A 54,465-nucleotide genomic window follows, 5' to 3' on the forward strand; every position below is an offset into this window, starting at 1 on the left:
ATCGGCATAGGGGGCGGCCTTCGCAGGCCGCTCCCCTGCCACACCACCCGGCATGCGGGTCCGCACCGGGCGGTTCGAGAGATTGAGGTTAGGAGAGGCGCGGCACGCCGAGACGGTCAAAGTAGGCAATCGTCAGCACGCGGTGCACAGCGGAGAGGCTGTTATGCCACCAGCGGCGGCTCAGTGCTGCCACCGATTGCGCCACCTGGGGACTGGCTCCAAGGCGGAGTAGCTCCCGGTAGGTCGTCTTGCCATGGCGCCAGTGCTTGAGGTGAAGGGCACGCAGGCGGCGGCGTATCCACTCGTCCAGCGCTCGCCAGATTCGAGGGGTTTGTGCCAACCCGAAATACCCTTTCCATCCCAGGAGGTAGCTGCGCAGTTTCCCGGCCACATCAGCCAAACTACAGCCACCGGACCGGCGGGTCAGTTGCCTGACCCGTTGCTTGAGCGTTTCCCGCGCCTTCATCGACACCCCGCGGCGCACCTCGTCATTCGGGGCCAGCCAGAGGGCATAACCGAGGAACTTGCGGCCAAACGCACTCGCCACCGCACTCTTGCTCTCGTTGACGCTCAAGTGCAGCCGTCCATACAGACGCTTCAGCCAGGCCATCACGCGTTCACCTGCCTTTTGACTGCGGACGTAGACGTTCGCATCATCGGCGTAGCGCACGAAACAGTGGCCTCTTCGCTCCAGCTCCCGATCCACTTCGTCCAGCAGCACATTCGCCAGCAACGGCGACAGCGGGCCGCCTTGCGGCGCCCCGCAGCGGCTTTTCTCGATCACGTCAGCCTTTAGCGTTCCAGCATCCAGATAGGCGCGGACCAGCCGGATTACCGGCCGGTCCGCTATCCGTTGGCTCAAACGATCAATCAGGATGTCGTGATCGACCCGGTCGAAGAACTTCTCCAGGTCCACATCCACCACGATCCGCCGTCCTGACGCGACATAACGCTGCGCCGCGAGAATCGCGCCGTGGGCGTTACGACCCGGACGGAAACCGTAGCTGTGTTCACTGAAGGTGGGATCGAGGAGCGGCTGCAAGACTTGCAGCAGCGCTTGCTGGATCAGCCGGTCGGTGACCGTCGGAATACCCAGCTCGCGTTCGCCACCATCGGGCTTGGGAATCACCACGCGGCGTACCGGGCTGGGCCGATACGCCCCTGACAGCAGCTGATGGCGAATCCCGGCCCACTCGGTCAGCAGGTGCTCGGCCGTCTGCTCAATATCCAGACCGTCGACACCCGCCGCCCCCTTGTTAGCCTTGACTCGTTTCCAGGCGCGTTGCAGGTTGCCTCTCGCAAAGGCGCGTTGCAGCAGCCCTTGCCCTGCGCTTTCGGGATCACCTTGCGGGCGCCATGCCTCGTCGCTGACGGAGCGATTCACGGTTTCACCGCTTCTCGTCTGCGTCCGCCCCGCGTTTGGCGGGCATCTGACTTCCGGTCATGTCGCATCAAGATGGCCTCCGGCGCTCTCTCTCGTTCGGCCCTTCGTCGAAAAAAAAACTACTACTACGGCCTCTGCTGACTTCTCGCTCCGGCTGCCGCCGTCGCCCTTTCAGGCACAAGGCGAGATCTCCCCAGGTAAGGACGCAATCCTTCACCGCACAACCGCCGGATCTACGCCGCCGCCCTTTGACCACGAGGGCTTCGCGGCTTTTGGCCCGCTCGCCCTGGTCGGCATCGCCTTGTATCCGGTTCTTGTTCATCGGCTCGCGGCTTCGCTCCACGCTTCCTCCCCACACTTGGTCGCCCTCATGCAGTTGCGCTTCACTTCGTTCGCTGTGGTCAACTCACGGCGGGACTCTCACCCACAAGATTGCGCCCATGCTGGGCGCACCAAAAAAGCCCCGCAATGCGGGGCTCTCTTGTTTACGGCGACGAGCTTCAGTCTTCGCGATAGCGACGCAGCTTAAGCTGCTTACCCGCCACGCGAGTGTCCTTCAGCTTGCCCAGCAGACGCTCAAGGCCTTCTTCCGGCAGTTCGATCAGACTGAAGGTTTCGCGGATCTGGATGCGACCGATGGCCTCTCGAGCAATACCGCCCTCGTTAAGGATGGCGCCCAGCAGGTTCTTGGCGGCGATGCCGTCGCGGGTGCCCAAGGCGGTGCGGCAGCGTACGCGCCCTTCTGCCAGAGGCATGGGGGCACGGCGCTCGCGGTATTCACCACGCTCACCACGCTCACTGCGCTCACCGCCGTCACGCTCACGACGCTCGCGGGGCTGGGCGCTCGGCACCAGCGGCTGCTCACGCTCTACGTCGGCCAGGTTCAGCGCCTGGCCATTGGTGGCCCGCTGCAGCAGTGCAGCAGCCAGGGCACGCGGAGAGCAACCGATGTCGGCAACCAGACGGTCCAGCAGATCGCCGTACTTGGCGTCGGCGTCGGCCACCAGCGGGCTGAGGCTGTTGGTCAGCTTCTTGATGCGTGCGTCCAGCACTTGCTGGGCGTTGGGCAAGCGCACCTCGGCCACCTTCTGGCCGGTCACACGCTCGATCACTTGCAGCATACGGCGCTCACGCGGGGTAACCAACAGCAGCGCGCGGCCATCGCGACCGGCACGACCTGTACGACCGATACGGTGCACGTAGGATTCCGGATCGTACGGCATGTCCACGTTGAATACGTGGGTGATGCGCGGCACGTCGATACCACGGGCGGCCACGTCGGTGGCGACCACGATGTCCAGACGGCCATCCTTCAGGGACTCGATGACGCGCTCGCGCTGGTTCTGGGCGATGTCGCCGTTCAGTGCTGCGGCCTTGTAGCCCTTGGCCTCCAGCGCGCTGGCCAGGTCCAGGGTGGCCTGCTTGGTACGCACGAAAGCGATCAGCGCGTCGAATTCCTCGACTTCCAGCAGACGCAGTACAGCAGCAGTCTTCTGGTCGGCATGGACCATCAGGTGAGCCTGCTCGATGCGCGCGACGGTCTGGGTCTTGGCGGCGATCTTGACGTGCTGCGGGTTCCTCAGGTGACGCTCGGCGATCGAACGGATCGACGGCGGCAAGGTCGCGGAGAACAGCACGCTCTGGCGGCTTTCCGGGAGGGCTTCGAAGATCACTTCGAGGTCATCCATGAAGCCGAGCTTGAGCATTTCGTCCGCTTCGTCCAGCACCAGTTGCTGCACGGTAGCGAGCACTTTGTCGTCGCGACGCAGGTGGTCGCACAGACGGCCGGGGGTAGCCACGATCACCTGGGCGCCCTGGCGCAGGGCCTTGAGCTGCGGACCCATGGGCGCGCCACCGTAGACGGCGACCACGTTCAGGCCGGGCATCTGCTTGGCGTAGGTTTCAAAAGCGGTGGCGACTTGCAATGCGAGCTCGCGGGTCGGTGCCAGGATCAGCGCCTGCGGCTCTCGTTTGGCCGGATCGATACGCGACAGGATCGGCAGCGCGAAGGCTGCAGTCTTGCCGGTACCGGTCTGGGCCTGGCCAATCATGTCGTGACCGGCGAGGATCACCGGAATCGATTGGGCCTGGATGGGGGACGGCTCTTCATAGCCAACCGCAGTAATTGCGGCCAGTACATTGGGATGAATGCCGAGCGCGGCGAAAGTGCCGAGTTCCTGGGTCATGGGTCTGCCTCGTGTGCATCCGCAAAGACCCTTGTTCCATGGCTGCACATGCCGTGAAGGACCTTGTGGGTCACCCTGGCAGCCTGGTAGAGAATTTGCGTGATCGCTTTATTGGGAATGGATGAAACGTCAAGGGTAGTCCGCACGGCGGACTTGCAGCCGAAGGCAAAGCGCCTCGGGAAAAAACGCAGTACTTGATCGGGGCCGTCAGTTGGCCGGCGCGCATCATACAGGAAATTTCTGGCACGCGTGCAGCTTTTTCGGCGCTGACGTTTCCTCCCCGCCAGACGGCGCACGCCAATGGACAAGCCTGCCGAGCGGGTCTATATCCCACGTGCCCACCCGCTATTCCCACGAAGGAAAGCCATCCATGTCCACCAGCTCCGCCGGCTGCGTCAGCCGTGAAAAGCACGGCCATATCATGCTGATCGGCCTTGATCGAACGTCCAAACGCAATGCCTTCGACCAGGCGATGCTGGACGACTTGGTACTGGCCCTGGGCGAGTACGAACGGGACGACAATGTGCGCTGCGCGCTGATCTTCGCCCACGGCGAAAACTTCACCGCCGGGCTGGACCTGGCCAGTGTCGGGGACACCTTCAGGCAGGGCTGGCAGCTACCGACAGGCGCCATCGACCCCTGGGGCACCTTCGGCGGCCCACGCCTGACCAAGCCGCTGATGGTCGCGGTGCAAGGCTACTGCTACACCATCGGCATCGAACTGATGCTGGCGGCCGACATCAATCTCTGTGCCAGCAACACCCGGTTCGCCCAGATGGAAGTGCAGCGGGGCATTTTCCCGTTTGCCGGGGCCACCCTCCGCTTGCACCAGATAGCCGGCTGGGGCAATGCCATGCGCTGGCTGCTCACCGGAGACGAGTTCGATGCCCACGAGGCTTATCGCCTGGGCCTGGTCCAGGAGGTTCTGGCCAGTGAGGACTTGCTGCCCCGGGCCATCTGGCTGGCGGAACGGGTAGCTGCCCAGGCGCCTCTGGGGATCAGGGCCACCCTGGCTTCGGCCCACCAGACGCTGGATGAAGGGGAAAAGGCCGCAGCCGCAGCCCTCCCTGCCATGGCACAGCAGCTACTGAACACCGAGGATGCAAAAGAAGGTCTGCGGGCGATGCTGGAAAAGCGGGATGGGCACTTCAAGGGAAAATAGCCGACTCCGCCCGCGCGAGCGCTCAACTCGCCGGCCGCACCACGTCCAGCAGCGACTGCAGCGAATAGCCCAGGCTCGGAGCCAGGGCATCAGCCTTGGCCTTGAGCGCCTCACGATCCAGCACCTGATCCAGGTCAGCCGGCACGAAGAGCACCACGTTGCCCTCCTTCACCGGGCACTCCCAGTAATGGCGATGGAAGAGTCCGCGCAGCAGGGCTGCGCCAAGCGGTTTGCCGTCTTCCGCGGCCCACTGGTTGATCACCAGCCAGCCTCCGGGGCTGAGGCGTTTCTGGCAGGCCCCCAGGAAATTCCAGGCCAGGTGACCAACGCCTGGCCCTTGGTCGGTGTAGAGGTCGACGAAGATCAAGTCGGCAGGCTCAGTAGTACCCAGCAGCTCCAGCGCATCGCCGATACGTACGTAGAGACGCGGGTCATCGGTCAGCCCCAGGTACTCAATCGCCAGGCGCGGTACGTCCGGCCGCAGTTCGATCACTTCCACATCTTCCAGCGGCAGGAATTTCAGGCAGGCCTGGGTCAAGGTGCCGGCACCCAGGCCGAGGAACAGTGCATTCTCCGGCGCCGGATGGCACAGCGCCCCGAGCAGCATGGCACGGGTGTAATCGTACTCCAGCCAGGCGGGATCAGCCGTGAAGACGCAGCTCTGCTCGACTGCCTCACCAAATTCGAGGATGCGGTAGGGGCCGACCTCGTAAACGCGGATCACGCCGAATTCATCATGCACTTCCGCGAGCAGGCGCTCCTCGGACATCACGTCATCACTCCTTCAAGGCCGGCGCTGACAATTCGCACCAACCCGGCGCTACACCGGCGCCTATTGCCATTGAAGCCGGAGCCCGTGCTCCCGGCATAATCCAGACCGCGCGCCCCAGGGGCCGAAAATCGCATAAGAATAACAGCGCAGAGGTCGAACCCAGCATGTACGCCATCATCGGCGCCGGCCCTATGGGCCTGTGCAGCGCCCGCCAGTTGCAGAAATACGGTATTCCCTTCGTCGGCTTCGAGTTGCACGACAATGTGGGCGGACTCTGGGACATCGACAATCCCCACAGCACCATGTACGACTCGGCGCACCTGATCTCCTCCAAGCACACCACCGAGTTCAGCGAGTTCCCCATGGCCAGCGAGGTGGCGCCCTATCCGCACCACAGCGAGATGCGCCGCTACTTCCGCGACTATGCCCGGCATTTCGGTCTCGACTCGCAGTACCAGTTCAACACCCGCGTGGTGAGCCTGGAGCGCCAGACCAAGGGCTGGAAGCTGACCAGCGAGCAGAACGGCCAGACCCGCGAATGGCAGTTCGACGGTGTACTCATCGCCAACGGCACCTTGCACAAACCCAATCGTCCGCCCCTGCCCGGCCAGTTCAACGGTGAACTACTGCATTCGGCGGACTACCGTTCCCCGGCGATCTTCGAAGGCAAGCGCGTCCTGCTGGTGGGCTGCGGCAACTCGGCATGCGACATCGCCGTAGACGCCGTGCACCGTGCCCGCTCGGTGGACCTCTCGGTACGCCGCGGCTACTACTTCCTGCCCAAGTTCCTGCTGGGCCGCCCCATCGACACCTTCGGCGGCGCCATCCGCCTGCCGCGCCCGCTCAAACAGCGCCTGGATGCCGCACTGGTGCGCGCACTGATCGGCAAACCCTCCGACTACGGCCTGCCGGACCCGGATTACAAGCTGTACGAATCCCATCCGGTGGTGAACTCCCTGGTCCTGCATCACCTCGGCCATGGCGATATCAAACCGCGCCCAGACATCACTGCCGTAGATGGTCGCAGCGTGACCTTCAGCGACGGGCGCCAGGCCGAGTACGACCTGATCCTGCAGGCCACCGGCTACAAGCTTGACTACCCCTTCATCGAACGCAGCGAGCTGAACTGGCCTGAGCGCGCCGGCGCCCCGCAGCTTTACCTGAACATCTTCCATCCCGAGTACGACGACCTATTCATGATGGGCATGGTCGAAGCTTCGGGCCTGGGTTGGCAGGGCCGCGCCGAACAGGCCGAACTGGTCGCCCTGTACATTCGCCAGCATCAAGCCGGAGGCCCGGCGGCCCGATCCTTCCAGCGATTCAAGCGCGAACGCGCCGCCCTGCGCCTGGACGGCGGCTACCAGTACCTGGAGCTCGAACGCATGGCCTACTACGTACACAAGGACAGCTACCGCGCGACCGTTGCCCGGCACAGCGCCGAGCTGCGCAAGGAGCAGGCCGCCGGTGGCGATGTCATGACTGCCCACGGTATGACCTGACGCGGAGAAAGATGATGGCAGTGGTCCTGATCACCGGCGCCGCCAGCGGCCTCGGCTGGGAGCTGGCGCGCGCCAGCCACGCACACGGCAACGCCCTGCTGCTGACCGACCTAGACGCCAGCGGCTTGGCCGAACGGGTCGCCGAACTGGGCGAAGAGCGAGTCCTCGGCATAGCGGGCGACATCACGGACGGTGACGTCCATACGCAACTCGTCGAAGCGTGCCGCCAGCGCTTCGGCCGCCTTGACCTGTTGATCAACAACGCTGGAATCACCCACCGCTCACCCACCCTACGCACCGAGCCGCAAGTGCTGCGCCGGGTGATGGCGGTGGACTACCACGCACCGCTGGAACTGACCCTGGCCGCCCTGCCACTGCTGCGCGAAAGCCGTGGCCAGGTGGTTGCCATCGGCTCGATGGCGGGCTGGATGCCGGTCCTTGGACGCGCGGGTTACTGCGCCGCCAAGAGCGCCCTGACGCAGGCCTTCGAGGTGCTGCGCGCGGAAATCGCCCGTGACGGCGTGGGCCTGCTGATGGTCTATCCGAGCTTTCTCGATACCCCCATCGAGCGCAACGCCCTCGGCGGCGACGGACGCCCGGCACAACACGCGCGCTCGACCATCGGCAAGGTACGCCGCGCCGATTGGATGGCGGGCGAAATCCTCAAGGCCGTCGACCGCCGCGGCCAGAGGCTGTTCCCTGATCGCGGCAGTTGGCTCGCCAGCCTGTTGTGGCGGTTGGCACCGGCCTTCTACCACCGGCAGATGAGCCGACGCTTCGCCGGGGATCTGGGGTGATGGAAACCGCCTGGCTGGCATTGGGCGGGTTCATTCTCCTGGCCTACACACTGGAAGCCGTCACCGGCTTCGGCAGCACCATCGTCGCCCTGTCGCTGGGCGCCCTGCTGCTGCCGATCCATGATCTGCTGCCTGTGCTGGTACCGCTGAACATCCTCATGAGCGGCTTTCTCGCCTGGCGCCATCGACACCTGGTGCAGTGGCGCCTGCTGCTGGTGACCGTCCTGCCCGGCATGCTCATCGGCACGCTGGTCGGTTATGGCCTGCGGCCCTGGCTGGAGGACGGCGCGATGAAACTGGGTTTTGGTGTGCTGATCCTCTGGTTCGCCTTGCGCGAACTGCTGCGCAGCCGGCCACGGGGCCATACGCCAGGCTGGATGATCCGGCTGCAAACCGGCGCGGCGGGCATCAGCCATGGCCTGTTCGCCTCGGGCGGGCCGCTACTGGTGCATGCCCTGGCCGGCACCGAGCTGGACAAGGCGCGGCTGCGCGCCACGCTGCTGTGCGTCTGGCTCGGCCTGAACAGCCTGCTCACCCTGGCGTTCCTGCTGGACGGCAGCCTGGCCCCGGCGCTGCCCCGCGTCGCAACCTATGCGCCGTTGCTCATCCTCGGCGTGGCGGCCGGGGAGTATCTGCACAAACGCCTGGCCGAAAGGCATTTCCGCACCGCCATCCACCTGCTGCTCTGCCTCTGCGGCGCGTTGCTCTGCTACCGCGCCTAGCGCTGCTTTCGGGCCTTTCGGTTACCATGGCTCATCTACCGCAAGCAGCCGTATCGAGACCCTGATGAGCAGCCAAGAATGGAGCCCTGAAAGCTGGAGGGACAAACCCATCCAGCAACAGCCCGAGTACCCGGACGCGACGAAGCTGGCGCATGTCGAGCAGACGCTGGCGAGCTACCCGCCGCTGGTGTTCGCTGGCGAAGCGCGCGAGCTGCGCCGGCAGTTCGCCGAGGTCACCGAAGGCCGTGCCTTCCTGCTCCAGGGCGGCGATTGTGCGGAAAGTTTCGCCGAGTTCTCTGCCGCGAAGATCCGCGACACCTTCAAGGTGCTGCTGCAAATGGCCATCGTCATGACCTTCGCCGCCGGCTGCCCGGTGGTGAAGGTGGGCCGCATGGCTGGCCAGTTCGCCAAGCCGCGCTCCTCCGGCAACGAAACCCAGGGCGACATCACCCTGCCCGCCTACCGGGGCGATATCGTCAACGGCATCGGCTTCGACGCTGCCAGCCGCATACCGGACCCGGAACGCCTGCTGCAGGCCTATCACCAGGCCACCGCCACCCTCAACCTGCTGCGCGCCTTCGCCCAGGGCGGTTTCGCCGACGTGCACCAAGTGCATCAGTGGAACCTCGACTTCATCGCCAACTCGGCACTGACCGAAAAGTACAGCCAACTGGCGGGTCGCATCGACGAATCCCTGGCTTTCATGCGTGCCTGCGGCCTGGACAGCGCGCCGCAACTGCGTGAAGCCAGCTTCTTCACCGCCCACGAAGCCCTGCTGCTGAACTACGAACAAGCCTTTGTGCGCCGCGACAGCCTCACCGGCAGCTGGTACGACTGCTCCGCGCACATGCTCTGGATCGGCGACCGCACCCGCCAGCTGGATGGGGCCCATGTGGAGTTCCTGCGTGGCGTCGGCAACCCCATCGGGGTCAAGGTCGGACCGAGCATGGACAGCGAAGAGCTGATCCGCCTGGTCGACACCCTCAACCCGGACAACGACCCCGGCCGCCTCAACCTGATCGTGCGCATGGGCGCAGAAAAGGTCGGCGAGCACCTGCCGCGCCTGATCCGCACCATCGAACGTGAAGGCCGCAAAGTGCTTTGGAGCTCCGACCCCATGCACGGCAACACCATCAAGGCCTCCAGCGGCTACAAGACCCGCGACTTCGCCAGCATCCTCGGCGAGGTGAAGCAGTTCTTCGATGTGCACCAGGCCGAAGGCAGCCACGCTGGCGGCATCCATATCGAAATGACCGGGCAGAACGTCACCGAATGCATCGGCGGTGCTCGCCCCATCACCGAAGACGGCCTCTCCGACCGCTACCACACCCACTGCGACCCGCGCCTGAACGCGGACCAGTCCCTGGAACTGGCCTTCCTCATCGCCGAGACGCTGAAGCAGATACGCCGCTAGGACTGCGCTTTTCCTGTTGGGGGCCAATTCATTCGCCCCCAACAGGAAACAGATCACGCCAGGCGGGCCTGCAGCCGCACGGTACCCGGCCGGCGGCAGGTCACTGCCACCTCGCCTAGCCCCAGCCACCTCGCCATCTCCTGCAGATTGTCTGCCAACGCCTGCATGCCGGCCTCATTGAGGCCGTGCACTTCCTCGTGCAGGGCATGCACCGCCAGGCGGTCCTGGGCGCGCTCGGCGCGCAGGTCGACACGCGCGGCCAGGCGCTCGTCATGCAGGAACGGCAATACGTAATAGCCATACTGGCGCTTGTGCTGCGGCGTGTAGATTTCCAGGCGGTAGCGGAAGTCGAACAGGCGCTCGGTACGCGCCCGCTCCCAAATCAGCGAATCGAAGGGCGACAGCAGCGTGCTGGCCCTGACCCTGCGAGGCACCTTGGGTTCACCCAGGCAGTAGGCGGGCTGCTTCCAGCCATCGACCCGCGCCAGATGCAGTTCGCCCTCCTCCACCAGTTCGGCCAGCCGAGCCTGGCTATCGCCGGTATCCAGCCGGTAGTAGTCCCGCAGGTCACGCTCGGTGGCCACGCCGAGCGCCTGGGCAGCACGCAGCAACAACTGACGCTGGGCATCGGCTTCAGGCATCTCCGGCTGGTTCAGGATGTCGGCGGGGATCACCCGCTCCGGCAAGTCGTAGAGGCGCTCGAAACCTCGACGCCCGGCCACCGTCACTTCTCCGGCAGCGAACAGCCATTCCATCGCATGCTTTTCCGCGCTCCAGTCCCACCAGGGCCCGGCGCGCTCCTCACGGGTACTCAGCGCACCGGCGCCCAACGCACCTTGCTCACGCACCGCCTGCAGCACGCGCTGGATCACCCCCTGTTGCTCGGAGCCAAAGCGCGCCAGTTGCTGATAGATGCCCTGCCCCCTGGCCGCCCGGCCCATGCGCCAACGCATCAGCGGATAGAGCTCCAGCGGCAACAGCGAGGCCTCATGGCCCCAGTACTCGAACAACGCCCGGCGCCGGGGCTTGCCCCAGGCCAGGTCGTCCAGCAGCTCACGGTCATAGTGTCCCAGGCGGGAAAAGGCTGGCAGGTAATGAGACCGCACCAAGGCGTTTACCGAGTCGATCTGCACCACCCCAAGCGCGTCCAGTTGTGCCCGCAGTTGCCGATGACGAATGGCGCCGCGTGGCGCACGAGCGAAACCCTGTGCCGCCAGGGCCAGGCGACGAGCTTCGGGAAGGGAAAGACTCAGGGTCATAGGGCTCCGTGCCGGTAGGGGAACAACGCTTCACAGTAGCATCAGCCTGCCTGGCTTTCGCACTCCAACTCGAAGGGTGCAAAGGGTACGGACTGATCCGGGGCGAGGAAGGTCTGGCGGAAGGTGAAGGCTTCCGGCGTGGGGCCTGCGTCGCGCAACTGTGCCAGGCGTTGAGCGGCCTCGTGAACATCGGGTCTATGCCCCTTTGGCACCCACCAGAGCACCTGATGCGCGCTGGAAACCCGCTCGAACCACTCCTTGCGCCGGCGCAGCATCTCGACATGAGCGGAGCGGTAGACGAAATCGGTAAGGCTGGCCACATCCCGCCAAACCGAGAGATTGACCAGCACCTCAGGGCCGAAGGGCTGGATTGCGGTGGCATCGCCCTCCTCGTCCTGCAGCCGCCAGACGAAGCCCGGGGCACGGTCGGCCAGGGCGTTTACCGGCTCCAGGTTGGCGACGAAATCAGCCATAACCGGAGAGTCCAGAGGCGCCTTCATCGTAGCGATGTTCAATTGGGCCAGTTCATGGGTATTCGACATGGGTTCGTTCCCTTGAGTCCATCGGTATGGATCGCGGCCCGCCCTGCGCTTCACCGGTGGCGGACCGCCTCTGTATTTCACTTCTTCAGTGGGTCTTCCCAGAAGTGACGCTCGCTTTCTTCCATCACATCGGCGCGGGACAGCCCGATGTCCTTGAGCATCTCGTCGCTCATCCGTGATAGCTGTTCACGCTCATATGCCAGTTGCTCCCAGCGTCTGACCTTATGCCAGGCAGCGGCGAGCCAGCTTTCCCGATGAGGCTCGAAACGAGCGTGTTGCGACGTGCCGATAAAACCGTGTTGACCTTTCATCTTGGTGCCCTCCCAGTGGGGATGGCGCCAGTGTCCACTCGGGCCTAAGATCAATCCAACGAATGTTTCTTATGCCTTGCATCTCAGGATTTGATGAATGAACTACCCTGCCATCGATACCGAATTGCTGCGTACCTTTGTCGCCATCGCCGATTACGGCGGCTTCACCCGCGCAGCGGAAATGGTCAACCGTACCCAGTCGGCCGTGAGCATGCAGATGAAGCGGTTGGAAGAAGATGTTTTGCAACGCACGGTGTTCGAGCGCGATGGCCGCCAGGTCAGGCTAACCGCCGAAGGCCAGATTCTGCTGGGTTATGCGCGGCGCATCCTCAAGCTCCACGGCGAGGTGATGAACACCCTGCGCCAGCCGCATATGGTCGGCTCGGTGCGCATCGGCACACCGGATGACTACGTGATGCGCTTCCTGCCGGGCATCCTTTCGCGCTTCGCCCAGGCCTATCCGCTGGTGCAGGTGGAAGTGCATTGCGAGTCCACCTCCCAGTTGCTGCAGCGCCAGGATCTGGACCTTTCCATCGTCACCCGCAAGCCCGGGGACGATATCGGTGAATTCCTGCGCCAGGAACGTTTCGTCTGGGCCGAGGCCATCGGCTTCAGCCCTCATGAGCAGACCCCACTGCCCCTGGCCATGTTCAACAGCGACTGTTTTTGCCGCGCCTGGGCCTGCAACGCCCTCGACGCCATGGGCCGCGAATACCGTGTCGCCTACACCAGCCCGAGCCTGTCGGCGCTCATGGCGGTCGTCAGTGCCGGCCTGGCCGTGACCGCGCAACTGCAAAGCCTGATTCCCCCCGATATGCGCATACTCGGCGAAGCGGAAGGCCTGCCCCAACTACCCCTGTGCAACATCATGCTGCTGCGCAACGAACGCCATCAGTCGCCAGTGACCGAGACCCTGGCCGAACACATCATCGAAGGCTTCCGAATCTGACGCCAAAGGTGCCGTCAGTGCCGATGGAAATCCCCGAAGCGGATTTTCATCGGCCAAATCTCAGCTGAACGCAAGCATCCCTGCACACAGCAGCAGGAAAGCGCAGAACAGCGAACGCAGTACCCGCTCCGGCAAAGCATGGGCCAGGCGCACGCCCCAACTGATGCTGAGCAGGCCACCCATCGCAAGCGGCAAACCCATGGCCCAGTTCACATGATCGTGCAGGCCGTAGGTGACCAGGGTCACCGCAGTGCTGGGCGCAGCCAGCGCCAGGGATAGTCCTTGGGCCACTACCTGGCTGGTGCCAAATACACTGGTCAGCACCGGCGTGGCAATCACCGCGCCCCCCACCCCGAACAGGCCACCGGCCGCACCGGCTACGCCGCCCAGCACCCCCAGCCAGGGCCAGGGCTGGCGCAACTCTGCGCTCGCCTGAGTCTTGGCCATGAACATCCGCGCAAAGTTGTAGGCCGCCAGGGCCAGCAGGAAGCCAACGAAGGCCAAGCGCATGCGCTCGGCGTCTACCCCCACTGCGAACAGTGAAGCCAACCAGGCGAAACCAAAGCTGGTCACCGCCAGCAGCGTGGCATAGCGAGGATCGATGCGGTTGCGCTGGTGATAGCGCCAGAACGCCAGCAACACGTTGGGCACCACCATCACCAGTGCCGTGCCCTGGGCGAGTTGCTGATCGAGGCCGAAGAGCACGCCCAGGGCGGGAATCGCGATCAGCCCGCCGCCGATGCCGAAAAGCCCACCCAGGGTGCCGAGCAGCGCGCCCAGCACGATATTCAAAGCAAAAGCCCAGAGATCCATGGCGCCTCCCAATCAGATGGAAGCGGATGCTACGCCCGCATCGTTGCCACGGAAACGCACAGCGACGCACAATGGCTTTGCGTACTTCGCACAGGCAATCCAAATGAACCCAGATGCCCTCACCGAACAGCTGGCCCTTTTCCTGGACGTGCTGGAGGCCGGTAGCTTTTCCGCCGCAGCCCGGCGCCATCCGCTTACGCCCTCGGCCGTTGCACGGCGCATCGACGCCCTGGAGCGTGCCTTGGGCAGCAGCCTTTTCGTGCGTAGCACCCATGCGGTGAAGGCCACTCCCGCCGGCCTGGCCTTTGCCGAACGAGCAAAGCGGGTGTTGGCAGAACTACGCCTGGCTCGCGCCGAGGCGGTGTCCCTGAGCAGCCTGCCCGAGGGCTTGATTCGCATCGATGCGCCCGCCCCGTTCGGCCGCCGCCACCTGGCGCCAGCCATTGCCGAATTCCTCACCACCTATCCCGGGCTCGACGTGCAGTTGCGGCTGATCGACAGCTTCATCGACATGCAGGGCGAAAACCTCGGCCAGGTGGACCTGGTGCTGCGCATCGGTCCCCTAGCCGATAGCCGTCGGGTGGCCACACCACTGGCGCCCTTGGTGCGGATACTCTGCGCCAGCCCGGAATACCTGCGACGGCGCGGCATTCCCCGTGACCCGCGCGAACTACCCGAGCATGACGGCCTCGACTGGGATGCCCTGGCACCGCCCTATGCCTGGCGCTTCGAGATAGATGGCAAGTTGCAACATATCCGTCCGGGACGCATGCGCTTGGCCGCGAACAACGCCGAAGCGCTGCTCTTCAGCGCCGCGGCGGGGCTCGGCATCGCCCACTTGCCGACCTGGCTGATCAGCGAACACCTGGTGCGCGGAGAGCTGGTGCCGCTGTTCTGCGAAAACGGCCTCCCGGCGCCGGAGCCCAGCGGCATCTACGCTTTGCGCCTGGAAGGAGAAGCCAGCTCGAGAAGCCGGTTGCTGCTGGAGTTCCTGAAGAATCGCTTCGGCCCGGTACCGCCCTGGGACCTCGCCCTGGGCGGCCTGGGCCGGGCCTGATCAGCGTGGCAGTTGCACCACGCGGGTGGCTGCCAGCCGATCATGCAGGCAGCGACGGTCCGCGCGGAAAATGAACAAGTAATCCAACAGCACCAGAAACATGCCGACGATTGGGACATACGCGAGCAGCCACCAGACCAGGTATCGCTTGAGCAACAGGTTGCCCAGTTCCGGCACCTGGCCATTGAGGTCGACGATGGCAATCTTCAGCAGTCGCTTGCCGAGGGTCTGGCCGTAGGTTTTGAGGAAGTGGCCGTTGACCAGCAGGAAGACCGCCACGCCAACCACCAGGCTCAGCAGTTGCTGGCCCAAACTCGGCTCGATGCCTTGCTGGGCGGCCGCGAAGGTGCCGGAGAAGTACGCCACAGGTACGGTCACCACGCTCATGATCAGGCCATCGATCAGCGCGGCGCCCAAACGCGTCCAGCGCGAGGCGAGCAAGGGTTCGGCGACGCTGCTGACGGTGAGTTCCGCCTGAGGTGCCTGATAGGGATTTTGCAGGTTATCCATGATGCAGTCCTTGCAGAGATTGACCGGGAAATTGTGGCGCCTGATGAAGGCATTGCAAGGATGCGCGGTCAGCGATGGAAAGAATGAATTTTGCCCACGAAAGGCTTGCGCGCTAAATTGGTCGCCATCACCGTTTCTGGAGACCCGCCATGTCTACACCTCCCTGCAAGGAACTGCTGCTCGACAACCAGCTCTGCTTCGCCCTCTATTCCACCTCCCTGATGATGACCAAGGTGTACAAACCCCTGCTCCAGGAGCTGGGTCTGACCTATCCGCAGTACCTCGCCATGATGGTGCTCTGGGAAGGCGATGGCATCACCGTGGGAGAAATCAGCAATCGCTTGCTCACCGATCCCGGCTCCCTCACCCCGCTGCTCAAGCGCCTGGAAGCCGAAGGTCTGATCACCCGCACGCGCAGCAGCAAGGATGAGCGCGTAGTCGAGTTGCGCCTCACCGAACAGGGTCGAGCCCTGCAAGAGAAAGCCAAGTCCGTACCCGCCTGTATCCTCGCTGCTTCCGAACGCTCCACCGAGCAGTTGGGCACCCTCAAGGACGAACTGGTGTCGCTGCGCAGCAGTCTGGGAAAGGCCGTCTAACGGCCTTATTCCTGAATCTTCAGGTCACTATTCCAAAATCCTCCAACAAATATCTTGCGCGCTAACTAAATCGCGTCTAACTTCCACCTCACGCACTTACTTAGCGCGCAAATTTTTAGACATCAAAGCAAACGACAGATAGAGGAACCCACCATGAAATCGATCAGCACCCTCGTTGCCGGCAGCCTGCTCGCCCTCTCCGTCAGCCATGCCTTCGCTGCTGGCAGCCCGGGCGTGGAACGCAACACCCAGGCCTTCCTCGAAGCCCTGGCGGCAGGCGGCGGCCAGCCCCTGGAAACCTTGGCACCCAAGAATGCTCGTGCGGTACTGGTGGGCGCCCAGACCAGCGTGAAACTGGAACTGCCGAAGGCCGATGTCAGCCAGAAGACCATCGAAGCCGGTGATCAGAAGATTGACCTCACCATCGTCCGCCCAGCCGGCGCTAAAGGCACCCTGCCGGTGTTCATGTTCTTCCACGGCGGTGGCTGGGTACTGGGGGATTACCCGACCCACGAACGCCTGATCCGTGACCTGGTGGCCAACTCCGGCGCCGTGGCGGTTTATGTGAACTACACGCCCTCGCCCGAAGCCAAGTACCCGACCGCGATCAACCAGGCTTACGCCGCCACCAAGTGGGTGGCCGAGCACGGCAAGGAAATCGGTGTGGATGGCAACCGTCTGGCGGTGGCCGGCAACAGCGTGGGCGGCAACATGGCTGCAGTCGTCAGCCTGATGGCCAAGGACAAGGGCACGCCGAAGATCCGCTTCCAGGCCCTGCTGTGGCCAGTCACGGACTCAAGCTTCAACAACGCATCCTACAACCAGTTCGAGAACGGCCACTTCCTCACCCGCAACATGATGAAGTGGTTCTGGGACAGCTACACCACCGACCCGCGCCAGCGCGCCGAGATCTACGCCTCGCCACTGCAGGCCTCGACCGAGCAACTCAAAGGCCTGCCGCCCGCCCTGGTACAGACCGCGGAGTTCGATGTACTGCGTGATGAAGGCGAAGCGTACGCCCGCAAGCTGGACGCCGCCGGCGTGGAGGTCACTTCCGTGCGCTACAACGGCATGATCCACGACTTCGGCCTGCTCAACGTGCTGGCCAAGGTCCCGGGCACCCGCGCCGCGATGCAGCAAGCCGGCGAGGCGATCAAGGAACACCTTAAGTAAGAACTGACCGCAGAAACGAAAAAGCCCGCTTTCGCGGGCTTTTTCCTGTCTCGCTAAAAGGCTCAGGCCTTGACGCGGGACTTGTACTCGCCAGTGCGGGTATCGATTTCGATGGAATCACCGATTTCGCAGAAGGCGGATACTTGCAGCTCGGCACCGTTGTTCAGGCGAGCGGTCTTCATGACCTTGCCGGAAGTGTCGCCACGGACGGACGGCTCGGTGTAGGCGATCTGGCGAACGATGGTGGTCGGCAGTTCGACGGAGATCACGCGATCGTTGTAGAACACGGCTTCGCAGACGTCGGTCATACCGTCTTCGATGAAGGTCAGCACGCCTTCCAGGTCAGCCTTTTCGATCTCGTACTGGTTGAACTCGGGGTCCATGAACACGTACAGCGGGTCCGCGAAGTAGGAGTAGGTCACTTCCTTGCGTTCGAGGATGACCGGCTCCAGCTTGTCGTCGGCCTTGAATACGGTCTCGGTGCCGGCGCCGGTCAGCAGGTTCTTCAGCTTCATCTTGACGACTGCGCTGTTACGGCCGGATTTGTTGAACTCGGCCTTTTGGATGACCCAGGGAGCGCCATTGATGTTGGCGACTTGGCCGGCGCGGAACTCTTGAGCGGTTTTCATACGAATATCCGATGTGGATGAGTGACAAAAAACAGGCCGCGTATCATAGCGAATTTGTACAAAACTGCACCAGACCCGTCGCGAGATCAGTGCGTGCGGCCTGCTGGACGCACCAGCGCTCGGCATGCCGCGCGATCTCCGGCCAGTGCGTCGACAGCGTGTTCCAGGCCTCGCCCATGCCTTCGCCTCGGTTCCAGGCGCGCCAGGCTTCGGTCAGCGCGGCAGCCGCGGCCGGGGACAAGGCCTGGCAATAGAGGCCGAGAAACGCCTCCAGTTTGTCCCAATGGGCATCCTCGTCCTGCTTGTAGATATGCCAGAGCAGCGGACGCGCGGCCCATTGGGCACGGACAAAGGAATCCTCGCCGCGCACCGCATTGAGATCGCAGCACCAGAGAATCCGATCGTAATCATCCTGGCTGACGAAAGGCAGGACCTGGATCACCAGTTGGCCACGGCGGAAACGGCTGCCCGCGCTCAACATGTCCTCCCCCAGCCAACGAGCCAGGTCCGCCAGCACCCGACCAACGGGCACCAGCAATTGCACCGGTCGAGGGCCGGCCGCCAACGCGCCCATCCATCCGGCCAGACTGGCGTTCTCGTAGGCGAAGAGCGAAATCAGCAGCGCGCCCTCCTCCAGTTCCACGCCGAGCGTTTCGAGGAAAGTCCGGCGCGCCTGTGGGTCGGCCTGGAAGGTCTGGCGGTGCTCCATCAGCGCAGCCTCCCGCAGCAAGCCCCCGGTGCCATCGGCAAATCCAGGGAAATAGAAGACCTTCTGCAGCCCGTTGGGCTGGAAAGACGGCAACCCGTGACATCCGGCCACCCAGTCTTCGGCGCTGAGGTACTCCAGATTCAGCCAACGGGGCTTATTCGTCCTGGCGGCCATTGCTTCCAGGTAGGGTTCAGGCAGCTGGCACGCGAAGGCTTCGATCACCACATCCGCTGGCTCCGCCGGTCGCCAATCGCGCTGCCAGTGACGGATTTCCACGCCCTGATGCCACTGGCTTTCCGCCTCGGGATCGGCCTGGGGACAAAGCGGCGCGAAAACCGCCGGCTCATCCACCCAGAGGCGCACCGTCTGGCCATGTTCGGTCACCAGTTGGCGCGCCAGGCGCCAGGTCACACCGATATCGCCAAAGTTGTCGACGACGTTGCAGAAAATGTCCCACTTCACGATGCAGCTTCCAGCAGAAAACCGCAGTTTAACCAAGACGCCGGGCGCACAAACAAAATGCCCGCCATAAAGGCGGGCCAAGGGAGCATGGTGCCGAAAAAGAGCTGTGAGGAACCAGAGCCTCAGGCCAGCAGGACTTGTGGGCCGCGCTGGCGGCGAGACAATTCCAGGTGCCAGATTGCCTTGCTGGCGCCTGCGGCCTCGCGGGAGGTGAAGGGGCCGGAACGCATCACGCCGTCCACCACCACGAACCAGCAGGCCATATGACCATCAGCCCGGAGCGCTTCCGGAACCGCTGTACCGACCAGGGACATGACATCGACGTGGGACATGGCCTCACCTCCTTCGCTTCACATGCTGCAAAGACTATGGGGCGGGCCGAACCAATAGAAATCAGTTGCCTCAATAGTGGCTATCCATATCAGCAATTGGCCACCTGTCCGCAAGCTGGACAGCACCGAATTGGTGCGTCTAGATTGATGACTCATGGCGATAAGCCATGAATCATTCCCCTCGACAGGACGTCAATCCATGTTCGCCCTCGCCTGCCCCTTCTCTCTGCCAACCGTTTGCGCCTTCCCTTGCCAGCTCGACGAAAGGCGCTTGCCATGAACGGCTCGATCAAGCGTTTCTTCAATGACCTCAGCGTTCGCCAGAAGCTGCTGACCGGATTCGGCCTGGTACTCGCCATTACCTTGCTCGTGGCCTGGACCAGTTGGCGCGCACTGGAAGGCGCCCTGCACCGCTTCGACATCCTGCTAAGGGTCAACGACATCGATACCAAGCTCTATCAGGTGCGCCAGCACGAGAAGGACTTCATCATTCGCAGTGACGAGCAGGCCATCAGCAATGCGCTGCAGCTTATCGGGGAGATACAGGGCATCGCCGACAACACCCTGAAGGTGATGACCATCCCCAAGACCATCGACCTGATGAAACAGATCCAGGCGGATCTCGGCCAGTACCAGCAGAAACTGGCCGGCCTGGCAGCTACGGAGAAAAACAAGCGCAGCGCCCAACAGAACATGGAGCAGGCCGCCCGCGAGGCGCTCAAGCAATTCGATGAACTGGAACAGCGCCTCACTGAAGCGGCCTTGCAACAGATCCGCCAGAGCGGCGACGAAAATGGCATTCGCGCCCTGGAAAGCGCGACCCACGCCTCCGGCATGGCCAAGGATGTGCTCACCGCGCGGCGCCATGAAAAGGACTTCGTCATGCGCGGCGACGATCAGTACGCCAGCAAGCTCAATGCCCTGTTCGATGCCCTCGACAGCCGGGCCAATGACCTGGCCGGCAGGATCAGCGAGCCGAGTGCCCGCGAGGACCTTGATGCGGCACGCAAGCAGATCGAGCACTACCGCAGCGAATTCGCCAACCTGCGCCAGAGCATCCAGCTCCACGCCGACACTGAAACAGAACTCACTACCCGTGCTTCGGGCATTTCTGACTCCTCCACCGATGCACTGAACATTCAGATGCAGCTGCTGGAAGCCGACGCCCGCCAAGCCAAGACCATGTTGGTCACCGCGGCCGCCATCGGCTTTGTGGTGGGGCTGCTATCGGCCCTGCTGATCGCCCAACTGATCGTGGTGCCTCTGCGCCAGGCGGTTAACCAGGCACGCAAGGTCGCGGCCGGTGACCTGACCTCGGATATCCGCAGCGACCGCAAGGACGAGCTGGGTCAGCTGATGCAAGCCATGCAGGACATGACCGAGAGCCTGCGCAGCCTGCTCAAGCGCCTCAGCGGTGGCATCGAACAACTGGCCACCGCCGCCGAAGAGATGTCCGCCGTGACCGAGCAGACCAGCGCCGGCGTCACCCAGCAAAAGATGGAAACCGAGCAAGTGGCCACGGCCATGCACCAGATGGTCACCACCGTCCAGGACGTCGCCCGCAACGCCGAATCCGCAGCCGATTCTGCCGGCCACGCCGACCGCCAGGCGCAGCACGGCACCCTCGTTGTCCAGCAAGCCATCGAACGCATCGAGAACCTGGCACACGCCATCGAGCAATCCGCGTGTGCCATCGAGCGGCTCAAGCACGACAGCACCAACATCGGTACGGTGCTCGATGTGATCAAGAGCATCGCCGAACAGACCAACCTTCTCGCACTCAATGCCGCTATCGAAGCGGCCAGGGCCGGAGACGCCGGACGCGGCTTCGCCGTGGTGGCCGACGAAGTACGCGCCCTCGCCCGCCGTACCCAGGAATCGACCACCCAGATCGAGCAACTGGTCAGCACACTGCAGGACGGCGCCCAGGGTGCGGTAGACATGATGGGACGCAGCCGCGCCCAGGCCGGCCAGACAGTAGAAGCTGCCAAGGAAGCCGGCGACGCCCTGCTGGCGATCAACACGTCGGTGTCCAACATCCAGCAGCTCAACCAGCAGATCGCGACCGCTGCCGAGCAGCAGAGCGCCGTGGCGGAGGAGATCAACCGCAGCGTCACCAGCATCCGGGACGTAGCCGAGCAATCCGCTGCCGCCACCGAAGAGACATCGGTCGCCAGCGTGGACCTGGCCCGACTTGGCACGGAGCTGCAAACCGAAGTCGGGCGCTTCCGTCTGGCCTGAATGCAAAAGCCCCCTGCCCGCTCGCGCGGACAGGGGGCAACCAGAGACAGTACAGCAGCTTCAACAGGGGGGGCCGGTCGCCCAGGGGCCCAACCACCAGCGGCAGCCCGTTGGCGAGGCCGGCCGCGCCGCATCGCGACATGCGGCTGCGGGCCTATCGCATTCTCGGCACGCTGTGCTGCCGAGCGGCAAGGTCCCTGGTGGTGACCGCCTCGCGACCCTGCGAGCTTTCCTCATCATCCTTGAGTGACCTTGGCAATTCGTGGATTGCGGCCTACCATAAACACGTTTCGCACACCATGCAAACACGATAAGTGAGCCAAGGACGATTCATTCCGTCATTAAGATTCGCGGCATGAACACGCTTGGATCGCGCATTGCGCACTACAGAAAGCTGAAAGGACTCTCACAGCAGGCCCTGGCCAACGAGTGCGGGTGGGAATCACAGTCCCGTATCGGTAATTACGAGCGGGATACCCGCGAGCCCTCGTTCGAAGACCTCAGGCGAATCGCCAAGGCGCTGGAGGTATCGCTCAACGACCTGCTCAATTCCGCCATGCAGATTGCCGAATCCAAAGATGGCCGCTACGGCCCCGCACAGCCCCTTAGCCCACGCTCACGCCAGGTGCTGGAGCGGCTCACGCTTGCCGCCAACGAAGGCCGTCTGGTCGAGCAGGATCTGATCCTGCTGGAACAGATCGCCCGCCGCCTGGAAAAGTCCGACGACTGATTCGAGTCGACTCTTTTCACCGACGACCTGTCTCATGGACATGGGGTGTCCGATCCTAGTGCCTCGAGAGGTACCGCCCATGCTTGCCAACCTCGTGAAGATCGCCTTGCTGGCCGTCGTACTGGCCAGTGGCAGCGGCTGCATCATCCACCACTTCGATGATGACGACGACCATCACCGTGGAGGCTGGGACGACCGCCGCGACCATGATGACCGAGACCGGGACGGTCACAGGAAAGGACACCGCTGAACGGCAGGGCGCCATGCGCTCGCAGGGTTCTTGACGGATCTTCTGCATCGTCAGCGACCGGGTGTATAGTCGAAAACCCCGACCTCCCAGCGAGCGGTCGCCCATGGCTGCTTCCTCTCCCGGAATGTCCAGACGCCAGGTGCTCACGGCCTTCGCCGCCCTCGGCGCCGCCCTGGCAATGGGCGATGCCCTGGCCACGCGGATCGACGTGACGCTACGGCCCCGAAACCTCCATGCCCGCCTGCTCAACCGCGATCGCCACCTGCGCCTGGAACGCCCGGCCTCCGGCGAAGTCGTCACCTTCTGCTACTTCCGCAAGGGAAAGGGCTGGGATCTGGAAGGCTATCGTCAGGGCTGCCGCATCCTGCGCGACGTGAAGTACCGGAGCACGGTGAAGGTCAACGTCAAATTGCTCGACCTGCTCTTCCTCATCCAGGCCTGGCTGCGCATCAACCAGTTGCCCACCCGCATCCTGGTCAACAGCGGCTATCGCACCCCGCAGCACAACGCCACTCTGGAAGGCGCTGCCCGCCACTCCCTGCACATCCGCGGCATGGCCGCCGACATCCGCATCCCCGGAGTCAGCATCGAACGACTGGGCAAACTGGTGCGCGGCATCGGTGCCGGTGGCGTGGGCTTCTATCCCTCGAAAGGCTTCATCCACGTCGACGTTGGCCGCGTCAGGACCTGGCGCGTCGCTGAGCTGGTAGAGCCAGGGAAGGAGGAGTGGGCCATTGCCGTGCTGGACCAGGGCGAAAATTTCGCCTGATCTCAGTCGAAATCAGCGCAATCGCCGCAAACGAACTGGCCGCGCCGGTCCGTCCTGCCGGTCAACTCGCCGCAGTAATCGCACTCGCCTTCCGACGCATCGAGCGGATCGACTTCCTCGTCGTCGAAGAACTCGCCATCCAGGTCATCGTCGTTGTCCAGCAGGTGATCATGTTCGGGTTCGTGGAGGTCGAGATCGTCGTCCATAGCACTGTGCCGTAAGGGGAATCGAAAGGTCGCGGACTATAGCGCCGAGACGGTGGAGCCGCCATCAGCCGGCCGGGCCAATCGATGGATGGGCTATCGCCCGTTCTGGATTGCTACGCTCCCGGAGCACACCACTTACCCAAGGACATGACATGGACGTTTTTCGAATGACCGCCTTCGCGCTCGCGCTGATGGTTACCGGCTGCCAGACCACCGAAATCTGGAGGGGACCTCAAGCCGAGTACGTCCGGATCGTGCCCTCCACCCCGGACGAGGATGTTGAGGTCGGGCTGAAATCGTCTGGCCGCAAGTACCACTGCGCGCAGCGCTACAGGAATGACCGTGACACGGACAAGGTCTGCTACGCGAAAGTGACGCCCATGGAGATCGCCAAGAACGTCGCCATCAAGCTTCAACGCACCCCCGAAGCACTTGCCATGGACACCGGCAAAACCATCTACGTTGTGGGTTACACATTGCTCGATGGCCTGTGCAAGGCGGGCTACCACAACTGATCGACGCCACCGCGCCGCTGGCCTCGATCCACACGGCCCTTTGACCGCCGAGGCGCCAGGAATCACCAGGCTGTATCCAGGAGGCCGCAACGCCTATGGGGACAGCCCAAGAAGGTCAGCACCAAGATGCCTCCCCGGTTTTCTCGCCGGCAATTCAGGCGCATGCGTCGCTGACCATGACAATGCGGTATGCGCATCTATCGCCGGATCATCTGCAGGATGCGTTAAAGCTCAATCCTCTATGCGCTCTTGGGTAGCTTGTAAGACACCTTGGTTCCATCCGACTCCACGTAGCCGCGCTGCTTCAATGCTTGGAAGACGCCTTCAATCTCTTCGACTGTCTGCTTACCCAGCTTGGCGCGAATGGTATTGAGCAGCGTCTTGATGGTTCGCGGCCGGGATGCCTTACGGCCGACCAGGTCAGCGATCACCAGGTTAATGTCAGCCTCATTGACCGCCTTCGTTGTTTTCGAAGGGGACGCCTTCACTGGCTCCAGCTTGGGAGAAGGTGGCGGAACGATCTTGGGCGGCGAGAAGCAAGGCATGCCTTCGATGGTTTCAGAGCGAGCGGCAAAAACGTTCTTACCTTTGAGGTGCTTGATCAGCGGATCAAAGCCCTTGTCGCGGGAAATGACGTGGAAGAACGCATCCGGCTCTTCTACGGCCAGCCGCCCCATGTAGTAGGCAACGTGAAAGTCGAGGGCATTCTGACCAGGCGTATCCAGCAGGATGTAGTCCGCCCTATCACCGAAGCGCTGAATAGCGACTGCAAGCTCAGTAGGTAGCTTGGTGTTGTTGGGGCCAAGGAAGACTCGAATCTTGAAGTGAGGCTGCTGCAGCAGCTCCAGGGACTGGACCTGGACGTTTTCGTAGTCGATTAGAACGTAGTTCGTGCGCATCCTGGATGGCCCTGTCTTCCATGGCGATGGGCCATTCTTGTCCAGGACTGGAGATTTCAGGAAGAGGGTTTATCAGTTCACTGGAAAAGATTCGTTCTGCCGGAACCAATCTTCTGCCAGATCGGCCAGATGCCCAACAAGGGATGCCTTGTTCAACAGCGTGTGTGCATCGTCATGCAGATAGGCGAGCAAGCAGTAATTGCCCTTATCGTCCTTCACATAAATCAGCATACGATCAGAGGTACGCCGAAACGGCCGCTTCAACTTCCAGCTCTTGAAGAATCGAGGATTCAGATCAGGATCAACAGGAATGATATGGATATGCTTGAGCGCGGCTGCACGAGCACTTGAGGGCCAATCCAGAGGTTCATCACGGCCAAAATGATCGTGATCGCCCCGCTGAACGTAGGCCGCAAATGCTTCAACGAGGGAATCCAGGAAGGAGCGAAGTCGCTGGTCTGATTTCGTCCAAGCTGCTTCGAATACGGGAGATTTGTCGATCCTTGGCTCCGTCATCCTTGACTGGGAGCCTTATCGCGAGGTCAGTAGCTCGACGAAGACGTCTGACAGCTCACGCGACTCGCTGTCGGAAAGGTGCTTGATCGGCGCGGACTCGGATTTCACCGCCTTCCTCTTGGCGAGGATGCGCACAAAACGCCCAGTGCGCTTGTCCCGAGAGACAACACCCTTTACGCCATTGTGATTTTCTGCGTGACCAGCCATGACAGCTACCTTTCCAACGAGTTCTAGCCTGAACGGCAATGGGGTCACTATACACGACCTGAACACAGGCAGCCCAAAGGCACCTTCGACACTTTTTCGACACCCACTTTTTCGCAGGCAAAGAAAAAGCCCCTGATCTCTATCGAAATCAAGGGCTTATCTGTACGGAAAGTGGCGGTGAGGGTGGGATTCGAACCCACGATACGGTTTCCCGTATACACACTTTCCAGGCGTGCTCCTTCAACCGCTCGGACACCTCACCGGAATCTCTTCGAGGCGTTGGCCCCGTCGAGGTGCGCTAATTTAGTGGAGTGTTTTCCGGAATGCAAACACTTTTTTCATAAATTTCATGCGTTTATGAAAATTTCTTCCGCATGCCAATTTCCACTTCTGCTGTCAAGTGGCCTGCCGTGGCATAGCGGAGGCTTTTTTGAACTGGGTGCGAGGAGCCAGGAACCGGGGATGACCGAGCAGTCAGTCTCGGTCCTTTACCTCCACGGTAGCGCTGAGTAACGTCGATCCACTTCTTAACAAGGAACCTGCCATGAGTGAGCTGATCTCCTACCAACTCGAAGACGGTATTGCCACCCTGACCCTCAGCAACGGCAAGGTGAATGCCATCTCCCCGGATGTGATCGCTGCCTTCAACACCGCGCTGGATCGCGCCGAACAGGACCGGGCCATTGTCGTCATTACCGGCCAGCCGGGCATCCTTTCCGGTGGCTACGACCTGAAAGTGATGACGTCCGGTCCGCAGAACGCCGTCGCCCTGGTCGCTGCCGGTTCCACGCTGGCCCGCCGCATGCTGGCACACCCCTACCCCGTCATCGTCGCCTGCCCGGGTCATGCCGTCGCGAAAGGAGCCTTCATCCTGCTGTCGGCGGACTACCGTATCGGCGTCGAAGGCCCGTTCAGCATTGGCCTAAACGAAGTGCAGATCGGCATGACCATGCACCACGTGGGCATCGAACTGGCACGTGATCGTCTGCGCAAGTCCGCCTTCAACCGATCGGTGATCAATGGCGAGATGTTCGATCCGCAGGGCGCGCTGGATGCCGGCTTCCTCGACAAGGTCGTACCGATCGAGCACCTGCGGGAGGCCGCTCGCGCCGCCGCCTTGCAACTGAAGAAGATCAACATGACCGCCCACCGCAACACCAAACTCAAGGTCCGCAAGGCGCTGCTGGAAACCCTGGATGCAGCCATCGAGCTGGATAAACAGCACCTGGTTTAAGCTCCCAGACACGAAGAAGCCCCGCGATGCGGGGCTTTCTCTTTTGGGGTGCAGCTACATGGCTCCGCCGTTGTCATCGCCCGGTTCGGCACCCGCATTCTGGCCGTGATCGTCGCGGACATTATGGCCCGCTCCATCGTCTGCCCCGCGGTCGCTGTGAGCGCTACCGGGGCCGCTATTTCCGGAGTGGCCGCCGTCACCGCTGCGAGCACTTCCATCGCCACCATGGCCGCTGCCGCCATGGCCACCTCCTTCGCCGCCACTTCCTCCACCGCCACCCCCGCCATCCTTGGCATAGGCACTCGATGCGCTGGAGAGATCACTCGGCAAGACGGTGAAAGACAGACTCAAAACCGAGCAGATCGCCATCGCCAGCAAACACTTCTTTAGCGTCATGACAGGCCCCGCGTTCTCTAGTGAGTTACCTATTGAACACCAGCGGCTGTAACAGAACATTTCAGAGCTTCTGACCGGTGGAGACCTCACAACGAAGCAGCGCCAACCCACTCACGATCTCCTCGATTACAGTCACTGGGGAACGTAGCCAGGCGCTATGGGGATGCTCTGATGCCGGCCTTGGAGAGCGCAGCATGCGGACCTGGGGTTGTTCCTGGATCAACGCGGCCAGGCCTCGGGTCGAGGCTTCCGGGGCGAAAGAGTCGCCGTGAATGCCAATGAACAGGGACGACGTCCGGTTGTGTCGAGGAAGAGTAAGATCCAACCCGAGGTGATCGAAGTTACCCGTCCAGGCCACTCGCCCCCAATCACGCATCAGGCTGCGTGCTTCATGGCCACCGAAACCGATGGTCTTGCCCGGCAGATATCCGAACACGGCCGTCAACAGGTTGAAGATCATGGCCACGCTGGGCGTCAGCAAGCGCTGCCTGCCCGGCCAGTTGCGGTAATGAATATTCCCGCAGGCCACGCCCACCACCGCGACCTCGGCCTGGGGATTGGCGGCAGCAAATAACGTCGCGATATGCCCGCCCAGGCTATGACCCAGCAAAACCAAACGACCTTGGGGAAAATGCTGGCGAGCAGCCGTCAGCAAGCTCGGTACGAACTCATCGACCAGGTCACGGTAGCCATAGTCCAACCGACGGCTCGGCCGTGGGTCACTTTCTCCCTGGCCGGGCCAATCCACCACCAGCACCTGGTTGCCGGCAGCCACCAGTCCCAGGGCAAAGTTTTCGTACTTGCGCGCAGCTACGCCAAGGGCCGGCAACAGGATCAGTACCGGACCGGCAACGGCCGAACGGTAGACCCGATAGGGGCAATGGAACCGACCTGCAGAAAATCGGAAGGCCTCGATCAATTTGTTCTCCTTGTTTCGATCGGTGAGGGGAACGATCAACTTAGAGCAGTTGCTCTAGTCTTACCATTGCAGAACCTCGGCCTTCGGCAAGACTCAGAAGATCAGGCGCGATAACCTGCGCGCCAAACTTCCCACCAACGGATGAAGGAACCGCTGAACCATGGGTCGAGTCGTTGCCGCCGCTGTATATACCAAAGGCCGGAAAGTCACCGACATAACCCTCGATGAAGGCTTGCAATGGGCCAGCAAACCGGGGCACTTCGTCTGGATAGGCCTGCATGACCCCGGCGCGGAAGAGCTGAGCAACCTGCAGCGACAGTTCGACCTGCACGAACTGGCCCTTGAAGACGCCCTCACCCGCCATACCCGTCCGAAGCTGGAGACCTTCGGTGACGCCCTGTTCCTGGTGGTCTATTCGCCGATCGAGGTCGACGGTGAACTGCAGTTCATCGAGACGCAATTGTTCGCCGGCAAGGGCTACATCATCAGTGCCCGCTATGGCGAATCCGCGCCCTACTCCCGCGTTCGCCAGCGCTGCGAGGCGCGCCCGCTGTTGCTTGACCACGGCGAAGACTTCGTCCTCTACGCACTGCTCAGTTTCGTGCTGGAAAATTATCGGCCGCTGATGGACAGTTTCCATGCAGAGCTGGAGGAGATCGAACGGAACGTGCTGGAGCGCCCGCTGGGCAAGTCCGATGTCGAACGCATCCACTGCTTGCGCCGCGACCTGCTGCGCCTGCGCCGCTACATCGGCCCCATGGGGGAAATCTGCGAGGAGCTGCAGCGTCTGGACTTCCCTTTCATCGACAAGCACATGCGGCCTTACTTCCGTGACATCGCCATCCACGTCAAACGTTTGCTTGAAGACCTGACCGGCCTGCGCGAAATGGCCGATCATGCCATTGAAATCGGCTTGTTGCTGGAGTCGTCCAGGCAGAGCGTGGTGCAACGCAAGTTCGCCGCCTGGGCCGCCATTCTTGCCTTCCCGACGGCAGTTGCGGGCATCTACGGCATGAACTTCCAATACATGCCGGAGCTGACGTGGCAATACGGTTACTTCGGCGTGCTGGGGCTAGTGGCAACCGGGTGTACCGCGCTCTATGCCAGCTTCAAGTACTACGGCTGGCTGTGAAGGGCGACGTCTGCTGCGCTGGAAATCCATCGCGTGAATTTCCAGCCCGTGGATGGTGAACGAACGGGCCACGCCCCATGCGACAAAAAACCCGCCTGAAGGCGGGTTTTTCCGTAAAGCTCCGATCAGGCCGCGCGGTCGCGAGCGATGAAGCGCATCATCCACTCAGCCACGGCAGCCCCCTGGTGGTCGCGGTTCAAGCTGCTCACGCCCTGCTTGTAGACCTCATCACCGAGGAAGTCCTGGCGCAGGTCGAGCAGCGCGCGGGAGTAATCGTGGACGAACTCCGGGTGACCCTGGAAGCACAGCACCTGGTCGCCCACGGCGTAAGCGGCGTTCGGGCAAAAGTCGCTGGAGGCCAGCAGCGTGGCGTTTTCCGGCAGTTGGGTGACCTGGTCCTGGTGGCTGATCAACAGGGTCAGGTCTTCCAGATCGGGGGTCATCCACTCCGGCTTCTGTTTCAGCTGGTAGCTATGGGTGCCCACGCCCCAACCCTGCGTAGCGCGCTCGGTACGCCCACCCAGCAACAGGGCGAGTAGTTGGTGGCCGAAGCAGACGCCTAGCAGTTTGTCGCCGGCCTCGTAGCGCGCCAGCAGGAACTCCTTGAGCTTCAGGATCCAGGGATCGGTGCCAAAAGAGTCGGCCTTGCTGCCGGTCACCAGGTAGGCGTCGAACGTCTCACCCTCCGGCGGGTAATGCCCCTGCACTACGTTGTAGACACTGAACTCCGCAGCAATCGGCTGTTTGGCGAACAGCTGCTCGAACATCAGGCCGTAGCCTTTGTATTGATCGACCAGTTCGGGGCGGAGAATGTCAGTTTCGAGAATGCAGATGCGAAGTGGCATTAGCTCATGGTTCCTGAAATGCAGAGAGGCTCTATGTAGGGAAAATGTGCGATTTATTTAACACAGTGACGGTGTGATTGAAATACCGCTTGATCCCCTGCCCCATAGCCAACGCCTAACAGGGCGATAGGCTGCATCAGGTGCCGTGCCTCCCCTGCCGAAGCCGCAAGGCTGTGCCGCTCTAGCTCGGTGCTTTACAAGCCACGTCAAGTAAAATTGACGGCGCCCGACGGAACTATTGGTGCCGTCGATACTTACCATGCCTGAACGTCGTTTTTTCATCGAAAGGATTTTCGCGACTCTACGTCCACCCCAAGTCCCCCGGTCGCGGAGTCCAGAAATGAGCAACCCCATCATTCAGTACGCGCGTAATGGCGCCCTCGCCAGCCTCGGCCTGTATTTCGTTGTGGTGATGGTGGTGCTTGCCATCAGCTTCGGTTACGAGCGCGGTCGCATCGGGGTGAGTCCCACAGACGCATCCATGAGTTTCTACCAACAACTCAGCCAGAGCATCCCGGTGCTGCTGGCGAGCCAGAAGAAACCCAGCGGCAGACACCAAGGCTGACACCAGGCACAGGCACGACCGAAAATGAAACAGCACAGGAACCGACTCTATTTCCTCACCGCCCTGGCAGTCATGACCAACGGCTTTTCGTTGATAGGCTGCGCCCACGGCTCGGTGGGCTCGTTGGCGAAGAACATCGAAGCCAAGCACAACATCAGCCGCGGAATCACCAACGAGCGCGCCATACACGTCCTGTCGGGCAACCCGCCGACCGGCCGCGAGATCTCGCTACCGGCTGTCTTCGACATGAGTTCGCTGGCCTGCTGCACCAGCTAACCGCTGCAATCACGCCAGGCCTAGCCATCCAAATGGCAAAACCCCTAGGGCTTATCCGCTACGGCGTCAGAAGCATTCTTGGACGAATGCAGACACCACCTCATTTACACGTAGGCAACTGACGCCGAACGATTGGACTCATTCTCTGCGGCAACCAGCCAAACTGATGGAACAGCGCGCGAACGGCTGGGCTAGAGCTATTTGGCCAATTCTTCAGACGGTCAGCACCCGCACCCGATCAGCTTACTTCCGGCTCTGTGGGGGTACCTGGCTTGCGGCGGCGTTCAGTGATACTTGTTTTCAGGAACTCAGGGAGAAAGCCCGCATGACTGAAAACAAGTTTCAAGAACGGTCATTGAACCCGCTCACCAAAGGCCTTGGCGCCACCCCTCCGGATTGCCCACTGGAAGCGATAGAAGCGCTGGGCTGGAACATACTCGACGAAGACGTCAGCTTGCCGGTGGCGGTACTGCGCCAAAGCCGCATCCACCACAACCTGGAGTGGATGCGCCAGTTCATCCAGCGCTACGGCGTGCAACTGGCCCCCCATGGCAAGACCACCATGAGCCCCACCCTCTTCCACCTGCAGCTGGCGCACGGCGCCTGGGGCATTACGCTGGCGACCGCGCCCCAGGTCCAGGCCGCCTATGCCGCCGGCGTCCGCCGCGTCCTGCTGGCCAATCAACTGGTGGGCAAGGGCAACATGGCAATCGTCTCGCGGCTTTTGCAGGACCTGGACTTCAGCTTCTGCTGCCTGGTGGACTCCCCCGTCAACGTGGACGCCCTCGGGCGCTACTTCGACGAGGCCGGCCAGCGCCTGCGCGTGTTGATCGAATATGGCGTTCCGGGCGGGCGCACCGGCATCCGCAATCCAGATCAGGAAGCCGAGCTGCTCGAGGCCATCAGACGCTGGCCGCAGTCCATCGATCTGGTAGGCATCGAGCTCTACGAAGGTGTGCTGCTGGAAGAGGACGCCATTCGCCGGCTGCTCCGCCATGTCCTGCAGCGCGCCCGCGCCCTGGCCGATGGAAACTGCTTCGCCGAACCGGAGATTCTGCTTTCTGGTGCGGGTTCGGCCTGGTTCGACGTCGTCGCCGAAGAATTCGCCGGCCAGGACATCGGCCACCCGCTGCAGGTGATCCTGCGCCCCGGCTGCTACCTGACCCACGATGCCGGTATCTACCGCGACGCCGAGCAACGCATCCAGGCCAACAACAGGGTGGCGCAGGAAATGGGCCGCAGCCTGCTGCCGGCGCTGCAGCTCTGGGCCAACGTACAGTCGATGCCGGAGCCTGGGTTGGCAATCATCGCCCTGGGCAAGCGCGATGCCGCGTTCGATGCCGGTATGCCCATCACGTCGTTGCACCACCGCCCTGGCTCGGATCAAACGCCGAGGGTGGCGCCGGTGGACTGGCGCATCACCCGCATGATGGACCAGCACGCCTTCATGACCCTCCCGCAGGATGCCGACCTGCAGGTCGGCGACCTGCTGGCCTTCGAGATCTCCCACCCCTGCCTGACCTTCGACAAGTGGCGGCAACTGCTGCTGGTGGATGACGACTACCGCGTGGTCGGAGCCGTGGAAACCTTCTTCTAGCCGCCCCCATTACCTAACCAAGCCCCCGCCAACGGGCGGGATAGCCCCCTTTTGCCTGAAGAATAAGGAACACCCCATGCACGCAGCGACAGGAAGCCCGCTGTTGGTTTACGCCGCGCTCGCCATCATTGCCCTGGTCGTGCTGATCGCGCGCTACCGCCTCAACCCCTTCATCGTCATCACCCTGGTCTCGGTGGGACTGGCGCTGGCTGCCCAGATGCCGGCCAAGGACATCGTCATCGCCTACGAGGCCGGTGTCGGCAAAACCCTCGGCCACATCGCCCTGGTCGTGGCGCTCGGCACCATGCTCGGCAAGATGATGGCCGAATCGGGCGGCGCCGAGCGCATCGCGCAGACCCTGATCGCCCGCTTCGGCGAGCGCAATGCCCACTGGGCCATGGCCTGCATCGCCTTCCTCTGCGGCCTGCCGCTGTTCTTCGAGGTGGGCTTCGTGCTGCTGGTGCCCATCGCCTTCACCATCGCCAAGCGCATTGGCTCGTCGGTGCTGATGACCGGACTACCCATGGTTGCCGGGCTCTCGGTGGTACACGGTCTGGTTCCGCCGCACCCCGCAGCCATGCTGGCTGTGGGCGAGTACTCGGCCCAGGTCGGTCGCACCGTGCTCTTTGCCATCCTCGTCGGCGTGCCCACCGCGGCCATCGCCGGACCGATCTTCGCCCGCCTGGTGGCGCCCCGCATCAGCCTGCCGGCGCACAACCCGATTGCCGAGCAATTCACCGAATCCCAATCCCGGCCCGCCAACTTGCCGGGCTTCGGCATCACCCTGGGCACCATCCTGCTGCCGGTGCTGCTGATGCTGCTCGGTGGCTGGGCTGACCAACTCAGCGAAGCTGGCTCGACCCTCAATGCCGTTCTGCACTTCATCGGCAACTCGGTGATCGCCCTGTTGATCGCGACCCTGGTGAGCTTCTGGACCCTGGGCCTGGCGCGTGGCTTCAACCGTGACGCCATCCTGCGCTTCAGCAACGAATGCCTGGCGCCCACCGCGGCCATCACCCTGCTGGTCGGCGCCGGCGGCGGGCTCAACCGCATCCTCATCGAAACCGGGGTGACCCGGGAGATCGTCGAACTCTCCGCGCGCTTCGACCTTTCGCCGCTGCTGCTCGGTTGGCTGGTGGCAGCACTGATGCGCGTCGCCACCGGCTCGGCGACCGTCGCCATGACCACCGCGGCAGGCATCGTCGCGCCGATCGCCCTGGCCAGCGGTTATCCGCATCCGGAACTGCTGGTTCTGGCGACGGGAGCTGGCTCGCTGATCCTTTCCCACGTCAACGACGGCGGTTTCTGGCTGATAAAGGAGTACTTCAACATGACCGTCGTGCAGACGCTGAAGACCTGGACGGTGCTGGAGACGCTGGTTTCAGTGGTGGCCTTCATCCTGACCCTCGGCCTCGCGCGGATGCTCTGACATGGACATCCTCTATCTCATCCGCAGCCGCCGTGATCAGTTGCGCGGCAACTCGGCAAAGGTGGCCGAGACGATCCTGGATGACGTCGGCTTCGCCGCCTCGGCCGCCATCGGTGAACTGGCGGCGAAAGCAGGAGTAAGCAAGGCGGCGCTGTCGCGATTCGCCCGCCTGATGGACTGCGCAGACCTGCGGGAACTGCGCCTCAAGCTGGCCCGCGCCAGCACCGTCGGTAGCCGCTTCCTTGGCGCCGCACCGCAGCGGGTGCCACGTTACTTCGGCCAGATAGTCGACGACATTGAACAGAGCCTGCATCGGCATCTGGCGGCGTTCGACGAAAGGACCTTCCGCTCCGCCGTGGACCTCATCTGCTCGGCGCAGAAGATCTACGCCTTCGGCATGGGCGGATGTTCGACACTGCTTGCCGGCGAAGTGCAGTACCGCCTGGTACGGCTGGGCTACCCGGTGTCGGCCTACCACGATCCCGTGTTGATGCGCATCGCGGCCGCCACCTTGGGTCCCAGGGACCTGCTGGTCATTCTCTCGATCACCGGCATCACCCCTGAACTGCTCACCACCGCCCGCCTCGCCAAATCCTATGGCGCGCGCCTACTGACCATCACCCGAGCCGGCAGCGCGCTGGCCGACCTGGCCGACATCCAGATCCCCATCGCCCTCGACGAAACCGACTTCATCTACAAACCCACCGCCGCACGCTACGGGATGCTGCTGGCCATCGACCTGCTGGCAACCGAAACCGCTCTGCGCACACCCGCCACCAGCCAGGAGCTGCTACGTCGCGTGAAGCTGGCGCTGGATGACCATCGCCGCGGCGAAGACCGACTGCCCCTGGGAGACTGAACCATGCGCCACTTCGAAACGCTGATTCGCCGGGCGACTGTCATCGACGGCAGCGGAAATGCCCCCTTCACCGGCGATCTCGGCATCGCTGGCGGTCGTATCGCACTGCTGGGCGAGGCCGCGCACGCCAGCGCAACAGAGGTCGTCGATGCCGACGGACTGGTGCTGGCGCCGGGCTTCATCGACGTACACACCCACGACGACACCATGGTGATCCGCCAGCCGCAGATGCTGCCCAAGCTCAGCCAGGGCGTAACCACCGTGATCGTCGGCAACTGCGGCATCAGCGCCGCGCCCGTGTCCCTGGCGGGCGAGCCGCCGGACCCGATGAACCTGCTGGGGCCCGCCTCCGCCTTCGTCTACCCAACCTTCGCGGACTATCGCGTAGCGGTCGATACAGCCGTGCCGGCGGTCAACGTCGCTGCCCTGGTCGGCCACACCGCACTGCGCAGCAACCACATGGACCGCCTCGACCGCAGCGCCCATCCCAACGAAATCGCGGCCATGCGCAGTCAGTTGGCGGATGCCCTCGCCCATGGTGCCCTGGGCCTCAGCAGCGGGCTGGCCTACGCCTCGGCAAGGAGCGCGAGCACCGCTGAAGTCATGCAGCTCGCCGACGTGCTGGGTGATTACGGTGGGCTCTACACCACGCACCTGCGCGACGAATTCGACTACATCCTCGGCGCACTCGACGAGGCCTATGCGACTGCCCGACACGCGCGCTGCGCACTGGTGGTGTCTCACGTCAAATGCGCCGGCGCCGGCAACTGGGGACGCAGCCAGGAGGTACTCACCAGCCTGGAAACCGCCCACCGACACCAGGAGGTCGGCTGCGACTGCTATCCCTATTCGGCGAGTTCTTCGACCCTCGACCTCAAGCAGGTCACCGGAGACTTCGACATCCTCATCACCTGGTCACAAACGCATCCGGAGATGGCGGGACGCACCCTGGCGGCCATTGCAGAAAGTTGGGGTGTCCCACTGCTCGACGCGGCCCGGCGACTGCAACCGGCTGGCGCGGTCTACCACTGCATGAGCGAGGCCGACGTCCAACGCATCCTCGCCCACCCGCTGAGCATGGTCGGCTCCGACGGCCTGCCCGAAGACCCGCGGCCGCATCCTCGCCTGTGGGGCGCCTTTCCCCGCGTACTCGGCCACTACAGCCGGGACCTCGGCCTGCTGCCGCTGGAAACGGCGGTACACAAGATGACGGGCCTTAGCGCAACCCGCTTCGGCCTGGCCCAGCGCGGACTGCTCGCCCCCGGCTACTGGGCCGATCTGGTGCTATTCGACCCGCAACGCATCAAAGACACCGCCTGCTTCGACGACCCCGAACAACCCGCTGCCGGCATTCGAGCCGTGTGGGTCAACGGGGTGCTGTCGTACCGCGACGGCCTCGCCCTGCCCCGGCGTGCCGGTCGCTTCCTGCCTCGCAACACATCCATCCCTGCAGCAACTCTCAAGGAGAACACACAATGAAATCACTCAAACGCCACGGCGTCGCCCAAGGCACCGGCAACCAGCAACTGCCCTTCGCGCGAGCAGTACAGGCCGCCGGCTGGCTGTTCGTTTCCGGGCAGACGCCCATGCGCGACGGGGCGGTAGTAGACGGCGGCATCGCCACCCAGGCCCACCAGTGCATCCGTAACGTCCTGGATATCCTCGAAGAAGCCGGCTACGGGCCGGAACACGTGGTCCGCTGCGGCGTCTGGCTCGACGACCCGCGCGATTTCGCCGCCTTCAACCAGGTCTTCCAGCAGTACTTCGGCGCCCACCCCCCGGCCCGCGCCTGCGTGGTTTCGAGCATGGTCATCGACTGCAAGGTCGAGGTCGACTGCATCGCCTACCGGGAGTCCTGACAGCATGCGCGACTGCCTTCACATCGCCTGCCTGGGTGAATGCATGGTCGAACTGAGCGGCCAGCCGCTGCAGCGCCGATACGGCGGCGACACCCTCAACACCGCCCTGTACATGGCACGCCTGCTCGCCGGTGGCCGCGCCCGCGTCCACTACATCAGCGCACTGGGCGACGACCGTCTGAGCGACGAGCTGATTCAACAGTGGCAATGCGAAGGCATCGAGACGGCGCGCGTGACACGCCTGCCCGGCACACTGCCGGGCCTTTACCTGGTGGACGTGGACCCGCTGGGCGAGCGCAGCTTCCTCTACTGGCGCGATACCAGCGCAGCCCGCCAGTACTTCGCCATGGAAACCGACTTCAGTGCCTGGCTGGACCAGGGCCGGACCGACGCCCTCTACCTGTCCGGAATCAGCCTCGCGCTGTTACCCGCCAACCGGCGCCTGGCGCTGCTCGAAGCCCTGGAAAGCTTTGTGGCAGAGGGAGGCCAGCTCTGGTTCGACAACAACTTCCGCCCCGCCCTCTGGTCGACGCAGGACGCACGTGCCGCCCATGAGCGCGTGCTGGCGATGGCCGACATCGCCCTGCTGACGCTGGATGATGAACACCAGTTGTATGGCCAGCACACCGCCACAGAAGCGGCGAGGCGCACCTTGGCCCTGGGTTGCAGCGAGGTTGTGATCAAGCAGGGCGCAAGGCCTTGCCTGATTGCCACCGCGCAGCGCGAGATAGACGTGCCGGGACAAACGCTTGGGAAAGTGGTCGATAGCTGCGCCGCCGGCGACGCCTTTGCCGCCGCCTACCTGGCCAGCCGCATCCAGGGCCTTTCCGCCCACGAGGCCGCCGCAAACGGCCATTGCCTGGCGGCCACCGTGATCGGCCACCCTGGCGCGATCATTCCGGCGCATGCGATGCCGGACATCTCGCTACCCCGCTGACCTCTCCTCGATCCGCCCCTCCCCTGAAAGGGAGAGGGGCGGCGACCATCTGGCGTGAAAGGCGTTCGCTTCCGCCAAGTTCCGGTAGACTGCCGGCCCGTTTTTCACTCAAGGGTACGCAGCAGTGTTCATCAAGGCGTTACGAGTCGGCCTGAGCCAGTTGATCATCTTCCTCGATTTCATCACCCGTCCGCGCAAGCTGCGCCGCAACCCGGAGGCGCAAGCCCAGGTCGCGGAAGAAACCGCCAACCTCGCGCTCTACCAGTTCAACGCTTGCCCCTTCTGTGTGAAGACCCGGCGCGCCATGCACCGGCTGAACCTGCCGATCGCCCTGCGCGACGCGAAGAATGATGAAACCCATCGCGCGACCCTGCTGGCCGGCGGTGGCAAGATCAAGGTGCCCTGCCTGCGCATCGACGAGAACGGTGAAAGCCGCTGGATGTACGAGTCCAACGACATCATCCGCTACCTGGAAAGCCGCTTCGACAAGGCCTGAACCAGGTTCAGGGCACAAAAAACCGGCTCGCATCGAGCCGGTTTTTTTATGCGCGGCAGGGCGTTAGAACGGCTCGCCCTTGGCCGCCTTGTCCAACAGCAGCGCTGGCGGTTCGAAACGCTCACCATACTGCTCGGCCAGATAGCGCGCGCGGGCGACGAAGTCCTGCAGGCCGTACTGGTTGATGAACTGCAGAACGCCGCCGGTCCAGGCCGCGAAGCCGATGCCGAAGATGGAGCCGATGTTGGCGTCGGCGGTCGAGAGCAGCACACCTTCCTCCACGCACCGCACGCTTTCGATGGCCTGGATGAAGAGGATGCGATCGCGCACGTCCTCTTGCGGGATCTGCTTGTCGGCTTTCTCGAAGCGCATCTTCAGTTCGGGCCAAAGGTGCTTCCGACCGCCGGCCGGGTAGTCGTAGAAGCCGCCACCGGCAGCCTTGCCCGGCCGCTTGTACTCGCTGACCATCAGGTCGATTACAGCGAAGGCCGGATGCGTCGGCATCACCTTCCCCTCGGCCTTGAGGTCTTCAGCGGTCTGGTTGCGGATGTGAGTCATCAGGCTCATGGAGACTTCATCGGAAATCGCCAGCGGCCCGACCGGCATGCCGGCCTTGCGGGCTTCGTTCTCGATCATCGCAGCGGAAACCCCCTCGCCCAGCATGGCAATGCCTTCGTTGGTGAAGGTGCCGAACACGCGGGAGGTGAAGAAACCGCGGCTGTCGTTGACCACGATGGGGGTTTTCTTGATCTGCAGGACGTAGTCGAAGCCGCGGGCCAGGGTTTCGTCCGAAGTCTTCTCGCCACGGATGATCTCCACCAGCGGCATGCGGTCCACCGGGCTGAAGAAATGCAGGCCGATGAACTTCTCCGGCTTGGCCACCGCCTGCGCCAGACCGGTGATCGGCAAGGTCGACGTGTTGGAGGCGATCACTGCATCCGGCAACGCAGCAGCTTCGGCGGCGGCGGTGACCTTGGCCTTCAACTCGCGATTCTCGAACACGGCTTCGATGATCAGGTCGCAGCCGTCAAAGTCAGCGTCACTGTCCGTCGGTTTGATGCGGGCGAGGATGGCGTCGCGCTTCTCGGCCGCCATATGGCCACGGCTCACCAATTGGTCGAGCAGCCCCTGGGAATACGCCTTGCCCTTCTCCGCGGCCTCCACTGACACATCCTTCAGTACCACCTCGATACCGGCGATGGCGGAAACATAGGCAATACCCGCTCCCATCATGCCGGCGCCAAGCACGCCCACCTTCTTCGTCACGTACGGCGCGGGGCCCTTGGGCCGCGAGCTGCCGGCATTGATCTCGTTCAGCTGGAACCAGAAGGTACCGATCATGTTCTTCGCCACCTGGCCGGTGGTCAGCTCGGTGAAGTAGCGCGCCTCGATCAGCTGCGCGGTGTCGAAGTCCACCTGCGCACCTTCGACGGCCGCGCACATGATCTTCTCCGGCGCGGGGAAGCAGCCTTTGGTCTTGTCACGCAGCACCGATGGAGCGATGGCGAGCATCTGCGCCACGTTGGGACTGGACGGCGTACCACCGGGAATCTTGTAGCCGGCGGTATCCCAGGGTTGTGCCGCCTTGGGATTGGCGGCGATCCAGGCGCGGGCCTTGGCCAGCATCTCGTCCGGGGTTTGCGCCAGGTCGTGGATCAGGCCGGCCTGGAGGGCCTGTTCCGGACGCACCTTGCGGCCTTCGGCCAGGTACGGCAGCGCTTTCTCGATGCCCAGCAGGCGCACCATGCGCACCACGCCGCCGCCACCGGGCAGCAGGCCTAGGGTCACTTCCGGCAGGCCGAGCTGCACAGCGTTGTCGTTGAGGGCTATGCGGTGATGGCAGGCCAGGCAGATTTCCCAGCCGCCCCCCAGGGCTGCGCCGTTGATGGCGGCCACCACCGGTTTGCCGAGGGTTTCCAGGCGGCGCAGTTGGCCCTTGAGATCCAGCACCATCTGGTAGAAGGCATTGGCGTCAGCCTTGGTGACCTTGATCAGTTCGTTGAGGTCGCCGCCGGCGAAGAAGGTCTTCTTGGCCGACGTGATGATCACCCCGGCGATGCTGTCCTTCTCGGCGTCCAGGCGCTCGACCGCCTTGCCCATGGCTTCGCGGTACACCGCGTTCATGGTGTTGGCGCTCTGGCCGGGCATGTCCATGGTCAGGACGACGATATTGTCCTGGCCTTTTTCGTAACGGATGGCGTCAGTCATTTCTTATGTCCTATTCGCAGTCGCCGTAGGAGCGAGCGCCGCTCGCGAACACCCCTCACAGGGGCACCATTCACGAGCAGAGCTCGCGCCTACAGGCGGATCAGATTCGCTCGATGATCGTGGCTATACCCATGCCGCCGCCGACGCAGAGGGTGGCCAGGCCGTAGCGCAGGTTGCGCGCTTCCAGCTCGTCCAGCAGGGTGCCGAGGATGGCGCAGCCGGTGGCGCCCAGCGGGTGGCCCATGGCGATGGAGCCGCCGTTGACGTTGACCTTTTCCTCCGGCACGCCCATGTCCTTCATGAACTTCATCACCACCGAGGCGAAAGCTTCGTTGACTTCGAACAGATCGATATCGGCCACGTTCAGGCCGGCCTTGGCCAGGGCCTTGCGGGTGGCCGGCGCGGGACCGGTGAGCATGATGGTCGGATCGGTGCTGGTGACCGCCGTGGCGACGATGCGCGCGCGGGGCTTCAGGCCCAGTTCCTTGCCCTTGGCGGCGGTGCCGATGAGCATGGCGGCGGCACCGTCGACGATGCCGGAGCTGTTGCCCGGCGTGTGCACGTGCTCGATGCGCTCAACCTGGCTGTACTTGCGCAGGGCGGTGGCGTCGAAGCCCATCTGGCCCATCATCTCGAAGCTGGGCTTGAGCGCACCCAGGCCTTCCAGCGTGGAATCAGCGCGAATGAACTCGTCATGGTCGAGCAGGACGATGCCATTCTGGTCCGTGACCGGCACCAGGGACTTCTTGAACGCGCCGTTGGCACGGGCGCGCGCGGCCTTCTGCTGGGAACGCAGGGCAAAGGCGTCGACATCCGTACGGCTGAAGCCTTCCAGGGTGGCGATCAGGTCGGCACCGATGCCCTGGGGCACGAAGCTGGTGTGAAGATTGGTTTCCGGGTCCATTGCCCAGGCGCCGCCGTCGGAGCCCATGGGCACGCGGGACATGGACTCCACGCCACCCGCGACCACCAGGTCCTCGAAACCGGAGCGCACCTTCATCGCTGCCAGGTTCACCGCCTCCAGGCCGGACGCGCAGAAACGGTTGATCTGCTGACCGGAAACCGTCTCGTCCCAGTCGGCCACCAGCGCGGCGGTCTTGGCGATATCGGCGCCCTGGTCGCCCACCGGAGTCACGCAGCCAAGGACGATATCGTCCACCTGACTGGTGTCCAGGTCGTTGCGCTCGGCCAGGGCGCGCAGCAACCCGGCGATCAGGTTGACCGGCTTGACGCTGTGCAGAGCGCCGTCCTTCTTGCCCTTGCCGCGGGGCGTGCGCACCGCGTCGAAAATGAATGCTTCGGTCATGGCGTCCTCTTGAGGCAGCTTGGCGGCACCTTAGGTACCTGTTGTTCTTTCCGTCGGCCGCCGGTGCTCCGGCAGGTTGTGGCTACCTTATCGCTATAGGCCAAGGGCTCAATGACGGAAATGCTCAGCCCCATTGACCGCTGCGCTCAGACGAACGGTCAGTTGGTGGCCAGTTGCTGGCCAAGGTGAAAGGGATGTGTCTGGCCTCGGGGCCGCCCAACGACGGCAGGTAGTTCCCAATAGCCCGGCGTTACTAGCATCCATGCGCTAGTTACCAACCGATATAAGCGATATGTGATGCCAGCCCTAGAGTTTGAAATGCAAGTAGCCGTCGTTGCCGGGTTTTGCCGGGGCGGTGTTTTTCCTAGCCACGGAGGCGAGCGAAGTTCCGGGCCGGCCGTAGGGAGCCCTGACCAACGCACCTCCAACAACAACAAAGGCAGTTGGCCATGTTCAAGCAGCCGAAAATGCGGCAAGCGAGCCTGATCGTCTTTGCCACCACAGTAATTCTCATCCTTCCCAACCTGACCCGTCTGGTCAGCTGATCGCCGCCCAACCACTGGTCGTCCTGTGCTGCGTACCGCCCCTGCGGTCAACGCAGCGCGGGCAGCCACCACGCCAGCAGCAATGGAATCAACACGAAGGACAGCAGCGTCGAGCACATCACAAGGCTTGCCACTGCTTCCGGCGAACGCCCTGCACGCACGGCAAACAGGTAGTTGAACACCGCCACCGGCATTGCCGATTGCAGCACCAGTACACCCTGGGCGAGCGGCGGCAGGTCCAGCATCCAGCCCACCAGCCAACCCACGGCCGCACCGCAGAGAATTCGCATCGCGCCCAGCAACATGCCGTTGCCCAGGTGATGGACGCGGATACTGGCCAGAGAGACACCGAGGGTCAGCAGCATGAGCGGGATGGTCATGCCACCCAGCAGGCCAATGGTGTTGGCAAGCCAGCGCGGTAATTGGAGGTCCCAGATCACCAGGGGCAACGCCAGGGCCAGGCTGATGAGGATGGGGTTGGCGAGGAGCTTCTTCGACGAGCGCTCGGTGCCGGACAGCAACAACCCCAAGCTGAAATGCCCCACTGAAAGCACCAGGAAGAACGCCACGGCCAACGCCAGCCCTTGCTCGCCGAAGGCATAGAGCGTAATGGGCAGGCCCATGTTGCCGGAGTTGGGAAAGAGATAGGCCGGTACCAGGATGCGCCAGTCCTGCCGGAATACCCGGCTGAACAAGCTCCCGATCAGCCCCATCGCCAGCATCACCACCAGGCAGGCAATGGCAACCTGGCCGAAGGCGTGACGATCGATCTCGGTGCGGCTGAGGGTGGAAAGCACCAGGCTTGGGGTGCCAATGTTGAGCACCAGGCGCGCAATGAACTCGGTAGGATAGGACTGCCCCGAACGAGCCCAGCCGTATCCGATACCGGCGGCTATCAGCACCGGCGCCATGACCGCGAACAACTCGGCCAGCATGGCCTCTCCTTAATAGCTGCCGACACCCGAAACAGGGCCCGAAACACGCGCAGGTTTGACGGAAAGCCGCGATCCTAACGGCCTGCGCCACCTTCAGGCAATTGTGCTAGGTTGCCTGAAGACTCTTCTTCGAGGGAGACACCATCATGCGAAGCCTGCTCGCTGTTCTCGCGCTGTCCCTGTCCCTGGTCCTGAGCCTCCCGGCTACCGCCGGTGAAACCGACCAGGCCGCCGCCATCGAAGCACTGCGCCAACCCAATGCCATCCTGATCGATGTGCGTACGCCTGAAGAAGTCGCCGAAGGCACCCTCCCCGGCGCACGCAACATCGGTTACGAAGACATCGGCCAACGCATTGCCGAGGCCGCCCCGGACAAAAACACACCCATAGTGCTCTACTGCCGCAGCGGCCGCCGCTCCAGCATCGCCCAGGACAGCCTGCAGGAACTGGGCTACAGCCGGGTGATCAATGGCGGCGGCTACCTGGACCTGAAAACCGCCCTGGACAAGGACTGATCAATGCGCAAAGCGCTACTCGCCCTGCTCGTCTGTTTCACCCCGCTCCACGCCGCCGAGCTGACCCTGGAACTGCCCGGCGGCACCCGTACCTGGGATTCAGACGCCCTGCTCAGTCATCCCCAGGCGCAGGAGGTGAGCATTCCGGATGACGTTTCCTACAAGAAGGACATGCAGTACCGCGCCGTCCCACTGGCCGCATTGCTGGAAGGCGTCACGCCTGACCAGCACTTGCAAGCCGTGGCCCTGGACGGCTTCGCCGCCGAGTTGACCGCCGCGCCACTGCTGGCCACGAAAGGCGCCCGCGCCTGGCTCGCGATCGAAGATCCGACCAAGCCCTGGCCGCCACTGGCTGCCGGCAAACCCAGCGCCGGCCCCTTCTACCTGGTCTGGACCGAGCCCAAAGCCGCACGCATCGGTCCGGAGCAGTGGCCTTTTCAGGTGGCACGCATCCGCTATCTGCCCGCCGTGGCCGAACGCTTCCCTGCCCTGCTTCCGGCCGACAATGCCGGCGCTGAGGTGCAGGCTGGATTCGCCCAGTTCCAGAAAAACTGCCTGGCCTGCCATCGCCTCAACGGTGCCGGCGACGCGCAGTTTGGCCCGGACCTGAACATCCCCCACAACCCGACTGAATACCTGGTCGGCGACTTCCTCCCTCGCTACATCCGTAACCCGCAGAGCCTGCGCCGCTGGCCCCAGGGCAAGATGCCGGGCTTCTCCAAGGAAGCGATAACCGATGAGGAGTTGGGGCAGCTGATTGGCTACCTCAAGCACATGGCGGGGAGAAAGGTCAGCCCTTAGGTGAGTGCCTAGCCCAAGCCCTATAGGGATGAATTCATTGGCCAAGGAGACCGAAGGTCTCCCCGATCACACGTTGTATTCCACCGGCGGCGCCGGCAGTTCGCCGATCAGTTTCTGCAACCCGGCGGCCCATTGGCGGCGGATGTCGGCAAAGTATTTGTCTTCCTCGGTCACCCGATAGCCGACCGGCAGGATCAGGCTGTCGCGGTGATAGACCAGCAGGTCCAGCGGCATGCCCACCGAGAGGTTGCTTCGGATGGTTGAATCGAAAGACACCAGGGCACAGCGCAGGCCCTCTTCCAGGCTGGTTTCGAACTCCAGGTTACGGTCGAGGATCGGCTTGCCGTACTTGCTCTCGCCCAGTTGCAGGAAGGGTGTGTCCTGGGTGGCCTGAATGAAATTGCCCTGAGGGTAGATGCTGTAGAGATCCGGCGGATTACCGGCGATCTGCCCACCCACCAGGAAGGAGCAGGTGAGATCGGTATTGCCGGCCAGCGGTGCGCCGTCGCGGGCGATGACTTCGCGAACGGTCTCGGCCACCAGGGCGGTGGCGTCGTAGAGGGTCGGTACGTTGTGCAAATTGGGGATCGAGCCGTCCAGGCGCTGCTTGAGCAGGTTCACCACCGATTGCGAGGTGGCCAGGTTGCCCGCGCTCTGCAGCACGATCAGCCGTTCGCCGGTGACGCCGAAGGTGTAAAGCTTGCGGAAGGTGGCGATGTGGTCGATGCCCGCATTGGTGCGCGAATCGGATACGAACACCAGACCATCGGCCAAGTGCATGGCGACGCAGTAGGTCATGCCGCTACTTCTCCTTGTTGAGGCTTCCCGCGTCGTGTGTCCGGCCGCCGGCCCTTGCGGGCTGGCAGTAAGCGGCGGCCGGCGCCGTGGGAAGTCGGGAAACCCGACTTACTGTTCTTGCACCAACAGCAGCGGCGGCGCGTCCACTTTGGCGTGCATCTGCTCGCCACCACCGGCCCGGCGCATGCCGCGAACCGGGCAGGCGTCCAGGTAATCCAGCCCTACCGCCAGCTTCAGGTGGCGCTCCGGGCGAGCCAGCTTATTGGTCACATCGAAGCTGTACCAGGCATCGCCCAGCCAGGCTTCAGCCCAGGCATGGCTGGCCAGGTTCTGGTCATTGCCCTGGTACAGGTAGCCGGACACGAAGCGCGCCGGGATGCCCAGGCTACGAGCGCAGGCGAGAAAGGCGTGAGTGTGGTCCTGGCAGACTCCCGCACGTCCGGCGAAGGCTTCGGCAGCGGTGCTGTCGACGCCGGTCACGCCTTTCTTGAAGGGCATCTGCTCATGCAGGCCTGCCATCAGGTCTATCAATCCATTGCGGTCACGGCGGTTGCCGCACTGTTGCGCAGCGAACTCGCGCAAGGCGTCGTCGGCGGTGGTCAGGCGGGTGAAGCGCAGAAAGGGCAAGGCCGACTGCTTGTCATGCTCAGCCTCACGCTTCTCGTCGATCTCCACCAGGCCGCGGGCACTGATGACGATGGCGTCGTGCGGCTCGTCCAGGGTCAGCACATGGAAGGTGTTGCCGAACGGGTCGATCTGCGCGCGTACCGGACGCGGCAAGGTCAGCTGCCAACTCAAGACGTGCTGCCGTTCGCTTTCCTGGGGCGTCAGGCGCAGGTACTGGATGCTGGCGCGAACCTGATCGTCGTAGCGGTAAGTGGTGTCGTGGCGGATGGACAGTTTCATACAGCCTCCAGATACGAGCTGTGGATGGCCCGAGCCAGTTGGCGGACCAGCAGGATGAAGTCGGTGAGCCAGGTGTGCAGGCCCTCCGCAAGAATCTCGTCGATGGCGGTGTAGCGCAGGCGCGCGTCCAGTTCGGCGGCCAGGCGCTGGGCTGGCCGGCCGTTGTCCCCCGGCAGGTTGGCAAGGATGAGATTCAGCTCTTCCATGCAGGCGCGCAGCGAGCGCGGCACGTCGGCGCGCAACAGCAGCAGTTCGGAAACCTGGCGGGAATTGGGGGAGCCACGGTAAACCTCGGTATAGGCCTCGAAGGAGGACAGTGCGCGGAGCAACGCACTCCACTGGTAGTAGCCACGGGCGGAGTTGTCGCTGACCTCCTCCGACTCTTCACCAAACATTTCGTAGCGCGAGTCCAGCAAGCGCAGGGTGTTGTCCGCCCGCTCGATGAAGGTGCCCAAGCGAATGAAGCGGTAGGCCTCGCCACGCATGATGGTGCCGTAGGTGGCGCCTCGAAACAGGTGCGAGCGCTCCTTCACCCACTCGCAGAAACGGCTGATGCCATAGCGACCAAGACCTTCGTTGGAAATGCTCAGCATCTCCAGCCAGGTGGCGTTGATGTTTTCCCAGATGTCAGCCGTGATCCGCCCACGTACGGCATGGGCGTTGATCCGGGCCGCGCGCAGGCAACTGAAGATGCTCGCCTGGTTGTCGGCGTCGAGGGCGAAGAAGTGCAGCATGCGCCCAGCGTTCAGCTCACCGTGACGCTCCTGGTACAGCTCCAGGGTGCCGGTGCTGAGCAGGGACATGGCCAGCTCTTCCAGGCCGTCACCACGACCGTCCTGGGGCATCAGCGACAGCGAATAACTGACGTCGAGCATGCGCGCGAGGTTCTCCGCACGCTCCAGATAGCGCGACATCCAGTACAGCTCGGAGGCAGTTCTACTCAGCATGCTCAGTCCTCCACGATCCAGGTGTCCTTGGTGCCACCACCCTGGGACGAGTTCACCACCAGGGAGCCCTCACGCAATGCCACGCGGGTCAGGCCGCCGGGTACCAGGCGAGTCTCCCGCCCGGAGAGCACGAAGGGTCGCAGGTCGATATGGCGCGGGGCGATGCCCTGCTCGACGAAGGTTGGGCACGTGGACAGGCACAGCGTGGGCTGGGCGATGTAGGCCTCGGGGCGGGCCTTGAGGCGCTCGCGGAAGGTCTCGATCTCCTTGCTGCTGGCGGCGGGCCCCACCAGCATGCCGTAGCCGCCGGAACCCTGGGTTTCCTTGACCACGAGCTCGGGCAGGTTGGCCAGCACGTGGGACAGGTCTTCGGGTTTGCGGCACTGCCAGGTGGGCACGTTCTTCAGGATCGGTTCCTCGTCCAGGTAGAAGCGGATCATGTCGCAGACATAGGGATAGATGGACTTGTCGTCCGCTACTCCGGTACCGATGGCGTTAGCCAGCACCACGTTGCCGGAGCGGTAGGCGGCCAGCAGGCCAGGCACGCCGAGCATGGATTCGGGGTTGAAGGCCAGCGGGTCGAGGAAGGCGTCGTCCAGCCGGCGGTAGATCACGTCGACCGGTTGCGGGCCGGAGGTGGTACGCATGTACACGCGGTCGTCGCGCACGAAGAGATCGGCGCCCTCCACCAGTTCCACACCCATCTCGCGGGCCAGGAAGGCATGTTCGAAGTAGGCGCTGTTGAAGCGGCCGGGAGTCAGTACCACCACGCTGGGGTTGTCCAGCGGGCTCGAGCTTTTCAGGGTATCCAGCAGCAGGTTCGGGTAGTGATCGATGGGGGCGATGCGCTGCGCCGCGAACAGCTCGGGGAACAGCCGCATCATCATCTTGCGGTCCTCCAGCATGTAGCTGACACCGCTGGGGGTACGCAGGTTGTCTTCCAGCACGTAATAGGTGCCATCGCCATCGCGGACCAGATCCACCCCGGCGATGTGGGCATAGATGTCGCGATGCAGGTCGAGGCCCTGCATTGCGATCTGATAGCCCTCGTTGGCCAGCAGCTGTTCGGCGGGAATGATCCCGGCCTTGATTATCCGCTGGTTGTGGTAGAGGTCGGCGAGGAACATGTTCAGCGCTTTGACGCGCTGGATGCAGCCCTTCTCCACCACCCGCCACTCGCTCATGGGGATGGAACGAGGAATGGTGTCGAAGGGAATCAGGCGCTCGGTGCCCTGCTCGTCGCCATAGAGGGTGAAGGTGATGCCGGCACGGTGGAAAAGCAGGTCGGCATCACGACGTCGCTGGGCCAACAGTTCCTGGGGCGTGTCCGCCAGCCAGCGCGCGAATTCCCGGTAATGCGGACGGCATTCGCCACTCGCGTCGTACATTTCGTCATAAAAAGTGCGGGACATGCCTAACTCCTTGTCGCCACGGGCCGTTTTGCAGTCGCAAGCCCCGTGCCATCGCAACAACCACTTGCATTTCAACAACTTGCAACACACGCACAGTCGTCGCGCCCCAGACTGGTGCAGCCCGCGAAGCGGAACTGACCGCGCCGCCCTATTTGGCGGCGATACAGGGTTGGACGGATTGCGACGGCGAGGTGTTCCCCTGATTGCGCCTGGGGGCACCGCCATCCCTGGAACAGACAGTCTAGTCCGGCCTTGTGTGACCACTAGGGTCCGATTGTTCTATACATATGTTGCGATTTGGAATTTGCCCTATAACTCGTCGACCTATGGTCACGGAGCGCCTTCTATGGACGGTATAGCCCGAGCACATTTTCCAAGCGCCTGGGAGCCTTCCATACTTGCTCCATTCCAGTGCCTCCATCCTGCCTTGGAGCAAACCTGCCATGCTCACCATCGGAGACAAGCTGCCGGCATTCGACCTGCAGGCGGTGGACCACGATTCGGAACACGCGCCCAGCCCCGAGAGCGCCTTCAAGCGGGTCAACCAGGACAGCTACCGTGGCAAGTGGAAAGTGCTGTTCTTCTGGCCAAACGACTTCACATTCGTCTGCCCGACCGAAATCAGGGCCTTCGGTGACCTGCTGGAGCAATTCAACGACCGCGATACACAACTGATCGGGGCATCCACTGACAGCGAGTTCGTCCACCTCGCCTGGCGCCGCGACCACAAGGACCTGAAAGGCCTGAGCTTCCCCTGGCTGGCCGACACCCGGCACGAACTGTCCAGCGCCCTGGGCATCATTGACCGCCGCGAAGGCGTAGCCCTACGCGCGACCTTCATCATCGATCCGGACAACGTCATCCGCCATGTCTCGGTGAATGACCTGCTGGTAGGCCGCAACCCCCAGGAGACCCTACGCCTGCTCGACGCCCTGCTGACCGAGGAGCTGTGCCCCTGCAACTGGCACAAGGGCGAAGCGACCATTCATTTCTGAGCGTGCGAGTGGTCAACTTCCTTGTAGGAGCTGGCTTGCAGCTATCTGCAAAACCTAATGCAGACATAGCCGATGAATTCGCGCCTGCGGATATCCGCCCCGTTCCGCCGCGCCGCCACCCTTCCTTGTCAGCCCCAAAGCCCCGAACTACGCTGCTGAATGCGAGCAGCAACTGCTTTTTTCGGCTCGTATTCGCCGCACCGCCAACGGCATGCAGTTCCGCCGAACAGGCTCCGCACGTCATGTACAACAGGAGTCGAAAATGCCTTCGCTCAACCCCGTTCTCCTTTCGTTCGCCGTCAGTTGTGCCTGCCTCGTTGCCTCCGCCCAGGCCGCCGAACCGCTGAAGCAAGTCGGTACCGGCGAAGGCCAGCTCGACATCATCGCCTGGCCCGGCTACATCGAGCGCGGCGAGTCGGACAAGAACTACGACTGGGTCACCCCGTTCGAGAAAGACACCGGCTGCAAGGTCAACGTGAAGACCGCCGCCACTTCCGACGAGATGGTCAGCCTGATGGCCAAGGGCGGCTACGACCTGGTCACCGCCTCTGGCGACGCCTCCCTGCGCCTGATATTCGGCAAGCGGGTGCAGCCAATCAACATCGCCCTGATCCCCAACTGGAAGACCCTCGACGAACGCCTCCAGGACGCCCCCTGGCACACCGTCAACGGCCAGCACTACGGCACGCCCTATCAGTGGGGCCCGAACCTGCTCATGTACAACACCAAGCTGTTCAAGCAGGCACCCGACAGCTGGGCCGTGGTCTTCGAGCCACAGGAGCTGGCCGACGGCAAGCCTAACAAAGGCCGCGTACAGGCCTACGACGGCCCGATCTACATCGCCGACGCCGCCCTCTACCTGAAATCCGCCAAGCCGGAACTGGGCATCCAGGACCCCTACCAGCTCACCGAAACGCAGTACGCCGCTGTGCTCGACCTGCTGCGCAAGCAGCACAGCCTGGTGCACCGTTATTGGCACGACGCGACCGTGCAGATGAGCGACTTCAAGAACGAAGGCGTGGCCGCCTCCAGCACCTGGGGCTACATGGCCAACACCCTGAAGGCCGAAAAGCAACCGGTCGAAACCGTGTTCCCGAAAGAAGGGGTCACCGGCTGGGCCGACACCACCATGCTGCATGTGGACGCCAAGCACCCGAACTGTGCCTACAAGTGGATGGATTGGTCCCTGCAGCCCAAGGTCCAGGGTGACCTGGCCGCCTGGTTCGGCTCCCTGCCCGTGGTTGCCAGTGGTTGCACCAGCAGCGAACTCCTCGGCCCCGGCGGTTGCATCACCAATGGCTATGACCAGTTCGACAAGATCGCCTTCTGGAAGACCCCGCAGGCCGAGGGTGGCAAGTTCGTGCCCTATAGTCGCTGGACGCAGGATTACATCGCGATCATGGGCGGCCGCTGAACTGGCTGCGCGACCTGATGGCGGCGTTGCGTCCTCACTCGGCGCTTCGCCTACCAGAAGGTATGTCTCGCGCCTCGCTGCGGGGCGCCTTGCCCTCGGGCCGCTCGCTCAGTCCAGCCCGTAGCGCGATAGAACCTCCCCTCTCCCTGAAGGGAGAGGGCGTAAAGCCATCCGGAGCACGAACATGACCACAGCCGTCCAGTTCACCGATGTCTGCCGCCACTACGGCGAGGTGAAGGCGGTCGATCGGGTGTCCATCGAGATCCGCGACGGCGAGTTCTTCTCCATGCTTGGCCCCTCAGGCTCGGGCAAGACCACCTGCCTGCGCCTGATCGCCGGCTTCGAGCAACCCACTTCGGGCTCCATCCGCATCCACGGCGAAGAGGCCGCCGGCCTGCCGCCCTATGAGCGCGATGTGAATACCGTGTTCCAGGATTACGCGCTGTTCCCCCACATGAGCGTGCGCGACAACGTCGCCTACGGCCTGAAGGTGAAAGGCGTGGCCAAAGCCGAGCGCCTGGCTCGCGCCGAGGAAGCCCTGGGGATGGTCGCCCTGCCCGGCTACGGCGAGCGCAAGCCGGCGCAGCTATCCGGTGGCCAGCGCCAGCGCGTGGCCCTGGCCCGCGCATTGATCAACCGTCCGCGCGTATTGCTGCTGGACGAACCCCTCGGCGCGCTGGACCTGAAGCTGCGCGAACAGATGCAGATGGAGCTTAAGAAACTGCAGCGCCAACTGGGCATCACCTTCATCTTCGTCACCCACGACCAGGGCGAGGCGCTGTCCATGTCCGACCGCGTGGCGGTCTTCAACAAGGGCCGCATCGAACAGGTGGACAGCCCGCAGAACCTCTATCGACAGCCGCGTACCCGCTTCGTCGCCGAATTCGTCGGCACCGCCAATGTCCTCTCCGGGGAACTGGCTCAGCGTCTCACCGGCAACATGGGCGCTTTCTCGCTGCGCCCCGAGCATGTGCGCTTCGGCAGTGCCAGCAACGGCGAACTGCAGGTCAGCGGCACGGTGCACGACGTGCAGTACCTCGGCGCCTGCAGCCGCTACGAACTCAACCTGGAAGGTGGCGGGCGTCTGGCGGTCAGCCTGCCCAACGGCGAAGAGACCGACAGTGCGCGTCCGCAGCCCGGCCAGCAGGTACACGCCTGCTGGGCGCGCAGCGCGATGGTTGCGCTCAGCGAGTAGGCCATGAGCACCGTCATCGCCAGCCATCAGAGCGGCCCGCTGCGCGGGTTGTCCAACCTGCTCTACCGCCGATCCACGCTCTACCTACTGCTGCTGTTGACGCCGCCGCTGCTCTGGTTCGGCGTGGTCTACGTAGGCTCGCTGTTCGCCCTGCTCTGGCAGAGTTTCTACACCTTCGATGACTTCACCATGGCGGTGACGCCGGACCTGACCCTGGCCAACTACGCCGCCCTGTTCAATCCGGCCAACTACGACATCATCCTGCGCACCCTGACCATGGCCATCGCCGTGAGCCTGGCCAGCGCGGTGCTGGCGTTCCCCATCGCCTACTACATGGCGCGCTTCGCCACGCCGAAAGAAAAAGCCTTCTTCTATATCGCCGTGATGCTGCCCATGTGGGCCAGCTACATCGTCAAGGCCTACGCCTGGACGGTAATCCTGGCCAAGGGCGGCATCTTCTACTGGCTGATCCAACAACTGCACCTGGAGGGCCTGCTGGGCGCCCTGCTGACTGTGCCCGGCGTCGGCGGCAACACCCTGTCCACGTCGCACCTCGGGCGCTTCCTGGTGTTCACCTACATCTGGCTGCCGTTCATGATCCTGCCGATCCAGGCGTCCCTGGAGCGGCTGCCACCCTCGCTGCTGCAAGCCTCGGCGGACCTCGGCGCCAGGCCCCGGCAAACCTTCGCCCAGGTGATCCTACCGCTGGCCTTCCCCGGCGTGGTGGCTGGCTCCATCTTCACCTTCAGCCTGACCCTCGGCGACTTCATCATCCCGCAACTGGTAGGGCCTAGCGGCCTGTTCATCGGTACCATGGTCTACGTGCAACAGGGCTCGGTGGGCAATATCCCGCTGGCAGCCGCGTTCACCCTGGTGCCCATCGTGCTGATCGCCATTTACCTGTCCATCGCCAAACGGCTGGGGGCCTTCGATGCACTCTGAACGAGCATCCTGGGGCCTGCGCATGGCCGCCTGGGGCGGGCTGGTATTCCTGCACTTCCCGATCCTGGTGATCCTGCTCTATGCCTTCAATACCGAGGAGTCGTCCTACAGCTTCCCCTTACAGGGCTTCACCCTGGAATGGTTTGCCGTGGTGTTCGGTCGCGAGGATGTGTTGCAGGCCATCATCCTGTCGGTGAAGGTCGCCTGTATGGCCACCGCCCTGGCCATGGTGCTCGGCACCCTGGCCGCCGCAGCACTCTATCGTCGCGACTTCTTCGGCAAGGAAAGCATCACCCTGATGCTGATCCTGCCAATCGCCTTGCCCGGCATCATCACCGGCATCGCCCTGCTCGCCGCGTTCAAGACCCTCGGCATCGAGCCGGGCATCTTCACCATCGTCGTCGGCCACGCCACCTTCTGCGTGGTGATCGTCTACAACAACGTGATCGCGCGCTTCCGCCGCACCTCCCAGAGCCTGATCGAAGCCTCCATGGACCTGGGCGCCGATGGCTGGCAGACCTTTCGCTACATCATCCTGCCGAACATCGCCACCGCCCTGCTGGCAGGCGGCATGCTGGCCTTCGCGCTGTCTTTCGACGAGATCATCGTCACCACCTTCACCGCGGGCCACGAACAGACCCTGCCGCTCTGGCTGCTCAGCCAACTCAGTCGCCCGCGCGACGTCCCGGTGACCAACGTCGTCGCCCTGCTGGTGATGCTCGCCACCATGCTGCCCATCCTCGGCGCCTACTACCTCACGCGGGGGACCGAGGCAGTGGCAGGCGGCGGGAAGTGAGACGGCTTTTCTCCCCTCTCCCAAGGGAGAGGGGCTAGACCGAACGAGGACTCGCCCCATGCAAACCAAACTCCTGATCAACGGCCAGTTCGCCTCTGGCGAAGGCGAGGCGCTGGACGTGCTCAACCCGGCCACCGGCGCCGTGCTGGTGAAAATTCCCGAAGCCAGCGAAGCGCAAGTCGACGCGGCCGTGCGCGCTGCCGATGCAGCCTTCGAGGGCTGGGCGCGAACTTCGCCGCGCGACCGCGCCACCTTGTTGCTGAAGCTCGCAGACACCATCGAAGGCCATGCCGAAGAACTGGCGACGCTGGAGTCGGACAACTGCGGCAAGCCCTACGCTGCCGCGCTGAACGACGAGATCCCGGCGGTGGCTGATGTGTTCCGCTTCTTCGCCGGCGCCAGCCGCTGTCTGACCGGATCGGCGGCAGGCGAATACCTGCCAGGCTTCACCTCGATGATCCGCCGCGACCCGATCGGCGTGGTCGCCTCCATCGCCCCGTGGAACTACCCGTTGATGATGGCCGCCTGGAAGCTGGGGCCGGCCCTGGCGGCCGGCAACACCGTGGTGCTCAAGCCTTCGGAACAGACGCCCCTC

General features: G+C 63.3%; 57 protein-coding genes, 1 tRNA gene and 1 pseudogene (1 of these 59 only partly in view). 34 read left to right on the top strand and 25 right to left on the bottom strand.

Annotated features, from left to right (window positions below):
• Positions 1–88: 88 nt before the first annotated feature.
• Together ltrA and E8F20_RS23800 are read right to left on the bottom strand one after the other, a co-directional pair.
• Positions 89–1,384 (bottom strand): group II intron reverse transcriptase/maturase, encoded by a 1,296-nt coding sequence (ltrA, locus tag E8F20_RS23795; RefSeq protein WP_280283042.1) that lies wholly within the window; start codon positions 1,382–1,384, stop codon positions 89–91.
• Between the two features lie 500 nt (positions 1,385–1,884).
• Positions 1,885–3,570: a DEAD/DEAH box helicase gene (locus E8F20_RS23800; RefSeq protein ID WP_280285952.1), complete on the bottom strand. Its 1,686-nt coding sequence runs from the start codon at positions 3,568–3,570 to the stop codon at positions 1,885–1,887.
• Positions 3,571–3,940: 370 nt separating this feature from the next.
• On the opposite strand from E8F20_RS23800, the gene E8F20_RS23805 reads away from it, so the two are divergent.
• Positions 3,941–4,732, top strand: a complete 792-nt coding sequence (locus E8F20_RS23805; RefSeq protein WP_280285953.1) for a crotonase/enoyl-CoA hydratase family protein — start codon at positions 3,941–3,943, stop codon at positions 4,730–4,732.
• A 22-nt stretch (positions 4,733–4,754) separates the two neighbouring features.
• Here the strand turns inward: E8F20_RS23805 and E8F20_RS23810 are convergent, their stop codons facing one another.
• Positions 4,755–5,501: a spermidine synthase gene (locus tag E8F20_RS23810; protein ID WP_280285954.1), complete on the bottom strand. Its 747-nt coding sequence runs from the start codon at positions 5,499–5,501 to the stop codon at positions 4,755–4,757.
• A gap of 167 nt (positions 5,502–5,668) precedes the next feature.
• Here E8F20_RS23810 and E8F20_RS23815 point away from each other — a divergent pair, with 167 nt between their 5' ends.
• The 4 genes from E8F20_RS23815 to E8F20_RS23830 all read left to right on the top strand — a co-directional run bounded on the left by E8F20_RS23815 (position 5,669) and on the right by E8F20_RS23830 (position 9,936).
• A complete protein-coding gene (locus E8F20_RS23815) occupies positions 5,669–7,003 on the top strand; it encodes an NAD(P)/FAD-dependent oxidoreductase (protein WP_280285955.1) in 1,335 nt (444 codons plus the stop codon).
• 14 nt (positions 7,004–7,017) lie between these two features.
• Complete coding sequence (locus E8F20_RS23820; RefSeq protein ID WP_280286003.1) at positions 7,018–7,800, top strand: SDR family oxidoreductase; 783 nt, start codon at positions 7,018–7,020, stop codon at positions 7,798–7,800.
• Complete coding sequence (locus E8F20_RS23825; protein WP_280285956.1) at positions 7,800–8,522, top strand: sulfite exporter TauE/SafE family protein; 723 nt, start codon at positions 7,800–7,802, stop codon at positions 8,520–8,522. Before E8F20_RS23820 ends, E8F20_RS23825 begins: the two co-directional genes overlap by 1 nt.
• Positions 8,523–8,586: 64 nt before the next feature.
• A complete protein-coding gene (locus E8F20_RS23830) occupies positions 8,587–9,936 on the top strand; it encodes a 3-deoxy-7-phosphoheptulonate synthase class II (protein ID WP_280285957.1) in 1,350 nt (449 codons plus the stop codon).
• A gap of 53 nt (positions 9,937–9,989) precedes the next feature.
• Here the strand turns inward: E8F20_RS23830 and E8F20_RS23835 are convergent, their stop codons facing one another.
• The 3 genes from E8F20_RS23835 to E8F20_RS23845 form a co-directional block, all read right to left on the bottom strand.
• On the bottom strand, positions 9,990–11,195 hold the full coding sequence (locus E8F20_RS23835) for a winged helix-turn-helix domain-containing protein (RefSeq protein WP_280285958.1): 1,206 nt from the start codon (positions 11,193–11,195) through the stop codon (positions 9,990–9,992).
• A gap of 41 nt (positions 11,196–11,236) precedes the next feature.
• Entirely contained in the window at positions 11,237–11,737 is a 501-nt protein-coding gene (locus E8F20_RS23840; protein WP_280285959.1) for a DUF3291 domain-containing protein, read from the bottom strand.
• 77 nt (positions 11,738–11,814) lie between these two features.
• Positions 11,815–12,048: a DUF1127 domain-containing protein gene (locus E8F20_RS23845; RefSeq protein WP_280285960.1), complete on the bottom strand. Its 234-nt coding sequence runs from the start codon at positions 12,046–12,048 to the stop codon at positions 11,815–11,817.
• 97 nt (positions 12,049–12,145) lie between these two features.
• On the opposite strand from E8F20_RS23845, the gene E8F20_RS23850 reads away from it, so the two are divergent.
• Entirely contained in the window at positions 12,146–12,997 is an 852-nt protein-coding gene (locus E8F20_RS23850) for a LysR substrate-binding domain-containing protein (protein WP_280285961.1), read from the top strand.
• Between the two features lie 60 nt (positions 12,998–13,057).
• On the opposite strand, the gene E8F20_RS23855 is transcribed toward E8F20_RS23850, so the two are convergent.
• Positions 13,058–13,810, bottom strand: coding sequence for a sulfite exporter TauE/SafE family protein (locus tag E8F20_RS23855; RefSeq protein ID WP_280285962.1), 753 nt, complete (start codon positions 13,808–13,810; stop codon positions 13,058–13,060).
• A gap of 103 nt (positions 13,811–13,913) precedes the next feature.
• Here E8F20_RS23855 and E8F20_RS23860 point away from each other — a divergent pair, with 103 nt between their 5' ends.
• Entirely contained in the window at positions 13,914–14,867 is a 954-nt protein-coding gene (locus E8F20_RS23860) for a LysR family transcriptional regulator (protein ID WP_280285963.1), read from the top strand.
• Here the strand turns inward: E8F20_RS23860 and E8F20_RS23865 are convergent, their stop codons facing one another.
• Positions 14,868–15,377, bottom strand: a complete 510-nt coding sequence (locus E8F20_RS23865; protein ID WP_280285964.1) for an RDD family protein — start codon at positions 15,375–15,377, stop codon at positions 14,868–14,870.
• 149 nt (positions 15,378–15,526) lie between these two features.
• Between E8F20_RS23865 and E8F20_RS23870 the strand changes: the two genes are divergently transcribed.
• The gene (locus E8F20_RS23870) at positions 15,527–15,973 is read left to right on the top strand and encodes a MarR family transcriptional regulator (protein ID WP_280285965.1); all 447 of its coding nucleotides are present in this window, start codon (positions 15,527–15,529) and stop codon (positions 15,971–15,973) included.
• Between the two features lie 153 nt (positions 15,974–16,126).
• A complete protein-coding gene (locus E8F20_RS23875) occupies positions 16,127–17,146 on the top strand; it encodes an alpha/beta hydrolase (RefSeq protein ID WP_280285966.1) in 1,020 nt (339 codons plus the stop codon).
• 62 nt (positions 17,147–17,208) lie between these two features.
• On the opposite strand, the gene efp is transcribed toward E8F20_RS23875, so the two are convergent.
• From efp to E8F20_RS23890, 3 genes are all read right to left on the bottom strand, one after another.
• Positions 17,209–17,775 (bottom strand): elongation factor P, encoded by a 567-nt coding sequence (efp, locus tag E8F20_RS23880; protein ID WP_028627254.1) that lies wholly within the window; start codon positions 17,773–17,775, stop codon positions 17,209–17,211.
• A 43-nt stretch (positions 17,776–17,818) separates the two neighbouring features.
• Positions 17,819–18,949 carry an elongation factor P maturation arginine rhamnosyltransferase EarP gene (gene earP / locus E8F20_RS23885; protein WP_280286004.1) on the bottom strand — a complete coding sequence of 377 codons (1,131 nt, stop codon included), beginning with the start codon at positions 18,947–18,949 and terminating at the stop codon, positions 17,819–17,821.
• 119 nt (positions 18,950–19,068) lie between these two features.
• Positions 19,069–19,278, bottom strand: a complete 210-nt coding sequence (locus E8F20_RS23890) for a hypothetical protein (RefSeq protein WP_280285967.1) — start codon at positions 19,276–19,278, stop codon at positions 19,069–19,071.
• A 276-nt stretch (positions 19,279–19,554) separates the two neighbouring features.
• Between E8F20_RS23890 and E8F20_RS23895 the strand changes: the two genes are divergently transcribed.
• The 4 genes from E8F20_RS23895 to E8F20_RS23910 all read left to right on the top strand — a co-directional run bounded on the left by E8F20_RS23895 (position 19,555) and on the right by E8F20_RS23910 (position 23,268).
• On the top strand, positions 19,555–21,519 hold the full coding sequence (locus E8F20_RS23895) for a methyl-accepting chemotaxis protein (protein ID WP_280285968.1): 1,965 nt from the start codon (positions 19,555–19,557) through the stop codon (positions 21,517–21,519).
• A gap of 355 nt (positions 21,520–21,874) precedes the next feature.
• Positions 21,875–22,249 carry a helix-turn-helix transcriptional regulator gene (locus E8F20_RS23900; RefSeq protein WP_280285969.1) on the top strand — a complete coding sequence of 125 codons (375 nt, stop codon included), beginning with the start codon at positions 21,875–21,877 and terminating at the stop codon, positions 22,247–22,249.
• Positions 22,250–22,328: 79 nt separating this feature from the next.
• A complete protein-coding gene (locus tag E8F20_RS23905) occupies positions 22,329–22,499 on the top strand; it encodes a hypothetical protein (RefSeq protein WP_280285970.1) in 171 nt (56 codons plus the stop codon).
• Between the two features lie 103 nt (positions 22,500–22,602).
• Complete coding sequence (locus E8F20_RS23910; RefSeq protein ID WP_280285971.1) at positions 22,603–23,268, top strand: DUF882 domain-containing protein; 666 nt, start codon at positions 22,603–22,605, stop codon at positions 23,266–23,268.
• Between the two features lie 2 nt (positions 23,269–23,270).
• Here E8F20_RS23910 and E8F20_RS23915 read toward each other — a convergent pair whose 3' ends face one another.
• Complete coding sequence (locus E8F20_RS23915; RefSeq protein ID WP_280285972.1) at positions 23,271–23,474, bottom strand: hypothetical protein; 204 nt, start codon at positions 23,472–23,474, stop codon at positions 23,271–23,273.
• A 152-nt stretch (positions 23,475–23,626) separates the two neighbouring features.
• On the opposite strand from E8F20_RS23915, the gene E8F20_RS23920 reads away from it, so the two are divergent.
• A complete protein-coding gene (locus E8F20_RS23920; protein ID WP_280285973.1) occupies positions 23,627–23,989 on the top strand; it encodes a hypothetical protein in 363 nt (120 codons plus the stop codon).
• A 161-nt stretch (positions 23,990–24,150) separates the two neighbouring features.
• Positions 24,151–24,246 (top strand): annotated as a pseudogene (locus tag E8F20_RS23925) (integrase); the annotation flags it as partial.
• On the opposite strand, the gene E8F20_RS23930 reads toward E8F20_RS23925, so the two are convergent.
• From E8F20_RS23930 to E8F20_RS23945, 4 genes are all read right to left on the bottom strand, one after another.
• Positions 24,229–24,888, bottom strand: a complete 660-nt coding sequence (locus E8F20_RS23930; RefSeq protein ID WP_280285974.1) for a PIN domain-containing protein — start codon at positions 24,886–24,888, stop codon at positions 24,229–24,231. The pseudogene E8F20_RS23925 and the gene E8F20_RS23930 overlap by 18 nt on opposite strands.
• A 72-nt stretch (positions 24,889–24,960) precedes the next feature.
• Positions 24,961–25,404, bottom strand: coding sequence for a type II toxin-antitoxin system YafO family toxin (locus tag E8F20_RS23935; RefSeq protein ID WP_280285975.1), 444 nt, complete (start codon positions 25,402–25,404; stop codon positions 24,961–24,963).
• Between the two features lie 15 nt (positions 25,405–25,419).
• Entirely contained in the window at positions 25,420–25,611 is a 192-nt protein-coding gene (locus E8F20_RS23940) for a hypothetical protein (protein ID WP_280285976.1), read from the bottom strand.
• A gap of 172 nt (positions 25,612–25,783) precedes the next feature.
• Positions 25,784–25,873 (bottom strand) — tRNA-Ser (locus E8F20_RS23945).
• Positions 25,874–26,155: 282 nt separating this feature from the next.
• Between E8F20_RS23945 and E8F20_RS23950 the strand changes: the two genes are divergently transcribed.
• Positions 26,156–26,845 carry a crotonase/enoyl-CoA hydratase family protein gene (locus tag E8F20_RS23950; RefSeq protein ID WP_280285977.1) on the top strand — a complete coding sequence of 230 codons (690 nt, stop codon included), beginning with the start codon at positions 26,156–26,158 and terminating at the stop codon, positions 26,843–26,845.
• 457 nt (positions 26,846–27,302) lie between these two features.
• On the opposite strand, the gene E8F20_RS23955 is transcribed toward E8F20_RS23950, so the two are convergent.
• Positions 27,303–28,160, bottom strand: coding sequence for an alpha/beta fold hydrolase (locus tag E8F20_RS23955; RefSeq protein ID WP_280285978.1), 858 nt, complete (start codon positions 28,158–28,160; stop codon positions 27,303–27,305).
• Positions 28,161–28,320: 160 nt separating this feature from the next.
• Between E8F20_RS23955 and E8F20_RS23960 the strand changes: the two genes are divergently transcribed.
• Positions 28,321–29,292: a magnesium and cobalt transport protein CorA gene (locus E8F20_RS23960; protein WP_280285979.1), complete on the top strand. Its 972-nt coding sequence runs from the start codon at positions 28,321–28,323 to the stop codon at positions 29,290–29,292.
• Positions 29,293–29,417: 125 nt separating this feature from the next.
• Here E8F20_RS23960 and E8F20_RS23965 read toward each other — a convergent pair whose 3' ends face one another.
• Positions 29,418–30,137 (bottom strand): amidotransferase, encoded by a 720-nt coding sequence (locus E8F20_RS23965; RefSeq protein WP_280285980.1) that lies wholly within the window; start codon positions 30,135–30,137, stop codon positions 29,418–29,420.
• Positions 30,138–30,477: 340 nt separating this feature from the next.
• On the opposite strand from E8F20_RS23965, the gene E8F20_RS23970 reads away from it, so the two are divergent.
• The 9 genes from E8F20_RS23970 to E8F20_RS24010 all read left to right on the top strand — a co-directional run bounded on the left by E8F20_RS23970 (position 30,478) and on the right by E8F20_RS24010 (position 38,155).
• Entirely contained in the window at positions 30,478–30,702 is a 225-nt protein-coding gene (locus tag E8F20_RS23970; protein ID WP_280285981.1) for a hypothetical protein, read from the top strand.
• Positions 30,703–30,726: 24 nt separating this feature from the next.
• Positions 30,727–30,978, top strand: a complete 252-nt coding sequence (locus E8F20_RS23975; RefSeq protein WP_280285982.1) for a hypothetical protein — start codon at positions 30,727–30,729, stop codon at positions 30,976–30,978.
• Between the two features lie 325 nt (positions 30,979–31,303).
• Complete coding sequence (locus E8F20_RS23980; protein ID WP_280285983.1) at positions 31,304–32,575, top strand: amino acid deaminase; 1,272 nt, start codon at positions 31,304–31,306, stop codon at positions 32,573–32,575.
• 76 nt (positions 32,576–32,651) lie between these two features.
• A complete protein-coding gene (locus tag E8F20_RS23985) occupies positions 32,652–34,004 on the top strand; it encodes a gluconate:H+ symporter (RefSeq protein WP_280285984.1) in 1,353 nt (450 codons plus the stop codon).
• Between the two features lies 1 nt (position 34,005).
• The gene (locus E8F20_RS23990; protein ID WP_280285985.1) at positions 34,006–34,863 is read left to right on the top strand and encodes a MurR/RpiR family transcriptional regulator; all 858 of its coding nucleotides are present in this window, start codon (positions 34,006–34,008) and stop codon (positions 34,861–34,863) included.
• A 3-nt stretch (positions 34,864–34,866) separates the two neighbouring features.
• Positions 34,867–36,342 carry a D-aminoacylase gene (locus tag E8F20_RS23995; protein WP_280285986.1) on the top strand — a complete coding sequence of 492 codons (1,476 nt, stop codon included), beginning with the start codon at positions 34,867–34,869 and terminating at the stop codon, positions 36,340–36,342.
• Complete coding sequence (locus E8F20_RS24000; RefSeq protein ID WP_280285987.1) at positions 36,339–36,722, top strand: RidA family protein; 384 nt, start codon at positions 36,339–36,341, stop codon at positions 36,720–36,722. Before E8F20_RS23995 ends, E8F20_RS24000 begins: the two co-directional genes overlap by 4 nt.
• A gap of 4 nt (positions 36,723–36,726) precedes the next feature.
• A complete protein-coding gene (locus tag E8F20_RS24005; RefSeq protein ID WP_280285988.1) occupies positions 36,727–37,659 on the top strand; it encodes a sugar kinase in 933 nt (310 codons plus the stop codon).
• A 124-nt stretch (positions 37,660–37,783) separates the two neighbouring features.
• Positions 37,784–38,155, top strand: coding sequence for a glutathione S-transferase N-terminal domain-containing protein (locus E8F20_RS24010; RefSeq protein ID WP_280285989.1), 372 nt, complete (start codon positions 37,784–37,786; stop codon positions 38,153–38,155).
• 63 nt (positions 38,156–38,218) lie between these two features.
• On the opposite strand, the gene E8F20_RS24015 is transcribed toward E8F20_RS24010, so the two are convergent.
• The 3 genes from E8F20_RS24015 to E8F20_RS24025 all read right to left on the bottom strand — a co-directional run bounded on the left by E8F20_RS24015 (position 38,219) and on the right by E8F20_RS24025 (position 43,149).
• Positions 38,219–40,363 carry a 3-hydroxyacyl-CoA dehydrogenase NAD-binding domain-containing protein gene (locus E8F20_RS24015; RefSeq protein WP_280285990.1) on the bottom strand — a complete coding sequence of 715 codons (2,145 nt, stop codon included), beginning with the start codon at positions 40,361–40,363 and terminating at the stop codon, positions 38,219–38,221.
• A gap of 100 nt (positions 40,364–40,463) precedes the next feature.
• Entirely contained in the window at positions 40,464–41,669 is a 1,206-nt protein-coding gene (locus tag E8F20_RS24020; RefSeq protein WP_280285991.1) for an acetyl-CoA C-acetyltransferase, read from the bottom strand.
• A gap of 592 nt (positions 41,670–42,261) precedes the next feature.
• The gene (locus E8F20_RS24025) at positions 42,262–43,149 is read right to left on the bottom strand and encodes an AEC family transporter (protein WP_280285992.1); all 888 of its coding nucleotides are present in this window, start codon (positions 43,147–43,149) and stop codon (positions 42,262–42,264) included.
• 146 nt (positions 43,150–43,295) lie between these two features.
• On the opposite strand from E8F20_RS24025, the gene E8F20_RS24030 reads away from it, so the two are divergent.
• Together E8F20_RS24030 and E8F20_RS24035 are read left to right on the top strand one after the other, a co-directional pair.
• The gene (locus E8F20_RS24030) at positions 43,296–43,664 is read left to right on the top strand and encodes a rhodanese-like domain-containing protein (RefSeq protein ID WP_280285993.1); all 369 of its coding nucleotides are present in this window, start codon (positions 43,296–43,298) and stop codon (positions 43,662–43,664) included.
• A gap of 3 nt (positions 43,665–43,667) precedes the next feature.
• Entirely contained in the window at positions 43,668–44,465 is a 798-nt protein-coding gene (locus E8F20_RS24035) for a cytochrome c (protein WP_280285994.1), read from the top strand.
• Positions 44,466–44,531: 66 nt separating this feature from the next.
• On the opposite strand, the gene E8F20_RS24040 is transcribed toward E8F20_RS24035, so the two are convergent.
• The 4 genes from E8F20_RS24040 to E8F20_RS24055 form a co-directional block, all read right to left on the bottom strand.
• Positions 44,532–45,263 carry a proteasome-type protease gene (locus tag E8F20_RS24040; RefSeq protein ID WP_280285995.1) on the bottom strand — a complete coding sequence of 244 codons (732 nt, stop codon included), beginning with the start codon at positions 45,261–45,263 and terminating at the stop codon, positions 44,532–44,534.
• Between the two features lie 108 nt (positions 45,264–45,371).
• Positions 45,372–46,169 carry a transglutaminase family protein gene (locus tag E8F20_RS24045; RefSeq protein ID WP_280285996.1) on the bottom strand — a complete coding sequence of 266 codons (798 nt, stop codon included), beginning with the start codon at positions 46,167–46,169 and terminating at the stop codon, positions 45,372–45,374.
• Positions 46,166–47,116: an alpha-E domain-containing protein gene (locus E8F20_RS24050; protein WP_280285997.1), complete on the bottom strand. Its 951-nt coding sequence runs from the start codon at positions 47,114–47,116 to the stop codon at positions 46,166–46,168. The genes E8F20_RS24045 and E8F20_RS24050 overlap by 4 nt, the downstream gene beginning before the upstream one ends.
• A gap of 2 nt (positions 47,117–47,118) precedes the next feature.
• Positions 47,119–48,528: a circularly permuted type 2 ATP-grasp protein gene (locus E8F20_RS24055; RefSeq protein WP_028627224.1), complete on the bottom strand. Its 1,410-nt coding sequence runs from the start codon at positions 48,526–48,528 to the stop codon at positions 47,119–47,121.
• 443 nt (positions 48,529–48,971) lie between these two features.
• Here E8F20_RS24055 and E8F20_RS24060 point away from each other — a divergent pair, with 443 nt between their 5' ends.
• From E8F20_RS24060 to E8F20_RS24085, 6 genes are all read left to right on the top strand, one after another.
• The gene (locus E8F20_RS24060) at positions 48,972–49,523 is read left to right on the top strand and encodes a peroxiredoxin (RefSeq protein ID WP_137823367.1); all 552 of its coding nucleotides are present in this window, start codon (positions 48,972–48,974) and stop codon (positions 49,521–49,523) included.
• Positions 49,524–49,785: 262 nt separating this feature from the next.
• Positions 49,786–50,937 (top strand): putative ABC transporter substrate-binding protein YdcS, encoded by a 1,152-nt coding sequence (gene ydcS / locus E8F20_RS24065; protein WP_280285998.1) that lies wholly within the window; start codon positions 49,786–49,788, stop codon positions 50,935–50,937.
• Between the two features lie 184 nt (positions 50,938–51,121).
• Positions 51,122–52,132 carry an ABC transporter ATP-binding protein gene (locus E8F20_RS24070; RefSeq protein WP_280285999.1) on the top strand — a complete coding sequence of 337 codons (1,011 nt, stop codon included), beginning with the start codon at positions 51,122–51,124 and terminating at the stop codon, positions 52,130–52,132.
• A gap of 3 nt (positions 52,133–52,135) precedes the next feature.
• Positions 52,136–53,074: an ABC transporter permease gene (locus E8F20_RS24075; RefSeq protein WP_280286000.1), complete on the top strand. Its 939-nt coding sequence runs from the start codon at positions 52,136–52,138 to the stop codon at positions 53,072–53,074.
• Positions 53,064–53,870: an ABC transporter permease gene (locus tag E8F20_RS24080; protein WP_280286001.1), complete on the top strand. Its 807-nt coding sequence runs from the start codon at positions 53,064–53,066 to the stop codon at positions 53,868–53,870. Before E8F20_RS24075 ends, E8F20_RS24080 begins: the two co-directional genes overlap by 11 nt.
• Before the next feature lie 58 nt (positions 53,871–53,928).
• Positions 53,929–54,465, top strand: the start of a protein-coding gene (locus tag E8F20_RS24085) for a gamma-aminobutyraldehyde dehydrogenase (protein ID WP_280286002.1). The gene runs 888 nt beyond the window's last position; only the first 537 of its 1,425 coding nucleotides appear in the window; it begins with the start codon at positions 53,929–53,931; its stop codon lies off the right edge, out of view.

The sequence above is a fragment of the Pseudomonas sp. BN415 genome (genome assembly GCF_029871195.1).
Taxonomy (GTDB): Bacteria; Pseudomonadota; Gammaproteobacteria; order Pseudomonadales; family Pseudomonadaceae; genus Metapseudomonas; species Metapseudomonas resinovorans.

What these genes read in the sequence shown, in the direction of transcription:
- E8F20_RS23910 (WP_280285971.1), top strand. Translation starts at nt 22,603, where the DNA reads ATGGCTGCTTCCTCTCCCGGAATGTCCAGACGCCAGGTGCTCACGGCC.
- E8F20_RS23865 (WP_280285964.1), bottom strand. Translation starts at nt 15,377, where the DNA reads ATGGATAACCTGCAAAATCCCTATCAGGCACCTCAGGCGGAACTCACC.
- E8F20_RS24075 (WP_280286000.1), top strand. Translation starts at nt 52,136, where the DNA reads ATGAGCACCGTCATCGCCAGCCATCAGAGCGGCCCGCTGCGCGGGTTG.
- E8F20_RS23970 (WP_280285981.1), top strand. Translation starts at nt 30,478, where the DNA reads ATGAGCAACCCCATCATTCAGTACGCGCGTAATGGCGCCCTCGCCAGC.
- E8F20_RS24020 (WP_280285991.1), bottom strand. Translation starts at nt 41,669, where the DNA reads ATGACCGAAGCATTCATTTTCGACGCGGTGCGCACGCCCCGCGGCAAG.
- E8F20_RS23915 (WP_280285972.1), bottom strand. Translation starts at nt 23,474, where the DNA reads ATGGACGACGATCTCGACCTCCACGAACCCGAACATGATCACCTGCTG.
- E8F20_RS23800 (WP_280285952.1), bottom strand. Translation starts at nt 3,570, where the DNA reads ATGACCCAGGAACTCGGCACTTTCGCCGCGCTCGGCATTCATCCCAAT.
- E8F20_RS23985 (WP_280285984.1), top strand. Translation starts at nt 32,652, where the DNA reads ATGCACGCAGCGACAGGAAGCCCGCTGTTGGTTTACGCCGCGCTCGCC.
- E8F20_RS24045 (WP_280285996.1), bottom strand. Translation starts at nt 46,169, where the DNA reads ATGAAACTGTCCATCCGCCACGACACCACTTACCGCTACGACGATCAG.
- E8F20_RS24015 (WP_280285990.1), bottom strand. Translation starts at nt 40,363, where the DNA reads ATGACTGACGCCATCCGTTACGAAAAAGGCCAGGACAATATCGTCGTC.
- E8F20_RS23810 (WP_280285954.1), bottom strand. Translation starts at nt 5,501, where the DNA reads ATGTCCGAGGAGCGCCTGCTCGCGGAAGTGCATGATGAATTCGGCGTG.
- E8F20_RS23920 (WP_280285973.1), top strand. Translation starts at nt 23,627, where the DNA reads ATGGACGTTTTTCGAATGACCGCCTTCGCGCTCGCGCTGATGGTTACC.
- E8F20_RS24005 (WP_280285988.1), top strand. Translation starts at nt 36,727, where the DNA reads ATGCGCGACTGCCTTCACATCGCCTGCCTGGGTGAATGCATGGTCGAA.
- E8F20_RS23840 (WP_280285959.1), bottom strand. Translation starts at nt 11,737, where the DNA reads ATGTCGAATACCCATGAACTGGCCCAATTGAACATCGCTACGATGAAG.
- E8F20_RS23845 (WP_280285960.1), bottom strand. Translation starts at nt 12,048, where the DNA reads ATGAAAGGTCAACACGGTTTTATCGGCACGTCGCAACACGCTCGTTTC.
- E8F20_RS23870 (WP_280285965.1), top strand. Translation starts at nt 15,527, where the DNA reads ATGTCTACACCTCCCTGCAAGGAACTGCTGCTCGACAACCAGCTCTGC.
- E8F20_RS23990 (WP_280285985.1), top strand. Translation starts at nt 34,006, where the DNA reads ATGGACATCCTCTATCTCATCCGCAGCCGCCGTGATCAGTTGCGCGGC.
- E8F20_RS23890 (WP_280285967.1), bottom strand. Translation starts at nt 19,278, where the DNA reads ATGTCCCACGTCGATGTCATGTCCCTGGTCGGTACAGCGGTTCCGGAA.
- E8F20_RS24000 (WP_280285987.1), top strand. Translation starts at nt 36,339, where the DNA reads ATGAAATCACTCAAACGCCACGGCGTCGCCCAAGGCACCGGCAACCAG.
- E8F20_RS23805 (WP_280285953.1), top strand. Translation starts at nt 3,941, where the DNA reads ATGTCCACCAGCTCCGCCGGCTGCGTCAGCCGTGAAAAGCACGGCCAT.
- E8F20_RS23875 (WP_280285966.1), top strand. Translation starts at nt 16,127, where the DNA reads ATGAAATCGATCAGCACCCTCGTTGCCGGCAGCCTGCTCGCCCTCTCC.
- E8F20_RS23975 (WP_280285982.1), top strand. Translation starts at nt 30,727, where the DNA reads ATGAAACAGCACAGGAACCGACTCTATTTCCTCACCGCCCTGGCAGTC.
- E8F20_RS23930 (WP_280285974.1), bottom strand. Translation starts at nt 24,888, where the DNA reads ATGCGCACGAACTACGTTCTAATCGACTACGAAAACGTCCAGGTCCAG.
- E8F20_RS23940 (WP_280285976.1), bottom strand. Translation starts at nt 25,611, where the DNA reads ATGGCTGGTCACGCAGAAAATCACAATGGCGTAAAGGGTGTTGTCTCT.
- E8F20_RS23900 (WP_280285969.1), top strand. Translation starts at nt 21,875, where the DNA reads ATGAACACGCTTGGATCGCGCATTGCGCACTACAGAAAGCTGAAAGGA.
- E8F20_RS24080 (WP_280286001.1), top strand. Translation starts at nt 53,064, where the DNA reads ATGCACTCTGAACGAGCATCCTGGGGCCTGCGCATGGCCGCCTGGGGC.
- E8F20_RS23820 (WP_280286003.1), top strand. Translation starts at nt 7,018, where the DNA reads ATGGCAGTGGTCCTGATCACCGGCGCCGCCAGCGGCCTCGGCTGGGAG.
- E8F20_RS23860 (WP_280285963.1), top strand. Translation starts at nt 13,914, where the DNA reads ATGAACCCAGATGCCCTCACCGAACAGCTGGCCCTTTTCCTGGACGTG.
- E8F20_RS24060 (WP_137823367.1), top strand. Translation starts at nt 48,972, where the DNA reads ATGCTCACCATCGGAGACAAGCTGCCGGCATTCGACCTGCAGGCGGTG.
- E8F20_RS24070 (WP_280285999.1), top strand. Translation starts at nt 51,122, where the DNA reads ATGACCACAGCCGTCCAGTTCACCGATGTCTGCCGCCACTACGGCGAG.
- E8F20_RS23995 (WP_280285986.1), top strand. Translation starts at nt 34,867, where the DNA reads ATGCGCCACTTCGAAACGCTGATTCGCCGGGCGACTGTCATCGACGGC.
- E8F20_RS23825 (WP_280285956.1), top strand. Translation starts at nt 7,800, where the DNA reads ATGGAAACCGCCTGGCTGGCATTGGGCGGGTTCATTCTCCTGGCCTAC.
- ydcS (WP_280285998.1), top strand. Translation starts at nt 49,786, where the DNA reads ATGCCTTCGCTCAACCCCGTTCTCCTTTCGTTCGCCGTCAGTTGTGCC.
- E8F20_RS23835 (WP_280285958.1), bottom strand. Translation starts at nt 11,195, where the DNA reads ATGACCCTGAGTCTTTCCCTTCCCGAAGCTCGTCGCCTGGCCCTGGCG.
- E8F20_RS23850 (WP_280285961.1), top strand. Translation starts at nt 12,146, where the DNA reads ATGAACTACCCTGCCATCGATACCGAATTGCTGCGTACCTTTGTCGCC.
- E8F20_RS23960 (WP_280285979.1), top strand. Translation starts at nt 28,321, where the DNA reads ATGGGTCGAGTCGTTGCCGCCGCTGTATATACCAAAGGCCGGAAAGTC.
- E8F20_RS23950 (WP_280285977.1), top strand. Translation starts at nt 26,156, where the DNA reads ATGAGTGAGCTGATCTCCTACCAACTCGAAGACGGTATTGCCACCCTG.
- E8F20_RS23855 (WP_280285962.1), bottom strand. Translation starts at nt 13,810, where the DNA reads ATGGATCTCTGGGCTTTTGCTTTGAATATCGTGCTGGGCGCGCTGCTC.
- efp (WP_028627254.1), bottom strand. Translation starts at nt 17,775, where the DNA reads ATGAAAACCGCTCAAGAGTTCCGCGCCGGCCAAGTCGCCAACATCAAT.
- E8F20_RS23935 (WP_280285975.1), bottom strand. Translation starts at nt 25,404, where the DNA reads ATGACGGAGCCAAGGATCGACAAATCTCCCGTATTCGAAGCAGCTTGG.
- E8F20_RS24040 (WP_280285995.1), bottom strand. Translation starts at nt 45,263, where the DNA reads ATGACCTACTGCGTCGCCATGCACTTGGCCGATGGTCTGGTGTTCGTA.
- E8F20_RS23905 (WP_280285970.1), top strand. Translation starts at nt 22,329, where the DNA reads ATGCTTGCCAACCTCGTGAAGATCGCCTTGCTGGCCGTCGTACTGGCC.
- E8F20_RS24035 (WP_280285994.1), top strand. Translation starts at nt 43,668, where the DNA reads ATGCGCAAAGCGCTACTCGCCCTGCTCGTCTGTTTCACCCCGCTCCAC.
- E8F20_RS24025 (WP_280285992.1), bottom strand. Translation starts at nt 43,149, where the DNA reads ATGCTGGCCGAGTTGTTCGCGGTCATGGCGCCGGTGCTGATAGCCGCC.
- E8F20_RS24030 (WP_280285993.1), top strand. Translation starts at nt 43,296, where the DNA reads ATGCGAAGCCTGCTCGCTGTTCTCGCGCTGTCCCTGTCCCTGGTCCTG.
- E8F20_RS23980 (WP_280285983.1), top strand. Translation starts at nt 31,304, where the DNA reads ATGACTGAAAACAAGTTTCAAGAACGGTCATTGAACCCGCTCACCAAA.
- E8F20_RS23895 (WP_280285968.1), top strand. Translation starts at nt 19,555, where the DNA reads ATGAACGGCTCGATCAAGCGTTTCTTCAATGACCTCAGCGTTCGCCAG.
- E8F20_RS23815 (WP_280285955.1), top strand. Translation starts at nt 5,669, where the DNA reads ATGTACGCCATCATCGGCGCCGGCCCTATGGGCCTGTGCAGCGCCCGC.
- E8F20_RS23965 (WP_280285980.1), bottom strand. Translation starts at nt 30,137, where the DNA reads ATGCCACTTCGCATCTGCATTCTCGAAACTGACATTCTCCGCCCCGAA.
- E8F20_RS24055 (WP_028627224.1), bottom strand. Translation starts at nt 48,528, where the DNA reads ATGTCCCGCACTTTTTATGACGAAATGTACGACGCGAGTGGCGAATGC.
- E8F20_RS23830 (WP_280285957.1), top strand. Translation starts at nt 8,587, where the DNA reads ATGAGCAGCCAAGAATGGAGCCCTGAAAGCTGGAGGGACAAACCCATC.
- E8F20_RS24050 (WP_280285997.1), bottom strand. Translation starts at nt 47,116, where the DNA reads ATGCTGAGTAGAACTGCCTCCGAGCTGTACTGGATGTCGCGCTATCTG.